Raw genomic sequence first — 56,720 nt, forward strand, 5'->3', positions numbered from 1 at the left:
GGTAATCGGTGTCGTCGAGGTAGTCCTCGCCCGCGTAGCCGTCGGTGTCGGGGCCCGGGTCGTTCTGGTGTACCGGGCGGTGCCCGCCGGAGACCGGGCGGTACACCTCGGTCCGGGCGTCGGCGTTGTCGGGGTCCGGCGGGGCCTGCGGCGGGGTCTTCGCCTGCGGCCACGGCTCCGGGGCATTCGCCGGCCCCGGCGGCGGGGCCTCGGCGGGCGCGGGTTTGGTCCGGTTACGGGCCGACCAGGCGGGCAGGCCGCCGGTGCCTGGCGCGTTGCGCCGCTCCAGGGGCGGCCGGTCGGCGTCGGGCCGCGGCGGCGCGGGCGCGAACGCCTGCGTCGGCTGGGCGAAGTCCTGGGCGGGCGGCGGGAACGCGGGCGCGAACGCCTGGGTGGGCGCGGGCGGCGGGAACGCGGGCGCCTGGGGCTGCGGCGGATACGCGGGCGCCGGGTCGGGCGCGAACGACGGCGGGGCGCTCGGCTCGAAACCCAGCGCGCGATCGATCACCTCGGTGTAGTCCCCGACCGGGGCGCCCATCTGCCAGGTCGCCGCGGCGGCCGCCTCCGACTCCTCCCGTGCCTCGGCCGCCCTGCGGCGCGCGGCCCGGCCACCGGCGGGCGGCGCGGCGGGCGCCTCCGCCTCCTCGTCCGGATCGGGCTTGCGGCGGCGGCCACCGCCGCCGACCGCGGGCAGCGCCCCGGAGCCGAACATCTGCGCGATCTGCGGATCGACCGGCTGATCGCCCTCGGGACCGCCGAGCCTGCCCGCCCGCCGACGCCCGGACCGGGACCCGGTGTCGGGGGCCTCGGGCTGGAACGCCTGCGGCGCCGCGGGTTCGGCGCCGCGCGCCTCGGCGCGGTACGGGCCGAACGGATCCGCCGACGGACGCGCCTCGGCCCGGTACGGACCGAAGGGATCGGCGGTGGCCGGGTCGGCGGCGCGCTGCGCGCTCAGCCCCAGCGGGTCGCGCGGATCGGGCGCGGAGAACCCCGAATGCGGGTCGAACCGGGTGATCGGCCCGGACATGGGCGAATAGGCGGGCTCGGCCGGGCCGGGCGGCGGATACGGCGCGGGCTGCGCGGCCGCGGGCGGCGGGCTGTAGGCGGGCGGCTCCGGGGCGGGCTCGGGCTCCTGGCTCGGCGCGGAATGGCTGCTGCCGCCGTTGCGCGGCACGCTGGGCAGGTCACCGGTCAGCGCGTCGACGGGGATGCCCCGGCCGCTGCGCCTGCGCCTGCCGCCCGAGGACGCGCCGGAATCGCCCCCCTGGCGACCGTTGCGGGCCAGCAGCTCGGCGACCGATAGCTGTTTGGAGTCCTCGCTGCTCATGACGACATCGTTCCTCCGACAACCCCTCGGATGCCCGGCGGCGACGTCAGCGGCGCCCCGTTCGGTTCGGCATCGAGCTTGCGCAGGATCAGGCCCTCCCGCAGCGCCCACGGGCAGATCTCGATGCTGTCGAGCGACAACGCCCGCATACTCGCCTCCGCGACCAACGCGCCGGCCACCAGCTGCTGGGACCGATCCGAACTCACACCTTCCAGCTCCGCGCGGTCGGCCGCGGTCATCCGGGAGATGAACGCGATCAGCTGTCGCAGGCCGGAGCTGGTCAGTGTACGGCGCACCCGCGGTCCCGCGGCGGACGGCGCCGCGCCGGTCAGCCGCGCCAGCGAACGGAAGGTCTTGGACGTGCCGACCGCCAGATCCGGCTTACCCGCCTCCCGCAACTGCTTGGCGGGCACCACCAGCTCGGCGTCGAGCCAGTCGCGCAGCATGGCCACCTTGCGCTTGCCCGGCGGGTCGTCGCGCAGCCACTCCCGGGTCAGCCTGCCCGCGCCCAGCTGCAGCGACAGCGCCACATCGGGCTCCTCGTCGCCGCCGTTCGACATCTCCAGCGAGCCGCCGCCGATGTCGAGATTGAGGATGCGGCCCGCGCTCCAGCCGAACCAGCGCCGCACCGCGAGGAAGGTCAGCCGGGCCTCGTCGGCGCCGGAGAGCACCTGCAGATCGACACCGGTCTCGGTGCGCACCCGGTGCAGGACCTCGTCGGAGTTGGTGGCCTCGCGCAGCGCGGAGGTCGCGAACGGCATCAGCTCGACGCATTGCGAATTGCGGGCCAGATCGGCGAATTCGGCGACCGTCGCGATCAGCCTGCCCGCGCCGGCCTCGGTGATCCGGCCGTGATCGTCCATGCTCTCCGACAGCCGTAACGCGGCCTTGGAGGAGCTCATCGGCATCGGGTGACCACCACGATGCGCGTCCACCACCAGCAGGTGAACGGTATTGCTTCCGACATCGAGCACACCAAGCCGCACAGGAACACGGTACTGGGTTGCCCGGAGTTACGAGGCAGGCGACTGAACTGTTAGCGTCACCAGGTGTGGCAGCAGGCACAGCAGAGGGCGACCGAACCCCGCTCCGACCTGGGGGGAAGATCGACCCGAGCCCGGAGGTCGATCTCGATTTCCCGCGCGAGTGGATCGAGTTCACCGACCCAGCAAATGACGAGCACCAGATCGTCGCGGATCTGACCTGGCTGCTGTCGCGGTGGACCTGCGTCTTCGGCACGCCCGCCTGTCAGGGGATCCTCGCCGACCGCCCCGACGACGGCTGCTGCTCGCACGGCGCGTTCCTGTCCGACAAGGACGACCGCAAACGCCTCGCGGCCGCTGTGAAGATGCTCACAGCCGACGACTGGCAGCTGATGGGCGAGGCCACCGAGAAGGGCAAGGTGGTCAAGAAGGGTTACCTCGAACTCGACGAACTCGAGGACGAGCCCGCCCTGCGTACCCGCCGCTTCGACGGCGCCTGCATCTTCCTCAACCGGCCCGGCTTCGCCGGCGGCCCCGGCTGCGCCCTGCACATCATGGCCATGCGCAAGGGCATCGAGCCGCTGGAAGTGAAGCCGGACGTGTGCTGGCAGCTCCCCATCCGCCGCACCCAGGACTGGGTCGACCGCCCGGACGGCGTGCAGATTCTGCGCACCGTGATCACGGAGTACGACCGGCGCGGCTGGGGCCCCGGCGGCCTCGACCTGAACTGGTACTGCACCGGCTCCCCCGACGCCCACGTCGGCGCCCGCCCGGTCTGGCAGTCCTACGGCCCCGAACTGCGCGAACTGCTCGGCGCGCCCGCCTACGAGGAACTCGCCCGGCACTGCCGCCGCCGCGAGGGCCTCGGCCTGGTCGCCGTCCACCCGGCCACGACCCACGCCCAACGGATGAACGGCGATTAACCTCCTCGCCATGCGTGCTTCACCGAGCTGCGGTTGGATAGCTGCTCATGTCGAAGAAAGCGCTTTCCCTGGCGACCATCGTGATCGGCGCCACCCTGTCCATGAGCGGCCTGGCCAACGCCGAGCCGAACGGTGACCCGGCCAAGTACGCCGACTTCACCCACCTGTTCGTGAACTACAACGACCCCGCCGCGCTCGATGCCGCCAAGAACGGCAAGTTCCTCATCGTGAGCCCGCAGGGCACCAGCACCACCATCGCCTGCCGCGGCAACGGCGCCGACGTGCCGATCTACGACTGCATGCAGGAAGACGCCTACGGCTGGTTCAACCTGAAGAAGATCAACACGCCGCTGGGCGAGGCGTGGAGCTCGCTGCCTGTGTAGTCGGCGGCTGGCGCCGCGGTTTTCGGCCTCGTGACCTCGGCGCCGAGAGGCGAGACTGCGCCTACGGCGATACGTCTCGCCTCTCGGCGCCGAGGCGGCCGAAAACGTACATGAAGCCCGGCAGATTTCTCTGCCGGGCTTTTTCGTGCGCGGTTCTTCTACGCCTCGAGCTTGTAGCCGAGGCCGCGGACGGTCACCAGGTGTTCCGGCTTGGCGGGGTCGGCCTCGATCTTGGAGCGCAGGCGCTTGACGTGGACGTCGAGGGTCTTGGTGTCGCCGACGTAGTCGGCGCCCCAGACGCGGTCGATGAGCTGGCCTCGGGTGAGGACGCGGCCGGAGTTGCGGAGCAGGTACTCGAGGAGGTCGAACTCCTTGAGCGGCAGGGTGACCTGGCTGCCGTTGACGTGCACGGTGTGCCGGTCGACGTCCATGCGCACGGGACCTGCCTCGAGGACGCCGTTCTCGCTGCCGGAGTCGAGTTCGTCGCCCGCGCCGCGGCGCAGGACGGCGCGGATGCGGGCGATGAGCTCGCGAGCGGAGTACGGCTTGGTGACGTAGTCGTCGGCGCCCAGTTCCAGGCCGACGACCTTGTCGATCTCGCTGTCGCGCGCGGTCACCATGATCACCGGGACGCCGCTGCGGGTGCGCAGCTGCTTGCACACGTCGGTGCCGCTCATGCCGGGCAGCATCAGGTCGAGCAGGACGATGTCGGCGCCCGAGCGGTCGAATTCGGCCAGCGCCGAGGGTCCGTCACCGACCACGGTGACGTCGAAGCCCTCCTTGCGCAGCAGGAACGCGAGCGGATCGGCCAGCGACTCCTCATCCTCGACGATCAGAACACTCGTCATCTGCGTGCCTCCACACCGTTCGTCCGGCCCGGCGCGGTGCGCGGGTCGATGGTTTCTCTCGTGGTGAGCTCCGTGATCGGCTCCACCTCGTCCTCGCCGTCCGTCTCCAGATGGGCGGGGATGCGCAGGGTGAAGGTCGATCCGGTGCCCAGCTTGCTCCACAGGGTGATCTCACCGTTGTGGTTGGCGGCCACGTGCTTGACGATGGCCAGGCCGAGTCCGGTGCCGCCGGTCGAGCGGGAGCGGGCCTTGTCGGAGCGGAAGAACCGCTCGAACACCCGCTCCTGGTCCTCCTTGGCGATGCCGATGCCGCGGTCGGTGACGGCCATGGCGACGTGATCGCCGCGCAGCGACCGGCTGACCGACACGTGCGACCCTGCGGGCGAGTACGCGATGGCGTTCTCCACCAGGTTCGACAGGGCGGTCACCAGCAGGGTCTCGTCGCCGAGCACCTCCAGCCCGCTCGGCCGGTCGGTGCTGACGGTGATGCCCGCGGCCTCGGCGGCGGTACGCGAGCGGTCGACCGCCTGCTGCACCACGGTGTCGACGTCGACCACGGCCAGATCGGGCAGCTTCTCGGCGCCCTGGAGGCGCGAGAGCGCGATCAGCTCGGTGACCATCTTGCCGAGGCGTCGCGACTCGTCCAGGACGCGGGTGCCGAAGTGGCGGACCGCGTCGGGATCGTCGGCGGACTCGAGCAGGGCCTCGGCGAGCAGGCTCATCGCGCCGACCGGCGTCTTGAGCTCGTGGCTGACGTTGGCGACGAAGTCGCGGCGGGTGGCCTCCATGCGGGCCTGCTCGGAGTCGTCGTCGGCGAACAGGACGACGAACCCGGTCTCCTCCCGGGACAGCCGCCGCGCGACGCCGCGCACGGCGATGCTGCCACGCCCGGGCGTCGGGTTCTTGGCGGTGAGATCGAATTCGGCGGAATCGCCGGTGCCGAGCACCTTCTCCACCGCGGTCCAGGCCCGTTCGTCGAGCAGGCGGTTGCGGACCAGGCCGAGTTCCTCGGCGCGCGGATTGACCAGGACGACGTCGCGGTACTCGTCGACGACGGCGATGCCGCTCTCGGAGGCGAGCACGATCAGGTCGAGCACCTGCGACATGGTCAGGCCGGTGTCCTCGGTGACGCGGGCGGCCTGTCGCGCGTTCACATACGGGATCAGCAACCCGCCGACTGCCAGACCGACGACAGCCGCCAGGACTGCCAGAAGCACGGCCTGCGGAACACTCACGTCTCTGATCGTACGAGTGCGACCGACATCCCCGGCGGCGGGTGCGAGAAGTTTCGCGCAGGTCACAGGCCCTTGGGTCGGTGTTAGCCGGTTGTTCACCCGCCGGGCACCCGGCATGTCGCGGTGGCGGTCTCACTCCTCCGGCGGGCCGTACAGGCCGGTGGTGACGGCGTCTCCGTGGCGCTCGACCCAGGCGCCGAGCGCGTAGATCGGCCCGAGCAGATCGCGGCCCGCCGCGGTGAGTTCGTACTCGACGCGCGGCGGCGCCTCGGCGTAGCGGACCCGCCGCACGAGGGTCATCGCCTCCATCCGGCGCAGGGTCTGGGTGAGCATCTTCTGGCTGATGCCGCCGACCGCGGCGCGCAGATCACCGTGCCGCAGGGGGCCGTCGCGCAGGGTGTACACCAGCACCGGCAGCCACGAGTTGCCGAACAGGTCGACGCCGAGGCGGGCCGGACAGTCGGCCTGGTAGTCGCCGTAGGGCGGATAGCGCACGGGCGCCGGGGTTTCCGTCGTCACGGATCCAGCCTGCCACCGCCGAAGGGCACCCGCGGGTGCCTGTCGGACTTCCTAGCGTCTTGTGGTGCCGCGATCGCCGGCACACGGAACTTCAGGAGTCGACATGCGAATCGGAATCATCGGCGCGGGCGCGATGGCCGCCGCGCTGGGCGGGGGTTGGGCCTCGGCGGGGCACGAGGTGTTCATCGGCGCGCGGTCGGGGGACGCCGCGCACGCGCTCGCCGCCAGGATCGGCGCCGCGCACCCGCTCGGCGCGAGCGCCGGCGGCCCGGCCCCGGCCGGGACGACGCGCCCTAGGGGCGAATCGGGCCTCGACGCGCCCGCTACCGGGGCCGCTACCCGGACACCGCGCTGGGGCGCTGTCGGTGCGGCGATCGAGGGGGCCGACGTGGTGCTGCTGGCCGTCCCGGTGGGGGCGCTCGCCGCGGTACTCGGCGCGCACGGCGACGCGCTGGCGGGGAAGGTCGTCATCGACTGCACCAACGCCTTCGCGCCCGATACCTCGGCGCCCGACGGCACGGCCGCTTTCGTGCTGAGCGAGGACGCGGTGGCCGAGCGTGTCGCGGCGAGCGCGCCGAAAGCGCGGGTGGTCAAGGCCTTCAACCTGCTCGCCGCCGAGGTCTGGGCCGGGACGGACCGCGTGTTCGACGGCGCCCGGCTCGCCGTGCCGATCTGCGGTGACGATCCCGCCGCGGTGCGGACGGTCGCGGGCCTCGCCGAAGACCTCGCGCTACAGCCGTTCCCGGCGGGCGGGCTGCACCGCGCGAGGTATCTGGAGGCCACCGCGGTGTTCACGGTCGGCCTGTGGTTCGCGGGGTCCGACGCGCGCGCGATGCTGCCGCCCTGTCGGCCGCGTTCGCCGTCGAAGACTGAACGCCGCCGGTGAACGGCGGCGGGTCTTCCGCGGTCGCGGTGGCACCCGGCGCTACCCCGTGACACGCCGGGCGACCACCGGTCAGGCGGCCAGGCCGAGGCCGAGGGCGACGGCGACCGGGGCCAGGTAGAGGACCGGGAACGCGACGGTCTTGTACGAGCGGGCGCGCAGCACGGTGAGGACGGCGCCGGCGAAGTACAGGATCAGGCCGATCGCGGCGGCCAGGCCGATCGCGGGGATCCACAGGCCGGCGAGCAGGCCGAGCGCCCCGGCCGCCTTGGCGAGGCCGAGGGGCGTCCACCAGGTCGTCGGGACGCCGTAGTCCACCAGCGGGTCGACGACGAACGGGGCGCGACGCAGCAGCGAGAAGGCCGAGAAGCCGACCCAGAGCGCGGCGACGACGGTGACGATGACGTAGGCGGTGTGCATGGCGATTCTCCTTCGGCGGCCGCACTTCTCGCGGCGTCTGCCCAGGTGACGACGCGGCGCCGGGGAGTGTGACATCGCCGGTCCCGGAGACAGCGCGGCCCCGCACCGCCGAGGACGGTGCGGGGCCGAGGCGGAGCGAACTGCTACTTGCCGCCCTGGTTGGCGACGGCGGCGGCGCCCGCGGCCGCGGCCTCGGGGTCGAGGTAGTCGGCGGCCTTGACCGGGCGCAGGTTCTCGTCGAGCTCGTAGCGCAGCGGGATGCCGGTGGGGATGTTCAGGCCGGCGATGTCGGCGTCGGAGATGCCGTCGAGGTGCTTGACCAGCGCGCGCAGCGAGTTGCCGTGCGCGGCGACCAGCACGGTCTTGCCCGAGCGCAGCTCGCCGGCGATGGTGTCCTCGAAGTAGGGCACGACGCGGGCGACGACGTCCTTCAGGCACTCCGTCTTCGGCACGTCGATGCCGGCGTACCGCGGGTCGCCTTCCTGGGTGTATTCGTTGTCGTCGGCGATGGGCGGCGGCGGGGTGTCGTAGCTACGGCGCCACAGCATGAACTGGTCCTGGCCGTACTTCTCGCGGACCTGTTCCTTGTTCTTGCCCTGCAGGTCGCCGTAGTGGCGCTCGTTGAGCCGCCAGTCGCGCACGACCGGGATCCAGTGCCGGTCGGCCGCGTCGAGCGCGTTGTTGGCGGTGCTGATCGCGCGGCGCAGCAGCGAGGTGTAGACGACGTCGGGTTCGATGCCGTGCTCGGCGAGCAGCTCACCCGCGCGCTTGCCCTCGGCGACGCCCTTGTCGGTCAGGTGCACGTCCACCCAGCCGGTGAACAGGTTGAGGGCATTCCATTCGCTCTCGCCGTGGCGCAGCAGCACGAGGGTGTACGTCATGGGGTCATTCTGGCACGGGCGACCGGCGCGCCGGCCAGGGTGTCCGGGCGGGCGGTGGGGAGCCTAGGCCCACTCCACCTCGTCGAACCCGACGACGAGCCCGTGCGGGCCGCCGGATACCACGGCGTCGACGCGTAGCCGCGCCTGCTGCGGATCCACCTCCCGCACGACCGCGCACACCCCTCGGAACGGACCAGCTGGAATATGGACGACATCGCCCGGCACGTAGTCGGTGGTCACCTCGTCGAGGCTACGCCCGGCGCGCGCCGACGGCGGGTAACGCGCCGGGGCCCGATCCCCCGGCCGTCGGTCGGTTTCCGGGCGCGGCGCCCCGTGTACCGGCGCCCGGCTCAGCGTCCGGCTTCGACGGCGAGCACGCCCGCGCCGAGCAGGGTCGGTCCCTCCCACAGGTCCGAGAGTTCCACCCGCAGGTCGCGCACGAATCCGAGGCGCGCGTGCCGGGCGACCGCGGCACGCAGCGGTCCCCACAGGGCGGGCCCGGATCGCGCGAAGCCGCCGCCGATCACCACCCGGTCGATGTCGAGCAGGGCGGCGGCCGAGGAAACCGCCTGTCCCAGCGCGGTTCCGGCGCGGGCGAGCGCGACGAGCGCGACGGCGTCGCCCGCGCGGGCGGCGGCCGCGAGGTCCTGCCCGGTGCGCCCGTCCCAGCCGTGTTCCCGCGCCCAGCGGGCCGCGGACATGCCGCTCGCGACGGCCTCGACGCAGCCGAATCCCCCACAGCCGCACGGGTCGTCCCGGCCGGGGACCACCAGGTGCCCGATGTGCCCGCCGTTGCCGGTGCGTCCCCGCAGGACGCGCCCGTCGGCGATGATCCCGCCGCCGACCCCGGACGACACCGTCATCGCCAATCCGTCTCGCGCGCCGCGCAATCCGCCGAGCCGGTGCTCGGCCAGCGCCAGCGCGGCGCCGTCGATGGCGAGTTCGATCGCGGCGCCGGGAAACAGCCCGGCGACCCGCGCGACGATCGGGAACCCGTCCCGCCACTCCGGCAGGTTCAACGGCCCGATGACCCCGTCGGGCACCGACACCGGCCCCGCCGCGCCGATCCCGACGGCCAGGACGGGCCTGCCGTCCGCGACCGCGCGCAGCAGTTCCGCGCATCGTCCCCACGCGTCCGCGTCGGGCACGTCGACCTGCCGCACCCCGTGCAGCGCGTACCGCTCGTCGACGACGGCCGCGGCGAACTTGGACGCGCCGATGTCGAGCGCGACCCGGATCCCGCTCACGATGCCCCCGTCGCCGGTCAGGACCGCTCGGCGTCGTCGATCAGGTGCTCGAAGGCGCGCAAATTCTTCAGCGACTCGCCCCGCGACACCCGCCACTTCCATTCCTTGCGGATGGATTCCGCGAAGCCGAGTTCGAGCAGGACGTTGAAGTCGTTGTCGACCGCCTCGAGCACCTGGCCGAAGAGGCGGTCGAGTTCGTCAGGGGTGACCGAGTCGGTGGAGAAGCGGCCGACGAGGTAGATGTCGCCGACGTTGTCGAGGGTGTAGGCCACCCCGTAGAGGCGGCGGTTGCGGCGCAGCAGGTACTTGTAGACGCCCTCGAAGTTCTCGTCGGGCTTGCGGCAGACGAACGACTCCACCCGCATGCCGTGCTTGCCCAGGGTCAGCATGACGGTCGTCTTCAGCTTGCGTTCGCCGGGGAGCACCACGACGAACACCTCGGCGGCGGGACGGGTGAATTCGATCTCGCGATCGGTCAGGGTCGACTCGATCACCTCGCCGAGCCGGGCGGACTCGCTCACCTGCGCACTCCTGTCCGGCGCCGCCACAGCGCCCGTGATCTGGCCTGACCCGCCTCGCCGGTGAGGGCGACCGGGCCGGGGCCGGTCCGGAATCCGGCCATGGCGGCAGAGTAGCTGCCGAGCAGGCCCTCGGCGGTGTGCGCCCAGGAGAAGCGGCTCGCGTGCTCGACCGCGGCGGCGCCCATGGCGGTCAGCCGGGCGGGGTCGCCGAGCAGGGTGCCGAGCGCGTCGGCCCAGTCGCCGGTGCGGTGCCCGGCGACGAGCATGCCGGATTCGCCGTCGCGGACCGCGGTGCCGAGGCCGCCGACGTCGGCGGCCAGCACCGGGGTGCCCGCGGCCTGGGCCTCGATGGCGACCAGGCCGAAGGACTCGTTGTAGCTGGGCACGGCGACCAGGTCGGCGGCCCGGTAGACCTGCACGAGCCGGTCCGGCGGCTGCGGCGGAAGGAAGGTGACCCGGTCGCTGATCCCCAGCTCGGCGGCGAGGTCGATGAGCGCGTCCGGCCGGGCCAGCCCGGTGCCGGACGGCCCGCCGACGATCAGCACCCGCAGCGGGACGTCGGGGCGGCGGGACAGGAGTTCGGCCGCGGCGCGCACGAGCACGTCCGGCGCCTTGAGCGGCTGGATCCGCCCGACGAACGCGACGACCTGTTCGTCGGCGCGCAGGCCGAGCAGCGCGCGGGCGGCGCGCTTGTCGCCGGGGCGGTAGCGGGTGAGGTCGGCGCCGGGCGGGACGACGTCGATGCGTTCGGGGTCGGCGCCGTAACGCTCCCACAGCTCGCGCGCCTCGTCGCCGGTGTTGGCCACCAGCCGGTCGGCCTCGGCGATGACCTGCTTCTCGCCGATCATCCGGGTCTCCGGCTCGGGGGTGTCGCCCTCGGCGAGCGCGGCGTTCTTCACCGCGGCCAGCGTGTGCGCGGTGAAGACCAGCGGCACCCGCCAGCGGTCGCGGGCCAGCCAGCCGACCTGGCCGGAGAGCCAGTAGTGGGAGTGGACGAGGTCGTAGTGGCCGGGCAGGTGCCTGGCCTCCTGCCGGAGCACCTCGGCGGTGAACGGGCACAGCTGGGTGGGCAGGTCGTGTTTGTCCAGCCCCTCGAACGGCCCGGCGACGACGTGGCGCACCAGCACGCCGGGCGCGGCCTCGGCGACGGGCGGCAGGTCGGAGGAGGTCGCGCGGGTGAAGATCTCGACTTCGGTGCCGCGGCGGGCCAGCTCGAGCGCGGTCTGCAGCACGTAGACGTTCATGCCGCCCGCGTCGCCGGTGCCGGGCTGCGCCAGGGGTGAGGTGTGCACCGACACCACCGCGATACGGCGTGGCCGAGGGTCCGATCTGCGCTCACTCACACCTACCAGTGTGCACTCCGGCGCCGGACCGCCGTCGCGGCTACCGGCCGCAGTGACGGCCGTCACTGCGTCGGGCCGGTCACCGGTTCAGTGCTTCCTCGAGCACCAGCCAGGACTTGTGCAGGTCGTCCTGCCAGTAGCCCCAGGAGTGCGTGCCGGTCGGGCGGAGCTCGACGGTGGCCGGGATGTCGAGCGAGGCGAGCCGGTCACGCAGCTGGATGGTGCAGATGTTGGTGACCGCCTCGAGGAACGCGCCGAACATCAGCTGATAGGTCAGCTGGAGCGGGTCGCCCTGGGCGACGATCGAGTCGTGCGGGCCGGGCACGCCCGACCCCGAGGACATGTACACCGCCGTGCCGCGCAGCGCCTCGGCGTGCAGATAGGGGTCGTTGGCCTTCCAGGCCGGGTCCGACGGCGGGCCCCACATGTTGGCGACGTTGCCGAGCCGCGAGCCGACCACGGCGCTCACGATCGCCTGGCCGCGCGGGTCGGAGGTCTGCACGCAGCCGCTGTAGGAGCCGATGGCCTTGTACAGGCCCGGCGCGTCGAGGGCGAGCTGGAAGACCGCGGTGCCCGCCATGGACAGCCCCGCGATGGCGTTGGCGCCGCTGCCGTGGAAGGTGCGGTCGACCAGGGGCGGCAGTTCCTTGGTGAGGAAGGTGCTCCAGCGCAGGCGGCCGAGCACCGGGTCGTCGGCGCGCCAGTCGGTGAAGTAGCTGCCCGCGCCGCCGAACGGGATCACCACGTTGACCTGCTTGTCGCGGAAGAACTCGACCACGTCGGTGCGGTCGAGCCAGTTGCCGTCGGCGCCGCCGCCGACGCCGTTGAGCAGGTAGAGGGTGGGGGCGGGCCGGTCGCGGTCGGGCGCCCGCAGCACCCGGACCTGGGTGACCTTCTGCATGGCCGCGGAGTACACGGCCACGTCGGTCATCCGGTCGGCGACGTCGTGCATCTCGTCGATGCGCGGGCCGGGCGCCGGCTCGGCGGCGGCGGGCCCCACCGGCGCCAGCAGGCCGGTCACCCCGGCGAGCAGCGCCATCGTTGTCACAGCGAGGCGTTCGGAAAACCGCGCAGTGAACACCGAAACCTCCCAACCCGGCGCCCCCGTCCGCGGGACACCGCAATGGCAGCCAGTGAACGGCATGAGAACGTGCCCGCGCAGCCATTCCCGCGAATGTTGTGAGCAATACCATAAAGAGGTTTGAAAGATTGTGCCGCGCCGCGAAACACGGCACACAGACCATAACCGACGGGCCGGTTTCGCACTCTCTGTACAGATCACAACCCGGCAACGGCCCCGTTGGTAGTCCGCGACAAACCCGGCATCAGCGCAGCTCATCGCGCCATCCACGCGCCTACGCTGCCGATCACAAAACCATCTATGGCCGTGCCCTTTTCGAAGAACCGCGGCCCGTCCCGGCCCAGCAGTGCGGAGGCACAAATGTCCGAATTCGCCCTCGCGGGAACACGGTGCCGGGCGAAGTGGAAAAACGACCAGCCGGATTATTCGCCGCCGGGACCGCGATATCGCCCCGGACGGCCGGGGGTCCGCGCGTGACCGGCACGGAGGCCGCGCGCCGGCCGGGAGACGCTGCCGCGCAATCCGATTCGGGCCCGCTCGTCGCCGGGGCGCCCCTGGTGTCCTGGGTCGCCTTCGGCGGCTGCCTGCTCGCGGTCTTCATGCAGATGATCGACGTGACCATCGTCAACACCGCGCTGCCCGCGATCACCGCCGACCTGCGCGCGACACCCGCCCAGCAGCTGCTCGTGGTCACCGCCTATTCGGTGGCGTTCGCGGTCACCCTGCTGCCCGCGGCCCGGCTGGGCGAGCGGGCCGGACGGCGGGCGATGTTCCTCGCCTCGGTGCTCGGCTTCACCGCGGCCTCGGTGTGGTGCGGGATGTCGGCGACGGCGACCGAGCTCGTCGTCGCCCGCGTCGCGCAGGGCGCGGCGGGCGCGGGCATGGCGGCGCAGACCATCGCCATCCTCGGGCTCCTCTTCCCGCACGCGCTGCACACCGCGGTCTTCGCGGTCTACGGCGCGACCGCGGGCCTGGCGGGCATGCTCGGGCCGATCCTGGGCGGGGCGCTGGTGAGCGCGAACATCGCCGGGTCGCACTGGCACGCGGTGTTCCTGATCAACCTGCCGCTCGGGCTGTTCGCCTCCGCGGTCGCCTGGCGGTATCTGCACGTCGAGAAGTCCACCCGGCGACCCGGTTTCGACCCCGTCGGCACGGTCCTGTCGGTGACGGGCCTGCTGCTCGCGCTGTCGGCGCTGGCGTGGATCCAGGAGGCGGGCTGGCGGATCGGCGCCGTCGCGCTCGGCGGCGCGGGGCTGGCGATCGGCGCGGTCTTCGTCGGCCATCAGCTGCGCTCGGCCCGCCGGGGCGGGGCGCCGCTCGTGCGGCCGGAACTGTTCGGCGATCGCGGCTTCGCCGTCGGATCGGTGCTGGTCACCCTGTTCTTCGGGCTGTTCGCCGCGTTCGTGTTCGCGGCCTCGATCATCCTGCAGGACATCGTCGGTTTCTCGCCACTGCGCACCGGGCTCACCATGACACCGTTCGCGCTCGGCGCGGGCGCGGGGGCGCTGGCGTCGCTGTTCCTGGTGCGCCGCTTCGGGGTTCGCGTGCCCGCGCTGGCACTGTGCTGGTTCGGCTTCTGCCTCTTCGTCGCGGCGGGCTACCTGTGGTGGACCGGCGGGACCGTCGACCTGCGGGTCGCGGTCGCGCCGATCTTCGTGTGCGGCCTCGGCGTCGGGGTCTTCGGGGTGCAGATCCAGCCCCTCATGCTGGCCGGGCTCGACCAGGACCGGATGGGCGAGGCGTCGGGCCTGCTGCCGACCATCGAGCAGATCGGCAACGGCCTCGGCCTCGCCCTGCTCAGCGCGCTGTTCTTCCGGTCGCACACGCTGGGCGGCGCGATCGTGATGTTCTGTGCGATCGGGGTGACCGCGCTGGTCACCGGGGTCGTCGCGCTGGCGCTGCCCGCCCCCGCGACGGAGGAGTGAGCGGTACCACAGCACGGGCCCTTCGGCGGCGGCCGCCGCCGGGTATAGCGTGAGCCCGTGGGCGCAGGTCCGAATTCCGTTGCCGGGCAATGGGATCAACCGGACACAGCGCCCATACGGCGCGTGAGCGACCGTGTCCTACCGTTCCCGAGCCACCTGCGCGGGCAGTGTCGGCGCACCGTGACTCGGCGCAAGCAGGAGTCACCGCATGACCGTCCCCGTCCTCAGCCGCCGCTCGCTCGGCCTGGCCACCCTCGGCCTGTTCGCCGCCGCCTGCGGCACGAGCAGCACCAACGCCGCCCTCGCCCCGCCGCCGCAGGCGGGCGCGCACTGGGGATACGACGGCGAGGACGGACCCGACCACTGGGCCGACCTCGACCACGACTACTCGCTGTGCGGCACCGGCCACGTCCAGTCCCCCATCGACCTGCCCGCGGCGGCGCACGGCGCGGGCCAGGACATCGTCATCGACTACGCCGAACCGCTCGCGGCGGCGAAGATCACCCACAACGGCCACACCCTGCAGATCGCCGCCCCCGCGGGCAACGCCAACCGGATCGTGGTGGGCGGCAGGGTCTACGACCTGCAGCAGTTCCACTTCCACACCCCGAGCGAGCACACGCTCGACGGCGCGACGACCAGCATGGAACTACACCTGGTGCACCGCAACGCGCAGGGCAGGCTGGCCGTCCTCGCCGTGCTGCTCGCCGAGACCGACCAGCACTCGCCCTACCGGCGGATCCTGTTCGGCGGCCCCGCCGAGGCGGGCGGGACCAAGACCGTCGCCGGGCCGGTCGACCTGAACAGCTTCCTGCCCACCGACTTCGGCCAGTACCAGTACACCGGCTCCCTGACCACGCCACCGTGCAGCGAGGGCGTGGCGTGGACGGTGCTGCGCACCCGCATGCCGGTCGGCGCCGACGAGGCCGCCTACTTCCGCGCGCTGTTCCCGCACAACTCCCGCCCGGTCCACCCGGTCAACGGGCGGGCGATCGTGCCGACCGAGCACTGAGCCCGCTCAGTCCAGCGCGTCGAGGAACCCGCTCAGTTCGGCGACGAACCGGGCGGGGTCCTCGATGAACAGGCCGTGCTGGGCGCCCTCCCAGAACGAGCCGCGGGCGTCGGGGGCGGTGTCGAGGATGTACCGGCCGCTCTCGACGGGGACGACCGGATCGGCGGTGCCGTGCAGCACCAGGACCGGGATGTCGAGGGCGCGCAGGGTCTCGGTGTTGTCGATCGTCCGGTAGAACAGCGCCTTGCGCACGCGCGGCGGCGTGGCCAGGCTGCCGCCGAAAAGGCGCTGGGCGTCGACGCCCTTGTCCGCGCCGGGACCGGTGTTGGCGTTGCCGAACGCCGCGAAGGCGCGCACCGCCCGGCCCGCGCTCTCCTCGAAGACACCGGGGATCGCCTTCTGCATGGCGGGCCCCTGCGCCGCGCCCGGCACGCCGCGCCCGATGCCGGCCAGCGAACCGGTGTAGACCAGACCGGCGACCGCGCCGGTGCCGTAGGTCGCCAGGTAGTCGGTGGCGACGATGCCGCCGTAGGACCAGCCGAGCAGGACGGCGCCGGAGTCGATGTCCTCGGCGGCCAGCACGGCGGCCACGTCGCCCGCCCAGTTCTTCGGGTCGTCGTACCCGGCCTCCGGCGCGTCGGAGTAGCCGTGCCCGCGCAGGTCGACCGCGATGACCCGGTAGCGGCCCGCCAGCTCGTCGGCCGCCGCGCCCCAGCAGGTCAGGTTCCCGGCCCAGCCGTGCAGCAGCACCAGCGGCCTGCCCTGCTCGGGACCGGTGACCCGGTAGACGATCCTGGTGCCGTCGGCGCTGACCACGTCGCGAATTGCCATGCCGCCAGGGTAGTGCGCGCGCAGAACCGATCGGTCCGATCCCAACACTGCCCCCGCGGGCGCCGACTTCCTAGGATCGGGGTCATGACCAAACGCACCGCTGTCGTGACCGGTGCCAGCTCGGGCATCGGCGAAGCCACCGCCCGCGAGCTGGCGAAACAGGGCTACCACGTCTACGTCGGCGCCCGGCGGTTCGACCGGGTGCAGCGGCTGGCCGCCGAGATCGGCGGCACCGCGCTCGAGCTCGACGTCACCTCCGAGGAATCCGTCGCCGCGTTCACCGCCGCGATCGAGCGGGTCGACGTGCTGGTCAACAACGCGGGCGGCGCCAAGGGCCTGGCCAGCGTGGCCGAGGCCGACCTCGACGACTGGCGCTGGATGTGGGAGACCAACGTGCTCGGCACGCTGCGGGTGACCAAGGCGCTGCTGCCCAAGCTCATCGACTCCGGCGACGGCCTGATCGTCACCATCACCTCGATCGCCGCCTTCCACGCCTACGACAACGGTTCCGGCTACACCTCGGCCAAGCACGCCCAGGCCGTGCTGCACCGCACCCTGCGGGGCGAGCTGCTCGGCAAGCCGGTCCGGCTGACCGAGATCGCGCCCGGCGCGGTGGAGACCGAGTTCTCCCTGGTCCGCTTCGACGGCGACGCCGAGCGCGCGGCGAAGGTCTACGAGGGCATCGACCCGCTGCTGGCGCAGGACATCGCCGAGATCGTCGGCTTCGTCGCCGATCGGCCGGCGCATGTGAACCTCGACACCATCGTGGTCAAGCCGCGTGACCAGGCCGAACCGGGACGCTTCGCCCGGCGCAGCTGAATTCGTGTGAACGCGAGGCCCGTGGGGTACCCCTACGGGCCTTTGCTGTCGATTCGCGGGGACGCGGCCCGATGGATACCATCACCGCGTTCGCAGATAGCCGGATGGGAGTTCGAGACATGCGTGGCCTGAAGTCCATTTTCAGCGGTTTCAAAGATTTCCTCATGCGCGGCAATGTGATCGACCTCGCCGTCGCGGTCGTCATGGGTACCGCCTTCACCGCCATCGTGACCGCGGTCACCAAGGGCATCGTCAATCCGCTGCTGGCCGTGCTCGGTTCGTCCAACGAACTCGGCCTCGGCATCCAGCTGGTGGCGGACAAGCCCGCGACCTTCATCGCCGTCGGCCCGATCATCACCGCCTTCATCGACTTCGTCATGATCGCCGCGGTGCTGTACTTCGTGCTCATGCTGCCGATGAAGTCGCTGACCAACCGGTTCGGCACGACCAAGGCCGCCGAGCCGACGCAGACCGAACTGCTGATCGAGATCCGCGATCTGCTCGCCAAGCAGCAGGGTCTGCCGGTCGACGAGCGGGAGCTGGCCCAGATCGCCGAGGACGTGAAGTCGCCCGCGCGCTGACGCGCCACGCCGGGCAGGCCCGCGCCGATGCCCGGCGCGGGCCTCTTCTTCCCTTCCGGAATACCCCCTAGGGGTATATGGTTGTCCCGAACCAGGAGGACGACCATGATCACCGCACTGCTGCGCAACCGCGACTACCTACGACTGTTCACCGCCCAGATCACCGCGCTCTTCGGCACCGGCCTGACCACCGTCGCGCTCGGGCTGCTCGCCTACGACCTCGCGGGCGCGAGCGCCGCCGCCGTCCTCGGCACCGCGCTGACGATCAAGATGGCCGTCTACGTGACCGTCGCGCCGGTCGTCGGCGCCTACGCCGACCGCTTCCCACGCCGGCTCGGGCTGGTCGGCCTGAACGCGATCCGCGCGGGCGTGGTGCTCGCCCTGCCGTTCGTCGACCAGATCTGGCAGATCTACGTCCTCATCGCGCTGCTGCAGACCGCCTCGGCCGCCTACACACCCACCTACCAGGCCGTGCTGCCCGACATCCTGCCCGACGAACGCGACTACACCCGGGCGCTGTCGGCCGCCCAGCTCGCCGCCACCATGGAGACGCTGCTGAGCCCGATGCTCGCCGCGGTGGCGCTGAGCCTGATCAGCTTCCACTGGCTGTTCGTCGGCACGGCCGCCGGTTTCGTCGCCGCCGCCCTGCTGGTGGTCACCACCCGCATCCCCGACGCGAAGCCGGTGCGCCAGAGCGGTTTCGGCGAGCGGATCGCCGCGGGCATGCGGATCTTCGCGCTCACCCCGCGCCTGCGCGGCCTGCTCGGGCTGAACCTGGTCGTGGCCGCCGCGGGCTCGATCGTGATGGTCACCACCGTCAACTACGTGCGCGACACCCTCGGCGGCACCCAGAGCGGGGTGGCGATGCTGCTGGCCGCCAACGGTTTCGGCACCATGCTCGTCGCGCTCACCCTGCCCCGCGTGCTCGACCGGCTCGGCGCGCGCCCCGTCATGCTGACCGGCGGCGCCGTGCTCATCGCCGGGCTGCTCGCGGCGGTCGCGCTGTCCCAGGCGAGCGGCGGCGACTGGCGCTGGATCGCCGCGCCCGCGGTGTGGTCGGTGATCGGCGCGGGCACCGCCGCCGTCCTGACCCCCACCGGCCAGGTGCTGCGCCGTTCCGCCGCGGCGGCCGACCGCCCCGCGCTGTTCGCCGCGCAGTTCTCGCTCTCGCACGTGGCCTGGCTGATCACCTACCCGATCACCGGCTGGCTGGCCACCACCGCCGGGTTCACCGCCACCTGGCTGACCCTGACCGCGTTCGCCGTGGTCGGCCTGGCGGTCGCCGTGGCCTGGTGGCCGCGCTACGACCCCGAGGTCATCACCCACCTGCACCGCGTCGCCGAGACCGACCCCGCGATCCTCACCGACGCCGAACCGGCGGGCGAAGGCTGGGTGCGCCACACCCACCCGTACGTGATCGACGCCGACCACCCCCGCTGGGCCATCCCCGCCTGAGTCACCGCCGCCGGGCGCCGACCCCACCGAGGCCGTGTCGCCCGAGGGGAAACGCCCGGCGGCTCCACGTCAGCCATCCACGACACCCCTCACGCTCCAACGCCGCCGCAACCACCACCGGCCGGCCCCGAGGAGGCCGGCGAGCGCAGCGAGCGTCGCGGCCGTCCCGCCGAAACGCGGGGCGAGACCATGCGCCGCAGGCGCGAGTATCGCCCCGCGTTTCGGCGGGACACCAAGGGCCGCGACTCGAGCGCGCCAGCGCTCCAACTACAGAGCCGACATAGACTTCCACGTGGCGTAGTCGATGGCCCAGTCGTAGATGTCGCCGTCGGCGGCGGACAGGTCGATGCGGGTGCCGGTCACTTCGACCGGATCGCCGTAGAGGGCGGTCGGGAAGTAGGCCTGGGCGTCGGACGGGGACAGGTTGATGCAGCCGTTGGTCACGTTGGCCGAGCCCTGCGCCGACAGCGATTCGGGGTTGGCGTGGATGAATTCGCCGTTGTTGGAGATGCGCACGGCCCAGCGTTCCCGGACGTTGGTGTAGAACGGCGGGTTCGACATGAGGAAGTCCTCGTATTTCTCGGTCACCACGTGGATGCCGGAGCGGGTCACGTTGCGTGCCTCGTTGCCTTCGCCGTAGCTCACGGCGAAGTCGAAGATCGTCTGTCCGTCGCGCACCACCTGCATGCGATGGCTCGGCGCGTTGGCGATGACGACCTGGCTGCGGCCGATGGTGAAGTTCGAGGTGAGGTCGGCGTCGCCGTAGACGCCGCCGCCGAGGTCGACGCCGTAGAGCTTGGCGCTCACCTCGACCTTCGTCCCGGGTGTCCAGTACTCCTTGGTGCGGTAGTGGACGCGGGAGCCGCCGTCGTCGGGCAGCCACGCCCAGGAGCCCTCGGTCGGGGGGTCGGTCTTGATCGTCAGCGCCTTCTGGACCGCCGCCTTGTCGGTGACCGGGCCGGTGAACTTCAGGATGATCGGCGCCGCGATACCGACCTCCTGCCCGTCGCCGATGTTGATCGTGGCGGGCAGGGTCGACTTCGGCGTGACCGTGGTGAAGGTGCCGTCGATCGGGACCGGCTTGTGGTCGGTGCCGGTGGCGGTGCCGGTCCAGGTGTAGGAGGCGCCGTAGCCGAGCGGCTCGGTGACGGTGAAGGTGGTGCGGTCGGGGGACAGCGCGCCGGTGACCTGGCGCCCGTTGGCGTTGGTCAGCGCGACCTGGTCGATCGTGCCGTCGGTGACCCGCACCGCGACCGGCGTGAGCGGGTTGACCTCGGCCGCCCCCGCGGCCGGGGTGATCGCCACCCGCGCCACCGGGCCCTCGGGCTCGGGCGCGGCGCCCGGCTTGTCGATCGTGCACCCGGTCAGCAGCGCCAGCACGGCCAGCAGGATCACCGCGGCCGCGCCCCGCGCCCGGCGTCCGGAACTGGTGTTCACCCAGAGATTGCCCACTCCATCGAATGTACTGGGTGGCCGCCGTCACACCGGTCGCCGGTGAGTTGCCGGGAGCCCCGCGCCGGGGTCTCCCGGCTGGCCTACAGGGTGACGCCGACGGTAACGGGCTCGGGCTCGAGCACGATGCCGAAGCGGTCCCGCACGCCGTCGCGGACCGTCCTTGCCAGCGCGGCGATGTCGGCCGCGCCGGCGCCGCCCCGGTTGGTGAGGGCCAGGGTGTGTTTGGTCGACAGCCGCGCGGGCGCCTCCGGGCCGGGGAACCCCTTGGCGAACCCGGCCCGCTCGATCAGCCAGCCCGCCGAGAACTTGGTGCCCGCCTCGGCCGGGTAGGTCGGCACGGCGACGTCGCCGACGTGCGCGGTGATGGCGGCCAGCACCTCGGGCACCCGGTCCGCGGCGACGACGGGGTTGGTGAAGAACGACCCGGCGCTCCAGGTGTCGTGGTCGGCCGCGTCGAGCACCATGCCCTTGCCCGCGCGCAGCCGCAGCACCTCCTCGCGCACCAGGGCGGCGGGCCGGGACTCGCCGTCGGCGGCGTCGAGCGCCCTGGCCAGTTCGCCGTAGCGCAGCGGCGCGCTGGCGCCGGACGGGTCGAGCGCGAATTCGACCGCGAGGACGAGGGAGGCGTCGCTGTGCTTGAGCACGCTGGTGCGGTAGCCGAACCCGAGTTCGCCCGGTTCCGCCCAGCGGATCTCGCCGGTCGTGCGGTCGAGCAGCCGCACCCGGCGCAGCAGCGCGGCGACTTCGACGCCGTAGGCGCCCACGTTCTGCACCGGGGTGGCGCCTGCGGACCCAGGGATGCCCGACAGGCACTCGAGGCCGCCCAGCCCGGCCGACACGGTCGCGGCGACCACGTCGTCCCAGTTCGCGCCCGCCTCGGCCAGCACGTGGTCCGCGCCGAGGGCCACCCCGGTCGTGGCCACCCGGACCACGACGCCGTCGAAGCCCGCGTCGCTGATCAGCAGGTTCGACCCGCCTGCCAGCACCAGGACCGGGACGCCCGCGCCGTCGAGCGCGCGGACCGTGTCGACGAGAGCCGTGGTGTCCGCGCAGTCGGCGACCGTCGCCGGGCCGCCGACGCGCAGCGTCGTCAGCTGGGCCAGCGGCACCGATTCCCGCAGTACCGCGCCGGTGGAGCCGAGCAGGTCGCCGAGCCGATCGGAATGCACCGTCCGTGTAGTTCGCACGTCTTCAGACGGTAGCCTGTCGCGCATGGCTACACCTCTGGCGTTCACCGCCCGCTACGACCACCCCGTCGAGGCCGTGCGCGCGGCGCTCGCCGACGAGCAGTACTGGAAGGCCCGCATCGCCGAGGTCGGCGGCCCGAACGCCCGGCTCGACTCGTTCGACGACGACGGCACCCAGATCCGGGTGCAGATGGTGCAGGCCATCGCCGCCGACCAGCTGCCGCCCGCGGTCACCGCGGTCCGCCCCGGTGACCTGATCATCCCCCGCACGGAGACCTACGCGGGCACCGTCGGCACCGTCGAGGCCCATGTCGAGGGCGCGCCGGCCACCGTGCGCGGCGAGGTCACCCTCGCCGCCGAGGGCGAGAACGCCACCGTCGTCACGCTCCGGGGCAGCATCGAGGTCAAGATCCCGCTGTTCGGCGGCAAGATCGAGGCCGCCATCGCCGAACACCTCACCGCGCTGCTGGAGGGCGAAGCCGAGTTCACCGGAACCTGGCTGGCGGGCAAGGCCTGAGGGTCACCGGCACGGCTGCCTTGCCGTGCTACCGGTGACCCCCGGTAACCTGTTCCTCCATGGCACGCCGACTGGACTACTCCGCCCGCTACCCGCTCCACAAGACCGAGGAGCTCTACGCGGCGCTGGCGAACCGGGACTACTGGGAAGCGCGCGTCGCCGAGATGCGCAAGCTCACCCCCAACAACGAGGTGGTCAGCCACGAGGTCAGCGACTCGGGCATCGAGGTGGTGCTCAACCACGTGCTGCCGAGGGAGATGCTGCCCGAAATCGCGCAGACGGTGCTGCGCAAGGACATGGTGATCACCCGCAAGGAGAGCTGGGGTCCCTTCGACGCCGAGGAGACCGAGGGGCGCTTCTCGGCCTCGATTCCGGCCGGTCCGGGCAGCCTGACCGGTGACATCCGCCTGTTCCCCACCGAGACCGGCGCCACCATGCGCTTCTCCCCCGTCGCCAAGGTCTTCATCCCCATGGTCGGCCCGCGCCTGGAGCAGCTCATGCTGGTGAACCTGGTCGACCTGTTCCGCGGCGAGCAGGAAGAGACGCTGCGGTGGCTGGAAACCGAGCAGACCGAGGCCCGCTGACCCGACCGGTCGGCACGATCACCCGCGGCACCACCGGCGTCAACCGGCTGCGCCGCAGCGATCGGTGGCTGATCAACGACGAGCTGGTCGCCGGGCGCCTGCGCGCGGCCGCCGACCCGCTCGTGGTCGACCTCGGCTACGGCGCCGCCCCCTGGACCACGCTGGAGCTGGCCGGCCGGCTGCGCACGGTACGGCCCGACGTCCGGGTGGTCGGCCTCGAGATCGACCCGGACCGGGTGGTGCCCGGCCGCGACGGCGTCGTCTTCGCGCGCGGTGGTTTCGAGCTGGCCGGGCTGCGCCCGGTCCTGGTCCGCGCGTTCAACGTCCTGCGCCAGTACGCCGAGGACGAGGTCCCGGAGGCGTGGTCGCGCATCCAGCGGAACCTGGCGCCCGAGGGGCTGCTGGTCGACGGCACCTGCGACGAACTCGGCCGCCGCTGCGCCTGGATCGTCCTCGACCGGCGGCGCCCGCTCTCGTTGACGCTGGCCTGGGATCCGTTCACCGTCGAGCGCCCGTCCGACATCGCCGAACGCCTGCCCAAGGCCCTGATCCATCGCAACGTCCCCGGTGAGCGCGTGCACGCGCTGCTCACCGCCGCCGACCGCGCCTGGGCACAGGCCGCGCCGCTGGCGCCCTTCGGTCCCCGGATCCGCTGGCGCGCGGCCGCGGAGACCTTGCGCGCCACTGGTTTTCCCGTCCGGGCGTATCGCAGACGGATGCGCGACAACGTGTTGTCGGTGCCGTGGGACGTGGTCGCGCCGGGTGCTTGAGCCTCAGACCACCGACAGCGCCCGCGCCACCCGCGCCGCCGCCCGGGGCGGCAGATGCGCGCTGGCGCCGCGGATCTCGTCGCCCGCGCACCGGTGGATGAGCACCGCGTCGGCCACCACCTCTTCGAAGGCCGCCTGACCGATGTCGGTGGACGCCAGGTCGAGCACGGTGCGCACCGGAGTGGTGACCAGGAACGGTCCCGCCGACTCCATCTCGTCCACGGGGAGCCTGCGCCGGGTGAGCACCAGCCGCGAGGTCACCGGCGGGCGGCCCGCGCCGACCGTCAGGTGCAGGTATTGCGGCGCCAGCCTGCCGAGGCCGTGCAGTTCGGCGGCGCTCTGATGCGACACGGCCGCCGCGCCGTCGAACCACGCCGCCCACATCGCGTACTCGTCGAACGGGCCGGGCCGCCACTGCGCCAGCCGCAACATCCCGACACCGGTCCTGGTCACCGAACCATCTCCGAGCCCGGCCCGGACCCGCAGCTCACAGCCGGTCCGCAGGACCTGGCGCGTGGTGAAATACCCCGCGTGCCGCCCCGCGAGGCGCATGAGCACCCGCCACCTGTGATCCGCCGTCCCCACCAACCGGCGCCCTGCCTCGCCGTTCACGGATTCCAGGCTACGCCGCAAACAGTGTTACAGGTCACATTTGCCTTGGACCTGCTTCAATCCCCCCTCAGAGCGGGCTCAGGAATCTGGTGAAGAATCGGTTGGCATGAGCACGCAGACTCGCCCCGCCCCGAGGATCACCCGGCGCACCCTCGTCATCGCGCTCGCGGTGATCGCGGTCCTGTTGGTCGCAGCGGTGGGTGGCACGGAAGCTTATGCGCGCCACCAGATCTCGAGCTGCATCAGCAGTCAGTTCGAACGGGAGATGGGCTCGTCCATCGACGTGGGCTTCGGGCCGAAGCCCATGCTGATCACCTACCTGGACGGCACCGTCGGTTCGATGACCGTGGACAGCAAGGACAACAAGTTCGGCCCGGCCGTCGGCATGGACGTGCACGCCGAATTCACCGACATCGAACTGCACGACCGCGGCCGCGACGGCGCCACCATCGGCAGCTCGTCGGCCGAGGTGACCTGGGCCAACAGCGGCATCGCCGAGACGCTCGGCGGCATGGTCAGCAACGTGACCTCCTCGGCCTCCTCCGGGATGCTGACCATGGACGTCCTGGGCGGTCTCGCGCAGCTCCAGGTGCAGCCCACGGTGGTCGGCGGCAACATCAACGTGGAGACGAAGTCCGCGCAGCTGCTCGGCATCGGCCTGCCCACCGACCTGGTGCAGGGCATCGTCGACACCTTCACCGCCAGCCTGCAGAGTTACCCCCTCGGCCTGAAGGCGACCGAGGTGAAGGTGACCGACAACGGTGTGACCGTGCATCTCTCGGGCGGCGCGACCCGCCTCGAGCCGACCGGCGCGAACGCGAACCAGACCGAGATCCGCTGCTGAACCCGCTACTCCGGGAAACCGGCGAGCACGGCCGCCGACTTCGACAGCCCGAGCCGGGTGGCGCCCGCGGCGATCATCGCCGCGGCGTCCTCGGCGGTCCGGATCCCGCCGCTGGCCTTGACCCCGAGCCGGCCGCCGACGGTCTCGGCCATGAGCCGCACCGCGTGCTCGGTCGCGCCGCCCGCGGGGTGGAAACCGGTGGAGGTCTTCACGAAATCGGCGCCCGCCTGTTCGGCGGTCCGGCACGCGGTGACGATCTGCTCGTCGGTGAGCGCGGCGGACTCGATGATCACCTTGAGGCGGGCCCGGTCCCCGATGCCCTCCCGGACGGTGATGATGTCGGCGAGCACCGCGGCCCAGTCCCCGGCGATCGCGGCGCCCACGTCGATGACCATGTCGACCTCGGCCGCGCCCTGCTCGGCGGCCAGCCGCGCCTCGGCCCCCTTGATCAGCGAGTGGTGCTTGCCGGAGGGGAACCCGGCGACGGTGGCCACCACCAGCCCCGGCGCCCGCACCGGCAGCATGGCCGGGGACACGCACACCGCGTACACCCCCAGCTGCCGTGCCTCGGCGACCAGCGCGGCGACGTCGTCGGCGGTCGCCTCCGGCGCCAGGAGGGTGTGGTCGATCATGTCGGCGACCTGAGCACGGGTCAGTGTGATGGCAGCGCACATAGCGCCGAGTCTGACACACCGTGCCGACCGGCCCGGGAACCCCCGCGCACCCGAATCGCGTTGCGCTGGTGTACCCACATCGCCCACACTTGAATCAGGCGGGCCGGGCTTTCCTCCGGCTCCATCCCGGACGGGCCCGCCGGATCGGTGAGTTGTACGCGATGGAATCGCTGTCGAGGAGACCAAGAGTGCTGATCCGCCGCGAACAGATCTCCGACGCCCCCGCCGTCGCCCAGATCCACCGCACCGCCTTCGCCCCGCACTACGGCTCGTCGGTGGCCGAGCCGCCCGAGGTCGCCCTCGTCGACGCGCTCCGCGGGGACGAGTCGTGGATGCCGACGCTGTCGCTGGTGGCGCTGGACACCGACACGGTCACCGTCACCGGCCACATCTGTCTCACCCGCGCGACCGTCGGCCCGTACCCGGTGCTGGCGCTCGGCCCGCTCGGCGTGCTGCCGGACAGGCAGAAGTCCGGGGTGGGTTCGGCGCTGGTGCACGCCGCGCTCGGGGCGGCCGACGCGCTCGACGAGCCGCTGGTCGGCCTGCTCGGCGACCCAGGCTACTACCAGCGCTTCGGTTTCGTGCCCGCCGACCGGCTCGGCGTCGTGCCGGACGTGGCCGCGTGGACCGAGCACTTCCAGGTCCGCGCCCTCACCGCCTACGACCCGGTACTGCTCGGCGAGTTCCGTTACGCCGCACCGTTCTACGACCTGTAGGTCATTCGAACACGACGGTCCGGCGGCCGTGCACGAGCACCCGGCCTTCCAGGTGCCAGCGCAGGCCGCGCGACAGCACGACCCGTTCGATGTCGCGGCCCTGGCGCACCATGTCGGAGACGGTGTCGGCGTGGTCGATGCGGGTGACGTCCTGCTCGATGATCGGGCCCGCGTCGAGTTCGGCGGTGACGTAGTGGCAGGTCGCGCCGATCAGCTTCACCCCGCGCGCGTACGCCTGGTGATAGGGGCGCGCGCCCACGAACGAGGGCAGAAAGCTGTGGTGGATGTTGATCGCCCGGCCCGCCCAGTGCTCGCACAGCTCGGCGGGCAGCACCTGCATGAACCGGGCGAGCACGACCGCGGACGGATCGTGGGCGTCGACCAGGTCGCGCACCTGCTCGAAGGCAGGCCCGCGCTCGGCCGGGTCCTTCGGGAAGGGCACGTGGTGGAACTTCACCCCGTGCGCCTCGGTGATCGGGCCGAGGTCGGGGTGGTTACCGATGACCGCCTCGATGGTGGCGGGCAGTTCCCCGGCCGCGGCGCGGCCGAGCAGGTCGTGCAGGCAGTGCCCGTCCTTGCTGACCAGCAGCACGATCCGGCGCGGCTCACCGGTGTCGTGCAGGTGCCAGTCGGTCTCCGGGCCGAAGCCCGCGGCCACCCCGGCGAAGTGCGCGCGCAGCGCCTCCGCGCCGAAGGGCACGGTGTCGGCCCGGATCGCCTGCCGGGTGAAGAACCAGCCGGTGTCCGGGTCGGAGTGGTAGCCGGCTTCCACGATCGAGCCGCCGAACCCCGCGATGAACGTGGTGATCCCCGCGATGATGCCGGGTCGGTCCGGGCAGCCGAGGGTCAGGACGTACCGGCGATCGGTGGCGGATGTGGTGCTCATCCGCCCATCCTCGCAGGCTCTCAGACCGCGGCGCGCACGGGCTCGGCGACGTGGGCGAGCAGATCCGCGAGCTCGGCGTTGAATTCGCGGTAGCGCTCGACGTTGCCCAGATGGCCGCTCGACAGCACCTTGTGCTCGACGAGCCTGCCCGAGGCGTAGAGCAGCCCGGCGATGCGTTCGGCGTGGACCGGCGGGGTCATGTCGTCGCGGTCGCCGGACAGGATGGTGGTCGGCACGCTGAGCTTGCTCGCGGCGTCGCCAAGGGCCAGTTCGGCGAGCATGATGCCGAACCGGGCGCGGACCAGGGCGGGACAGGACCGCACGACGTTGAGGCCGTAGGAGATGGCGACCGGGTCGGCGTCCAGGGTCATCACCTGGCGGGCGAAGATCCACTTGATCGGCGGCAGCGGCGGCAGCGAGACGGGGGTGCCGAGGATCGCCTTGCCCAGCCAGAGCGGCGAGGGCAGCTTGCGCCCGCCGAGGACGGCCAGCGGCTTGTTGAAGCCGGGGATCATGGTGGAGACCTCGGTCAGCTCGTAGGCGCCGGTGTTGGCCAGCAGCACCGCGTTCGCCCGCTCGGCGACCCGCTCGGGGTAGCGGGCGGCCCAGGCGAGCAGGGTCATGCCGCCGAGGCTGTGGCCGACGAGGGTGGCGCGCTGACCAGGCAGCAGCACCTCCGCGAGCACGTCCTCGAGGTCGTCGGCGAGCAGCTGCGGGGTGACGTGGGCGAAGCCGCCGGTGGACTCGCCGTGCGCGCGCATGTCGTAGGCGACGACGCGGTAGCGGCCCGCGAAGGCGTTGATCTGGGCGTTCCAGTACTCGAGCGAGCAGGTCCAGCCGTGCAGGAAGACGATGACCGGGGCGTCGACCGGGCCGTAGGCGTGGACCCGCAGGCGGGCACCGTCGGCGGTGACCACGGGGATCACCTCGGCCGCGACTCGCGGCGGGTTGAACGCCTCGACCGGGTAGGTCCGGTTCCGCAGATCGGCGCGGTGGGCGTCGATCGACATTTTGACCTGGTCGGTCAGCTTCACCAATGCAGACGGCAGCATTGCACGCATCGGACACTCCTTTGTGTTACTGCTCGATACAGTAACTCCGATTAACGTGCAATGCCAGCGACAAGCCCGATCAGTCGCCTACCGGCCTACCAGCGCGGGCCGCGCTGCACCTCGTCGACCTTCGGCCGCACATCGGCCAGGTACACGCCAGTGGCGATGATCGCGATGAACGACAGCAACATGGAGCCGCTGGCGAAGGCCAGCAGCAGGAACCCCAGCGACCCGGCCAGGATCGCCAGCCAGATCGGCTTGGTCATCTTGTCGACGGCGGTGAAGGCGTCCGAGCGCTGCCGGACCGCGTGGACGAGCGCGAAGACGGACATACCGAGAGCGCCGAGCCACAGCCCGAAGAGGATCACCTGGGTCAGCGCGAATGCAGCGTTCACCCTTCCCATCATACGAACAGCGGCCCCGCACACGGTGTGTGCGGGGCCGCTGTCGGCGTACAGGCAGGGAGGTATCAGACCTGCTTGGGGGCGGCCTTCTTGGCCGGAGCCTTCTTGGCGGCGGCCTTGCGGGCCGGGGCCTTCTTCGGCTCGGCCGCGGGGGCGGGCTCCTCGGTGGTCACGGCGACGACCTCGGCCTCGACGACCGGAGCGGCGTCGGCGACCGGCTCGGCCTTGCCGCGGTTGAGCAGGTCGTTGACCTTGCCCAGCACGTCCTCGGCGCGAGCGGAGGCGTCCTTGTACAGCGACTCGGCGCGGGTGATCTGCTCCTCGACCAGGTGGTTGGCGCGCAGCCGGTCCACGGTCTCCTCGCCGCGCACGGCCAGGTCGGCGTAGATGTCGAGGGCCTTGGCGTAGTACTGCTCGGCCAGGCGGCGCAGCTCCTCCGGGGTGAACTTCTCGCGCAGCTCGGCGAGGTCCTCGGGCAGCTCGGACGGCAGGCCGGCCAGGCGCTCGCGCAGGCTGTCGAACTGGGCCTGGACGTCGGCGGGGACGTTGGCGATGCGCTCGCGGGCCTCGTCGACGCGGGCCTGGACGTCGGCGGCGCCGACGCGGCCGCGGACCTCGGTCACGACGTCGTTGACGGCGGTGTACAGCGCGTCACCGGCACCGACGGTGGCGAAGAGCGGCTTGGTCACGGTAACGGGAGTGGTTGCGGTCTTGTCGGTCATCAGTTTTCGTTCTCCTGGCGTGGCGGAGTTTCTGTTGTCGTGAGCGGAACCTCGCTGTCCTGCCCATGCCCCCCTGAGCCGGTTGTTTCCCCATTTTCCCGGCGAAACGACTCATAGATTTCCAGCAACACCTGCTTCTGCCGTTCCGTCACCGAAGTGTCGGCCAGCAGGGCGTCCCGGACCGGGCTGTGCGGCCGCTGCTCGAGAAAGCCAGCCCGTACGTACAGCACCTCCGAGGACATCCGCAGCGCCTTGGCGATCTGCGTCAGTACTTCGGCGGAGGGGTTGCGCAACCCGCGCTCGATCTGGCTCAGGTACGGATTGCTCACCCCCGCCAGGGCGGCGAGCTGCCGCAGGGAGACCTGCGCGGCCTCCCGCTGCGACCTGATGAACCCTCCGATGTCGTGCGCCGCGTGCACTACGCGGCCCGTCCGCTCCCCGAGCGCCTCGGATTTCTCCTCGGGCTGCTCGGCGTACTCGGCGGAAACCTCGGGCTGGTCAGCCATCACTCACCTTCTGGCGGTTGTACGGGATCGATACTAGGCGAGGGTGCTAACTCTTGCAAGCACTTTGTTAGCACCCGGTGGGCAAACAGCTGCCCCTCAGTGGAACAGCAACTGCGAGATCGCGTAGATGGCAAGGCCGGCGAGCGCGCCGACGACCGTGCCGTTGATCCTGATGAACTGCAGATCGCGCCCGACCTGCAACTCGATCTTCTTGCTCGCCTCGTCGGCATCCCAGCGCGCCACGGTGTCGGTGACCAGAGTCGTGATCTCCCTGGCGTAGTTGCCGACCAGGTACCGGGCGCCGCGGTCGATCCAGCCGTCGACCTTGGCCCGCAGCTCCGGCTCGTCGCGCAGCCGCTCGCCCAGCTGCTGCACATTCTCCGCGACCTTGCGCCGCAACGTCGAATCCGGGTCGTCGGCCGACTCGAGGATCAGCCGCTTGGCCGCCCGCCAGGTCGCCTCGGCCAGGCCGGTGATCTCGTCGCGGCCCATGATCTGGGCCTTCACCTTCTCGGCCTTGGCGATCATCGCCTCGTCGTGCTGCAGGTCGTCGGCGAAGTCCTCGAGGAACTTGTTCGCCGCCAGCCGCAGCTCGTGGTCGGGCTGGGAGCGCACCTTCCAGGTGAACTCGACCAGCTCGCGATAGATCCGCTCGGCCAACAGCACGTTGACGAACTTGGGCGCCCACTGCGGCGCGTCCCGGTTCACCACGCGGTCGATGGTCTCCTGGCTGCCCAGCGCCCACTGGTGCGCCCGCTCGGCGAGCAGGTCGATCAGCGGCAGCTGACGGTTGTCGGCGATCAGTTCCCCGAGCACCCGGCCGAGCGGCGGGCCCCACTCCGGCTCGGCGATCCGCTTGACGATGGTGTTGTCGATGATCTGCTCGACATCGGCGTCGCGCAGCGCCCCGACGACCGCGCGCAGGATCGTCGAACTCTCCTGCGCGATCCGCGCCGCGTTGCGCGGCTGCGCCATCCAGCCCCCGACCCGGAGGCTGATCTGGGCCGAGGCGAGCTTGGCCGACACCACGTCGGGCGCCAGGAAGTTGGCGCCGACGAAGTCGCCGAGGCTGGAGCCGAGCTGGTCCTTCTTCTTCCGGATGATCGCGGTGTGCGGGATCGGCAGGCCGAGGGGGTGCCGGAACAGGGCGGTCACCGCGAACCAGTCGGCCAGCGCGCCGACCATGCCCGCCTCCGAGGCCGCCCGGACGTACCCGACCCACTCGCCCCCGCCGCCGCGGGACTCGAGCCAGCGGCAGAACAGGTACACCACCGTGGCCACCAGCAGGAACCCGGTGGCCACCGTCTTCATCTTCCACAGGTCACGACGTTTACCGGCTTCGTCGGTCAGCGCGGCGAACCCCGAAGAAGACGATCCTGCCGATCCTGTCGGTCCTGCCGCTCCTGCCGGGGGCTGCGGGCGCGGCGGCAGCACCGCCGAGTTGCCGGGAGCATTCTCCATGGCTCCCATTCTGCTGTGCCGCGCGCGCCCGCGCCGCTGTCGGCCCGCGCGTCGCCGCCCACACCGCCCGCTCGGTGACGCGCGAGTAGCGAGCGGGTGTGGTAAATGCCGCATCCTGGCGGCAAACGCGCTCGACGTCACCCCGACGGGCCTAAGCTATGGAGAGACCGAACGCGCACACCGACAAAGGGGGCTGACCTGTCCACCGAAGACCTTGTCGACCTCGGCGAGCACGCGAGCCGCGCCCCCGCGGTACGCGGCGGTCCGGTCGACGGCAGAAAACGCAGGTGGCGCCAGCACAAGATCGACCGGCGCGAAGAGCTGGTCGACGGCACCCTCAACGCGATCCGCGCCAGGGGCAGCCAGGCGGGCATGGACGAGATCGCCACCGAGATCGGCGTGTCCAAGACCGTGCTCTACCGGTACTTCGCCGACAAGAACGACCTCGTCCACGCCACGATGCAGCGGTTCATCGAGACCACGATGCTCCCGCGCGTCTACGGCGCGATCAGCGTCGACGCCGACGAATACCAGCTGGTCCGGGCCGCGATGGCCGAGTACGTCGGCACCGTCGACGAGGACCCGGAGATCTACCGGTTCATCATGAACAACTCCACCGGGGACAACACCTCCCTGGCCGAGTTCGAGCGGCTCTTCGCCGAGGTGGTCACCACGGTGCTCGTGGAACGGGCGGGGGCCAAGGGCATCCAGACCGAAGGCGCGATGCTGTGGTCGTACGTGCTCGTCGGCGGCATCCAGCTGGCCACGCACTGGTGGACCACGAGCAAGACGCTGACCCGGGAACAGGTCATCGACTACCTGACGATGATGGCGTGGAGCGCGCTCGAGGGCGTCGTCCGGGTGGGCGGCTCGCCGGAGATCTTCAACGCCACCCCGCACGTCCTGCCCGACGCGGTCCAGCAGGCCGACTGACCGGGCGGGCCCGCGGCCGCCGGGGGGCGGCCCGTTCGACATCGCCGCGGGGTTGGTTAGTCTGAACCCAGCGGGGCGTTGTGGCTTGCGTCACCGCCGGCGGACCTGTGCCGCCACCGCGCGTCGGCACCAACGGAGGTACCTCGATGGCGAAGAATGTGCCGACTTCACGGCTGGCCCGCGGCACCAAACTCGGTGCCGTGGCCGCCAGTACCGTCATACGGAATCAGCGCACCCGCCTGTCCATGCGCGGCCGGTCCGAGGCCGTGCGGGCCCGCATGGCCGAGGAGTCGATGATCCGCACCACCGAACAGGTGGTCATGGTGCTGGGCACCATGAAAGGCGTGGCGATGAAGCTGGGCCAGATGATGTCGGTCCTCGACCTCGACCTGGTGCCCGACGAGCACCGCGACCGGTTCCAGCAGCGGCTGGCGGTGCTGCGCAACGCGGCGCCCACGGTGTCGTTCGAGGCGATGCGCGAGGTCGTCGAGCAGGACTTCGGCAGGCCGCTGGACCAGGTGTTCGCCGAGTTCGACCCCGAGCCCATCGCCGCCGCGTCGATCGGCCAGGTCTACCGGGCCACGCTGACCGACGGCCGCGCGGTCGCGGTCAAGGTGCAGTACCCGGGCATCGACGTCGCCGTCCGCGCGGACCTGAAGAACCTCACCATGTTCCGCCGCATCCTCGCCTCGGCCATGCCCTGGATCACCCCGGCCGTGCTCGACGAGCTCAAGCTCAACATGGAGGGCGAGCTGGACTACGTGGCCGAGGCCGCCACGCAGGCCCAGATCGCCAAGCTCTACGACGGTCACCCGTTCATCCGGGTGCCGCGGTCGCTGCCGGAACTGTCGACCACGCGCGTGCTGGTCAGCGAGTTCGTCGAGGGCATCGCGTTCGAACAGGCGCAGGCCATGCCCGACGCCGAGCGCGACCGCATGGGCGAGATCATCTACCGCTTCTACGTCGGTTCGCTGTTCACCTTCAACGAGTTCTGCGGCGACCCGCACCCGGGCAACGTGCTGCTGACCCCGGACGGGCGGGTCGCCTTCCTCGACTTCGGCCTGTTCAACCGGATGGACCCGGCCCACGTGCACTTCGAGAAGCTCTGCCTGCGCGCGGCCGCCGAGGACCGCGCCGAGGATCTGCGGGAGCTGATGATCCAGCGCGGCGTGATCGACTCGCCGGAGGAGATCGGCGCCGAGGAGTGTCTGGAGTACGTGCTGTCGGCCTCGGAGTGGTGTCTGGTCGACGAGGAACTCACCATCACCCCCGAACTGGCCAGCGGCGCGTTCCTGCTCGCGGTCGACCCGCGGGCCAGCGAGTTCACCGGCATGAAGCAGCAGAACCTGCCGCCGGAGCACCTGTTCTCCCGCCGCGCCGACTTCCTCACCTTCGGCATGCTCGGCCAGCTGGGCTGCACCAACAACTGGTACGCCATCGCCCGCGAATGGCTCTACGACGCTCCCCCGGCCACCGAACTCGGTGTGGCCCATCACGAATGGCTCGCGACGCATCCGCCCGAGCCGGTCAAGAAGACCCGCCCGCGTAAGGCCCGCCCGGCCGGCGATCAGGGCACCGCAGCGAAAGGCGCTCGATGACCGACACCCGAGAGTTCGACCTGGTCCTGTTCGGCGCGACCGGCTTCGTGGGGAAGCTGACCGCCGAATACCTGACCACCGCCGCGCCCGACGGCGCCCGGATCGCCCTGGCGGGCCGCAGCCCCGGCAAGCTGGCCGAGGTGCGCGCCGATCTCGGCCCCGCGGCCGCGAAGTGGGAACTGGTCCAGGCCGATTCGACCGACACCGCCTCGCTGATCGCGCTGGCCCGGCGCACGAGGGTCGTGGTCACCACGGTCGGGCCGTACCTGCGCTACGGGCTGCCGCTGGTCGGGGCGTGTGCCGCCGCGGGCACCCACTACGCCGATCTCACCGGCGAGCCGCTGTTCATCCACGACGCCATCACCACCCACGAGCGGACCGCGATCGACACCGGCGCCAAGATCGTCAATTCCTGTGGGTACGACTCGATCCCGTCCGACCTGAGCGTCTACGAGATCTACCGGCAGGCCGTGGCCGACGGCACCGGCGAGCTCGAGGAGACCACGCTGGTCGCCTACCTCAAGGGCGGGATGAGCGGCGGCACCATCGATTCCGGCCGCGCCATGATGGAGGACATCGCCGCGAACTCCAAGCGCGGGGCGATCATGGCCAACCCCTACTCGCTGTCGCCCGACCGCAGCATGGAGCCCGACCTGGGCCGCCAGTCCGACCAGGCGCTCGCCCGGGCGGATTCGATCGACCCGAGCCTGGACGGGTGGGTCACCACCTTCATCATGGCCGCCCACAACACGAAGGTGGTCCGCCGCACGAACGGCCTGCTCGGCTGGGCCTACGGCAAGCACTTCCGGTACCGCGAGGTGATGAACGCGGGCCGCTCGGCGGTCGCGCCGCTGGTGGCCGCGGGTGTCGCGGGCGGCATCGTGGCGGGCATGGCCTCGGGCGCGGTGCTGTCGCGGGTGCCGCTCGGCCGCAAGGTCCTCGACCGCATCCTGCCCAAGCCCGGCACCGGCCCGAGCGAGGAGGCCCGCCGCAGCGGCTGGTTCACCATGAAGACCTTCGCGCGCACCAGCTCCGGCGCCCGCTACCAGGCGACCTTCGCCGGCCAGGGCGACCCCGGCTACCAGGCGACCGCGGTCCTGCTCGGCCAGAGCGGCCTGTGCCTGGCCTTCGACACCCTGCCCGAGCGCGCAGGTGTGCTCACCCCCACCTCGGCCATGGGCGAACGGCTCACCGAACGCCTGCGCGCGGCGGGCATGACCATCGAGGTCACCCGGCAGTGAACCTCGCCCGCAAGACGATGAACGCGCCCGCGCTGGCGGCGGTCTACGAGCACGCCTGGCGCCCGACCCTGTTCTACCTGGCCAGCGGCCGCACCACGGGCGCCGACCGGCGCGACGCGGTGGCCACGCTGCGGCTCGGCGGCGAGCAGAAGGTCCTCGACCTGGCCTGCGGGCCGGGCAATTTCACCAAGTACCTGAGCGAGCACGTCACCGGCGACGGCTTCGTCACCGGGCTGGACTTCAGCGAGCCCATGCTGGCCAAGGCGGTCGCCGACAACGCGGCGCCCCGCGCCGGGTACGTGCGGGGTGACGCGCGCACCCTGCCGTTCGCCGACGGCGCCTTCGACGCGGTCTGCTGTTTCGGCGCGCTCTACCTGATCCCGGACCCGCTGCTGGCCGCGCGCGAGATGATCCGGGTGCTCGCGCCCGGCGGCCGGATCGCGCTGACCACCAGCCTGCGCCACGACTCGCTGTTCGGCACCGCCAGCACAGCCGTCGCGGGCCTGAGCGGGCTGCGGCTCTTCGATCAGGACACGTTCCCGCGGCTGTTCGCCGAGGCCGGGCTCACCGAGATCGACCAGCAGCTGCACCGGTTCATGCAGTACGTGAGCGCCACCCGTCCCGCCTGAGGCCGTGCCGCCGAGCGCGGGCGGCGCCCGATCCGGGGACGCCGACATGGCCGCGGCCTGACCGATCGGCGGGTCCCGCGGCGGTACGGTCCCCGGCATGGACGCGCTGAACTCGGTCATCGTCGACGTCAACGACGTGTTCTGGACCTGGCTGTTGATCCCGCTGGTGATCGCGGCCGGTGGCTACTTCACCGTCCGGACCGGGGTGGTGCAGCTGCGGCAGCTGCCGGAGATGTTCCGCGTGGTGACCGAGAAGGGCGAGCCCGCCGCCGACGGCGGCACCTCGGTGTCGGCGTTCGGGGCGTTCACCATCTCCGCGGCCGCGCGGGTCGGCACGGGCAACATCGCGGGCGTGGCGACCGCGATCAGCGTCGGCGGCCCGGGCGCGGTGTTCTGGATGTGGGCGATGGCCACCCTCGGCGCCGCCTCGGCCTTCGTGGAATCCACGCTGGCCCAGCTCTACAAGGTGCCCGAGAGCGAACCGGGCGCTTTCCGCGGCGGCCCGGCCTACTACATCGAGCGCGGGCTGCACAGGCGCTGGCAGGGCGTGCTCTTCGCCGTGGTCATCACGCTGACCTTCGGTTTCGTGTTCAACGCGGTGCAGGCCAACACCATCGTCGCCACCGGCCGCGCCTCGTTCGGCGCGGTGCGCGGCGACTGGTTCGGGCCGCTGCTCGGCCTGCTCCTCGTCGTGCTGCTCGGGCTGGTCATCTTCGGCGGGGTCCGCCGCATCAGCCGTATCACCGAGGTGCTCGTGCCGGTGATGGCGGTGGTCTACCTGCTGCTGGGGGTCGCCGTGGTCGTCCTGAACATCGGCGACCTGCCGCGGGTGCTGGCCGACATCGTCGGCGGCGCCTTCGGCTTCCGCGAGGTGGTCGGCGGCGGCATCGGCACCGCGATCCAGCAGGGCATCCGCCGCGGCATGTTCTCCAACGAGGCGGGCCTCGGCTCGGCGCCGAACGCCGGTGCGGCGGCGGATGTCTCGCACCCGGTGAAGCAGGGTCTCGTGCAGTCGCTCGGTGTCTACTTCGACACCCTGCTGATCTGCTCGATCACCGCGTTCATCATCCTGACCACCGACCCCGACCTGTCCGAGCGGCGCAGCGCCGACCTGACCCAGAGCGCGCTGCGGGACTCGCTGGGCGGCTGGGCCGGGCACACCCTGACCCTGGTGGTCTTCCTGCTCGCCTTCAGCTCGATGATCGGCAATTTCTACTACGGGCGATCCAACATCGAATTCCTCACCGGGCGTCCCGAAGTCCTCACCGCGTTCCGGGTCCTCGTGCTGGTCGCCGTGTTCGGCGGCGCGCTCGGCTCGGTGTCGCTGATCTGGAACCTGGCCGACGTGTTCATGGGCGTGATGGCGCTGGTCAACCTGACCGCCATCCTGCCGCTCGGCGTCATCGCGGTCCGGCTGCTCGCCGACTATCGCGGCCAGCGTGCGGCGGGCGCCGACCCCGTGTACGTGCACCGCGCCGAGATCGCCGACCCGCACGGCGTCGAGTGCTGGCGGGCCACCGATCCCTCGCGCCTGCCGCCGCAACCCGATCCGGCGTGCTAAGCAGAAGAATGGCCAAACACTGGGCTCAGCCCGTCACCACCGCGCTGCGCGCCGACGGCCTGCGGGTCGCCGAACTCGACACCTCCAGCACCCCGGGTTACACGGGCGACAAGAAGAAGGCGCAGAGCCTGCTGGCCGAACGCTCCACCGTGCTGTCCGGATTGCAGGAACGGCTCTTCGCCAACGGCCGCTCCGGCGACACCCGCAGCGTGCTGCTCGTGCTGCAGGGCATGGACACCGCGGGCAAGGGCGGCATCGTGCGCCACGTCATCGGCTCGGTCGACCCGCAGGGCGTCGACCACGCGTCCTTCGGCGTGCCGACCGAGGAGGAGAAGCAGCACGACTTCCTCTGGCGCATCCGCAAGCGCCTGCCCGCGCACGGCCAGATCGGCGTCTTCGACCGCTCGCACTACGAGGACGTGCTGGTCGTGCGCGTCCACGACCTCGTGCCGCGCGACGTCTGGGAGCCGCGCTACGACCAGATCAACGCCTTCGAGCGCGAGGTGGCCGACACCGGGACCACCATCGTGAAGGTCGCCATGTTCGTCTCCCTCGACGAACAGAAGCGGCGGCTGCGCGAGCGCCTGGAGCGCCCGGACAAGTACTGGAAGTTCAACCCCGCCGACATCGACGAGCGCGCCCACTGGACCGCCTATCAGGAGGCGTATCAGGCCATGCTCGACCGCACGAACACCGACTACGCGCCCTGGTACGTGCTGCCCGCCGATCACAAGTGGTACTCGCGGCTCGCGGTCACCGAGCTGCTGATCGACGCGCTGGAGGGCCTGAAGCTGGACTGGCCCGCCGCGTCGTTCGACATCGAGGAGCAGCTGCGCCGCCTCGACCAGGCCTGACGCCGATCTTGGTCAACTCTCAGGTTGGCCGACCATGATGTGTCGCAGCCGTGTGCGCGGGCCCGGACGGGCCTACCATCGCAGGCGGCGGGAATCGAACGAGCGGAAGGCGTGGTGACACGACGATGAGCACGGGCAGGAACCCACTGGCCGAGGCCGAGGCGGCGGACCGGAAGCGGCAGCGGCTGATCCAGGTCGCCGTGGCGGGCGTTCTCATCGCGCTGGTCGCCGCGATCGGCATCGGTATCGCGGTGAAGCGATCCGGCTCCGACAGCGACTCGACGGCGGGCCCGGGCACCCAGGGCGCCCCGGTGTCGGGCCAGGTCACCGAGTCCGGCGCGGTGCGCGTCGGCAACCCCGACGCCAAGGTCAAGATCCGCGTGGTCGCCGACCTGCAGTGCCCGGCCTGCAAGGCGTTCGAGGCCGCCAACGGCCAGGCGCTCGAGGACGCGGTGGCCGACGGCACCGCCGTGGTCGAATACCAGATCATCTCGTTCCTCGACCGCGCGTCCACCAACCAGTACTCCTCGCGCGCGGCCAACGCCTCGTTCTGCGTGGCCGAGACCGGGGTCACCCACTACCAGGACTGGCTGCAGTCGATGTTCGCCCAGCAGCCCGCCGAGGGCGGCGCGGGCCACGACAACGCGAAACTGATCCAGATCGCCGCCGACGCCGGCTACACCGACCCGGCCATCGCGGACTGCGTCAACAGCAAGAAGTACGACCAGTACATCAAGGACACCACCCAGGCCACGCTGAACTCCGGCGTGCAGTCGACCCCGACCGTCACCGTGAACGGCACCCAGGTCACCGACGCGCTGTTCACCCAGAACGGCCTCGCCTCGGTCATCGCGGACGCGGCCAAGTGATCACCGCGTCACCCCGCTCCGCCTGGCTGCTGCTGCTCGCCGGTCTGGCGGGCTGGGTGGCGTCGTTCACGCTGACCGTCGAGCGGTTCAAGCTGTTCACCGACAGCGGCTACACCCCGTCCTGCTCGATCAACTCCGTGCTGTCGTGCGGGTCGGTGATGACCACCGACCAGGCCGCGCTGTTCGGTTTCCCCAACCCGCTGCTCGGCATCGCCGGGTTCACCGTGGTGGTGACGCTGGCCGTGCTGTCGGTGGTCGGGGTCGGGTTCCCGCGCTGGGTGTGGGGCGGGCTGTGGCTCGGCTCGATCGCCGGGATGGCGCTGGTCTGCTGGCTGATCTTCCAGAGCCTGTACCGGATAAACGCCCTGTGCCCGTACTGCATGGTGGTGTGGGCGGTCACCCCGCTGGTGTTCGTGGTCGCGACCAACGAGACCTGGGGCCGCTCGCGCGGGGTGATGAGCATCGTCGCGCAGTGGCGCTGGACCCTCGCCGCGCTCTTCTACGCGGTCGTGCTCGTGCTGGTCTTCCTGAAGTTCCAGGACTACTGGCTGAGCCTGGTCTAGTTCGGGGTGCCGGTCGCCAGCTCGACCCGCACGGGCCGCTGGACGCCGTCGGGGCCGCGGATGGTCAGCCGGATCGTCTCGCCCGGCGCGCGCACGTTGATCGCGGCCCGCAGCGCCCGCGCGGTGGTGACCGACTTGCCGTCGATCGCGGTGATCACCTCGCCCTCCTTCAGACCCGCCGAGTAGGCGGGCTGCCCGTAGAGCGCCAGGTCGATCCGCGCGCCCGCCGGTTTCGCGTCCGACACCAGGACCCCCAGGGTCGCGGTCGGGCCGACGTGCACGTTCTCGGACGGGGTGCCGGAGCGGATCTGCTGGACGACGCGCATGGCCGTGTCGATCGGCACCGCGTAGCCGTTGGGCGGTTTGGGCGCCGCCGCCGGATCCGGTTCGCCGGAGGCCGCGGTGATCACCCCGACCACCGCCCCGGTGCCGTCGGCCATCGCCCCGCCGGACTGGCCCGCCACCACGGGCGCGCTGATCTCGACCATGCCGGTGAGCGCCTTGCGGGTCCGGTCCGCGGCGTTCACCGCCACGATGGTGCTGTTGAGGCCGCTGATCCGGCCGTGCACGGCGGTCGGGGTGCCGCCCGTGCCGCCCGCGTTGCCGATGGCGAGCACCTCCTGCCGGATCCGCAGGTCCGCCGAGGTGCCGAGGCGCGCGGTGGTCAGCCCGGTCGCCCCGCGCAGGGTGAGCACGGCGATGTCGGTGCCGGAGTCGTAGCCGAGCACCGTGGCGTCGTAGCTGCGCCCGTTGCCGACGTCGGTGACGGTGACGTCCTCGGCGCCCTTGACAACGTGGTGGCTGGTCAGCACCTCGCCGTCGGCGCCGATCACGATGCCGGTGCCCGCCGCGCCCGCGCCGAACGGGCGGGCGGCCACCTCGATGTTGACCAGGGCGGGCTGCACGGCGGCGGCCACGGCGGCCGGGTCGACCGGCGGCGGTTCGGGCGGCGGCGTGACGAGGGTGACGGTCTGCGCGCCGCGCCATCCGTCGCCGAGATCGCCGCGATACCCGAGGAACGCGGCTGCCGCCAGTACCAGCACGACCAGCGGCACCAGGACCCGTCCGGCACTCTTCACGCGGTTGTCCTCTCCGGCCAGTGGGATCCCATTGTCCCCCGCGACCCGCTCCGGGCGGCGCTGATCGGGCCGCGCGCTGGCGAAACGCCGCATGCGCAGGTAGGCATGTACAGATGAGCAATGTTGCCGCCTATGCCCTACCCGCCGCCGACGGATCGTTCGAGAAGATCACCATCGAACGCCGCGAGCCGGGACCGAACGATGTCGCCATCGACATCAAGTACGCGGGCATCTGCCACTCCGACATCCACACCGCCCGCGACGAATGGGGCGGCGCGCAGTACCCGTGCGTGCCCGGCCACGAGATCGCCGGTGTGGTCGCGGCGGTCGGCTCGGCGGTGACCAGGTTCGCGGTGGGCGACCGGGTCGGGGTCGGCTGCCTCGTCGGTTCCTGCGGCCGCTGCGCGCCGTGCCTGGCGGGCGACGAACAGTACTGCGCCAACGGCGCGACCTGGACCTACAACTCCCGCGTCGCCCCCGAGGTGCAGGCGAACGGCTACACGCTGGGCGGCTACTCCACCGGCATCGTGGTGGACGAGTCCTTCGTGCTGGCCATCCCGGAGGGCATCGGCCTCGACGTCGCCGCGCCGCTGTTGTGCGCGGGCATCACCCTGTATTCGCCGCTGCGCCACTGGAACGCCGGGCCGGGCAAGAAGGTCGCGATCATCGGCATGGGCGGGCTCGGCCACATCGGCGTCAAGATCGCCGCGGCGCTCGGCGCGGAGGTCACCGTGCTCAGCCAGTCGCTGCGCAAGCGCGACGACGGGCTTCGCCTCGGCGCCACCCACTATCACGCCACCAGCGACCGGCAGACCTTCCGGGAGCTGCGCGGCCGGTTCGACCTGATCATCAACACCGTCTCCGCCGACCTCCCCATCGACGACTACCTCAAACTGCTCGCCCTCGACGGCACCCTGGTCCTGCTCGGCCTGCCCGAGAAGCCCCTGCAGGTGACCGGCCGCAACCTGGTCAATTACCGTCGCTCTCTGGCCGGTTCGCTGATCGGCGGCCTCGCGCAGACCCAGGAGATGCTGAATTTCTGTGCCGCGCACGGAATCGGCGCCGAGATCGAACTCATCGCCGCCGACGAGATCGACGAGGCCTACGACCGGGTCGTGGCCAGCGATGTGCAGTACCGCTTCGTGATCGACGCCGCCACCATCTGACCCGCGCGCCAGCGGGCTCGGCGCCACGGGCCTCGGTACCGTGAGTTCCGTGGCTGCCGAGGACGATCCGAACGACGCACGCACCGCACCACCCAGCGACCTGGCGGCGCTGTGGTCGGCGCGGACACCACCTCGCTGGCTGCCCCGGTCCCTGCTGTACGTGATGCTGGCGGTGGCCGGGCTCATCACCGCCTTCTGGATCCTCGGCAAGCTGCAGAACCTGCTGGTCATCCTGATGATCTCGCTGTTCCTCGCGTTCGCCATCGAACCGGCGGTGAACTGGCTGGCCGAGCGCGGGGTCCGCCGCGGCGCGGGCACCGGCGTGGTGTTCGGCCTGCTGGTCGTGGTCACGGTGGCGTTCGTGTGGACGCTGGGCGCGCTGCTGGTCAACCAGGTGACCGAGCTGGTCAACAACGCCCCCGACTACGTCGACGACCTGATCTCCTGGATCAACAACACCTTCGACACCCAGCTCTCGGGCAACGACCTCACCAAGTACGTCACCGACTGGAGCTCCACGATCGAGGGCTACCTGGTCGGGCTGGCGGGCAACGTCTGGGGCATCGGCACGGCGGCCGTCGGTGTCCTGTTCCAGATGCTCGGCGTGCTGCTGTTCACCTTCTACTTCGCCGCCGACGGCCCCAGGTTCCGCCGCTGGGTCTGCTCGTTCCTGCCGCCGAGCAAGCAGAAGCACGTGCTGCGCGCCTGGGACATCGCGGTGGCCAAGACCGGCGGCTACATCTACTCCCGCGCGCTGCTCGCGCTCTGCTCCGCGCTGGCGCACTACGTCGCGCTGCGCGTGCTCGACGTGCCGTCCGCCTTCGCGCTGGCGCTGTGGGTCGGCGTCGTCTCGCAGTTCATCCCGACCGTCGGCACCTACCTGGCCGGCGCGCTGCCGGTGATCGTCGCGCTGGTGCACGACCCCGTCAGCGCGGTGTGGATCCTGGTGTTCATCGTCGCCTACCAGCAGTTCGAGAACTACGTACTCCAGCCGAGGATCACCGCGACCACGCTGGACATGCACCCGGCGGTGGCCTTCGGCGCGGTCATCGCAGGCGCCGCGCTGCTCGGGCCGACCGGCGCCCTGCTTGCCATTCCGGTCACCGCCACCGTCCAGGGTTTCGCGGGCGCCTACGTGCGCCGCTACGAGGTCACCGACACGGGCCTGCCCGACCCGCGGGACAAGAAGGAGCAGCAGCCGAAGTCCGACGACGACCCCGAGGACCGGTGACCCGTGGCGATCCTGCTCTCGCTGGTCTCCATGCTGTCCACCCTGTTCGGCGGGTGGGTGGCGATCCGGGTCGGCGACCGCAAGCACCTGGTGCTCGGCCTGTCGGCCGGCGTGCTGCTCGGCGTGGTCGCCTTCGAGCTCATGCCCGAGGCGCTGGAACAGTCCGGTCAGCTCGTCGCCGGGGTGCCCGCCGCCCTCATCGCCGCGGTGATCGGCTTCCTCAGCATCCACATCATCGAACGCGCGGTCGCCCTGCACACCGGGCACGAGCACGAGTTCGGCTCACACCGGCACGGTTTCGAATCCGTCGGCCTGCTCGCCGCGGCGGGGCTGATCTTCCACAGTATGCTCGACGGCTTCGGCATCGGCGTCGGCTACCAGGCGGGCGCCGCCGTCGGCCTTTCGGTCGCCATCGCCGTCATCTGCCACGACTTCGCCGACGGCTTCAACACCTTCACCATCTCCACCCTCTACGGCAACGCCCGCCGCCGCGCCCTGACCCTGCTCGCCCTGGACGCGCTCGCCCCCGTCGTCGGCGCCGTCCTCGGCACCCTGATCAAGGTCCCCGAGGACTGGATCGGCCTCTACCTCGGCTATTTCGCCGGCTTCCTGCTCTACCTGGCCACCGCCGACATCCTCCCCGAAGCCCACGCCGACCACCCGTCCCGAGCCACCCTGGCCTGCACCCTGCTCGGCGTGGCCGCCATGTTCGCCGTAGCCGCCCTCAGCCACGGCGCCCATTGACCGGCGAACGGCGGAGGCCGCACCGGGTCTTCCCGATGCGGCCTCCGCCGGCGAACGCGGCTACGTCGCGGACTGCTCCGCGGCCGCGCGGCGGCGGACGCGGCGGGCGGCGGCGACCATGTTGCGCAGGGACGGGTCGAGCTGCCAGTAGTGGCGGGTCTTCAGGCCGCCGTCGGGGTTGGCCCACAGGCGCTGCGGGGTGACGGCCTCGGCGGCGGCGGTGAGCAGTTCGTCGAGTTCGTCGATGTCGGGGATGCGGGCCGAGCGGCTCTCGTAGACGCCGGGGCCGACGCCGTGGCTGAGGCCGTGGCCGGTGGCGGCGTCGTCCTTGAGGGCGTTGAGGACCCACTCGATGGAACGGGTCGCCACGATGGCGGTGACGTCGGCGTCGAGCTGTTCGATGGCGTCGACGACCTCGGTGCGGCCGGAGTAGCCGATGTGCGTGTGGATCTGGGTGTCCGCGCGCACGCCGGAGGTGGCGAGGCGGAACGCGGCCACGGCCCAGCGCAGGTACTCGGCGCGGCCCTCGGGACGCGGCGGCAGCAGCTCGCGGATGGCGGGCTCGTCGACCTGGATGATCGCGATCCCGGCCTTCTCCAGGTCGACGACCTCGTCGCGGATGGCGAGGGCGACCTGGTCGGCGGTCTCGTAGAGCGGCTGGTCCTGGCGGACGAACGACCGGGCCAGCATGGTCACCGGGCCGGTCACCATGCCCTTGACCGGCTTGTCGGTCAGCGACTGCGCGTAGGACACCCAGTCCACCGACATCGGCCCCGGCCGGGCGACGTCGCCGTAGATGATCGGCGGCCGCACGCACCGCGAGCCGTACACCTGCACCCAGCCGAAGCGGGTGGTCGCCATGCCGTCGAGCTGTTCGGCGAAGAACTGGATCATGTCGTTGCGCTCGTGCTCACCGTGCACGAACACGTCGAGGCCGATGTCCTCCTGCAGGCGGATGGTTGCCTCGATCTCGGCCTCGACCTGCTTGCGGTAGTCGTCCTCGGACAGCCTGCCCTGGGCCAGCTCGTGCCGGGCCTGGCGCAGTTTGCCGCTCTGCGGGAAGGAGCCGAGGGTGGTGGTCGGCACGACCGGCAGGTTGAGCCGCTCCTGCTGGGCGGCGCGGCGCACGTCGTAGGGTTCGCGTTCGCGCATCTCCGGCGTGATCGCGTAGACCCGCTGGCGGACGGCGTGCTTCTGCTTGAAGTGGACCTCGGTCGGCCGCTTGCGCCACTTCTCCGAGGGGCCCTCGGTGAGCGCCTTCGCCAGCGAGACCACCTCGCCGACCTTCTGTTTGGCGAAGGCGAGCCGGTCGGCCACGTTGCCCTCGATGTCGTACTCGGCGAGCACGTCGTAGGGCACGTGCAGCAGCGTGGTGCCGGTGGACACGACGAGGTCGGGGCAGATCGCCGCGATCGAGTTCAGGTAGTTGAGGGTGACGTAGCGATCCGCGCGCCAGATGTTGGTGCCGCTGATCACGCCTGCGTAGAGGCGCTTGCGGGAGATCCCCGGGATGGCCGAGAGTTCCTCGGGGGTCATGCGGTAGGCGGACAGGTCGAGGCCGACGGCCTCCACCGGGCTCGCCGCCAGGATGCGCAGCGCCTCACCGAAGTCGCCGTACTGGCCGGTGACCAGGATGCGCGGGCGCAGCGGGGCCTTGCCCAGCCGCTGGTAGGCGCGCTCGAAGGCGGCCAGCTCGGTCGCGGATCGCTCCTGGGTGAAGCAGGGCTCGTCGAGCTGCACGCAGGTGGACCCGCGCTTGGCGAGGATCTCGAACAGTTCCTCGTAGAACGGCAGCAGCTTGTCGAGCAGCGTCAGCGTGTCGAACTCCTCGGCGCCGGGCACGTGCCCCGCCTTGGACAGCAGCAGCAGCGACACCGGACCGAGCACCACCGGACGCAGCTCGATGCCGCGCGCGATGGCGCGGTCCCACTCGTCGAGCAGGGCCTCGGGGTGCAGCGAGAACTGGGTGTCGGCGTCGAGTTCGGGCTGGCGGTAGTGGTAGTTGGTGCCGAAGAAGCGGACCAGCTCCAGCGGCGGCAGGTCGGGGTTGCCGCGCGCCATCAGGAAGTAGAAGTCCAGCGGGTGCAGGCCCTCCCGGTGCGGCTCGAACCGCGAGGGGACGGCGCCGAAGAGCAGCGCGTTGTCGAGGATGTGGTCGTAGAAGGAGAAGGTGTTGCCGGGCACCTGGGTGAGCCCGGTGGCGGCCAGCTCGGAGAACTGCCGGTCCTGGATGTCGCGGCCGACCGCGAGCAGTTCCTCCCGGTCCAGCGAGCCGCGCCAGTACGCCTCGAGCGCACGCTTGAGTTCGCGGTGCGGGCCGATCCTCGGATAACCGAGAACGCTGGACCCGAATCCGTCGGTGACGTTGACCATGCGGGACATCCCTTTCCATCACCTGCGCGGCACCCACGGGGCGTCACGCGTTGCGCTCGACACGACCGGGCGCGTGCGACCGGTCGATTGCAGCTTATGCCGAGCAACGGGCCGGCTGCCGTTCCCCCTGCGAAGTCCCCGACGCGGCGAAGGCCACCTCATCGCATCGCGGTGACGGTGGCCTTCGCGGGCGAGGACTTACTTGCCGTACTGGTAGAAGCCCGCGCCCGCCTTCTTGCCGAGCAGGCCGGCCTCGACCATGCGCGACAGCAGCGGCGGGGCCGAGTACAGCGGCTCCTTGAACTCGGTGTACATCGAGTCCGCGATCGACTTGACGGTGTCGAGGCCGACCAGGTCGATGAGCGCGAGCGGGCCCATCGGGTGGGCACAGCCGAGCACCATGGCCTTGTCGACGTCTTCCTTGGTGGCGAAACCGGATTCGACCATGCGGATGGCCGAGAGCAGGTACGGCACGAGCAGCGCGTTGACGACGAAGCCGGAGCGGTCGGCCGAGCGCACGACCTGCTTGCCGAGGATGTCGGCGGCGAACTGCTCGGCGCGCTTGGTGACGGCCTCGCTGGTCTTGAGCGTGGTGATGAGCTCGACCAGGGGCAGCACCGGCACCGGGTTGAAGAAGTGCAGGCCGACCACGCGCTCGGGGTTGGCGGTGGCGACCGCGATCTTCATGATCGGGATCGAGGAGGTGTTGGAGGCGAGCACGGCGTCGGGATCGGTGACCACCTTGTCCAGCTCGGCGAAGATGGCCGTCTTGACCTCTTCGTTCTCGACGACGGCCTCCACGACCAGCTGACGGTCGGCGAAGTCGCCGAGGTCGGAGGTGAAGCGCAGCCGCCAGGCGGCCTGCTCCCGCTCGCGTTCGGTGATCTTGCCGCTGCTCACGCCGCGGTCCAGCGAACGCAGGATGCGGGCGCGGCCCGCGGCGGCAAGTTCGCGGCTGGTCTCGTAGACGAGGACGTCGACGTGCGCGCGGGCGCACACTTCGGCGATGCCGGCGCCCATCTGTCCGGCGCCGATGATGCCGACGCGCTGAATCTTCTCGCTGCTCACGGTCCGCTCCTGTGTTTTTTGGCGGCTGGCGCCGCGGGTCTCGGCCCGGATACGGTCTGCGACCCAAAGTATAGGGATGCCCTCCTCCGCTGGGGCTGTTCAGCGGAGGAGGGCAGTACACCCCCTACCGAAGGTAGAGGCCGTGCTTTCCGATTCCGGGCCGGGAATCGAAACCTATGAAACTCTCGCGAGTTTCGCACCGGGGCAAAGAACTCAACCCGCTCCGGGGCGACCTCGGGGAGCCCCGTTCACCGCCCTGGAGGCGGCGAACACGCGGCGCCGGAGGCGCCGCCACATGTCAGTGGAACTGACCCTCTTCGGTCGAGCCCTTCAGGGCCGCGGTGGAGGTGTTCGGGTCCACGGTGGTGGCGATGGTGTCGAAGTAGCCGGCACCGACCTCACGCTGGTGCTTGATGGCGGTGAAGCCACGCTCGGCGGCGGCCTTGAACTCGCGCTCCTGCAGGTCGACGAAGGCGGTCATGCCCTCGCGGGCGTAGCCGTGGGCCAGGTCGAACATGCCGTAGTTCAGCGAGTGGAAGCCGGCCAGGGTGATGAACTGGAACTTGAAGCCCATCGCGCCGAGCTCACGCTGGAACTTCGCGATGGTCGCGTCGTCCAGGTGCGCCTTCCAGTTGAAGGACGGCGAGCAGTTGTAGGCCAGCAGCTGGTCCGGGAACTCGCTGCGGACGGCCTCGGCGAACTTGCGCGCGACCTCGAGGTCCGGAACACCGGTCTCCATCCAGATGAGGTCGGCGTAGGGGGCGTAGGCCTTGGCACGCGCGATGCAGGGCTCGATGCCGTTCTTCACGCCGAAGAAGCCCTCGGCGGTGCGGGTGCCGTCCAGGAACTCACGGTCGCGCTCGTCCACGTCGGTGGTGAGCAGGGTGGCGGCCTCGGCGTCGGTGCGGGCGATGATCACCGACGGCACGTCGGCCACGTCGGCCGCGAGCCGGGCGGAGGTCAGGGTGCGGATGTGCTGCTGGGTGGGGATCAGCACCTTGCCGCCCAGGTGGCCACACTTCTTCTCCGACGCCAGCTGGTCCTCCCAGTGGACGCCGGCGGCGCCGGAGGCGATCATCGCCTTCTGCAGCTCGTAGGCGTTCAGCGCGCCACCGAAGCCGGCCTCGGCGTCGGCCACGATCGGGGCCAGCCAGTTCTTGACGGAGTCGTCGCCCTCGATCTTGGCGATCTCGTCGGCGCGCAGCAGCGCGTTGTTGATGCGGCGCACGACGGCCGGAACCGAGTTGGCCGGGTACAGCGACTGGTCGGGGTAGGTGTGGCCCGACAGGTTGGCGTCACCGGCGACCTGCCAGCCCGACAGGTAGATGGCCTTCAGGCCGGCGCGGACCTGCTGCACGGCCTGGTTGCCGGTGAGGGCACCGAGGGAGTTGATGTAGTCCTCGTTGTTGACGAGGTCCCAGAGGATCTCGGCACCACGACGGGCGAGGGTGTGCTCCTCGACGACGTTGCCCTGCAGGGCGACGACCTGCTCGGCGGTGTAGTTGCGGGTGATGCCCTTCCAACGGGGGTTGGTGTCCCAGTCGTTCTGGATCTCCGCAGCGGTCTTCGGGGTGCCGACAGTCGACATCTCTGACTCCACTTCCTCGGTAGTAGGTGCCCTCGCGGCGCGGGTCCGGCGAATCTTCCAGCGGGCAAACGCTTTCGGTTGCGCGGTTCGTACTGCGGGGGCAATTTGCAGGCTTGCTAGGCCCAAGGGGTGTACTTCCACACGATGGCACACCTGGAAATAGCCGTCTACCTGTTGCTTATGTGAATCTCAGCTATGTTTGCCCAGGCACTTGCTAACTTTGCGAAATTTGCGAGCTAATTGCAAGCGTGAAACCTACCCACCGGTAGTGCTGACCAGGAGTTTTAGCATAACGCCCGTACTGCTAGCGATCTCCACCCGGTGGCACCGGGACAGGGCCAACCCTTGCACGCTGTGAGTCGTTTCACACACCACGCCGGGCCGCATCAGTGTGCGTGTCGTCACCGGGCGCGCCGATCTGCCAGACTGCACCCGCATCCGACGAGGAGGACGACACATGCGGATCCGGACAGCCGTGGCGGTGGCCGTGGCGACCACCCTGGCCCTCGTACCGCAGCGGGCGGGCGCGCAGCCCGCTCCCGAGATCGGTACGCCGGTCTCGGTGGCACCGCTGCCCGCCGCGGCGGTCCTGCCCGGCTCGGCCAGGGCCGAGCGGCTCATCTACCGCTCGACCACCGCGGGCGACGCGCCCGTCGACACCAGCGCCGCGGTCTATCTCCCCGCCGGCGAGCCGCCCGCGGGCGGCTGGCCGGTGATCGCCTGGGCGCACGGCACCGTGGGGCTCGGCGACGACTGCGCCTACAGCGTGGCCGGCCCCGCTGCGGTCGACCGGGACTGGGCCTACCTGGGCACCTGGCTCGCCCAGGGCTACGCCGTGGTGGCCGCCGACTACGCGGGGCTCGGCGGCGACGGCGAGCACCCCTACCTCAACGGCGTCGTCGAGGCGCACAACGTGGTCGACGCGGTCCACGCGGCGACCCGGCAGTACCCGCAGCTGTCCCGTCGGTGGGCGGTGGTCGGCCAGTCCCAGGGCGGCGGCGCGGCCGTCTACACGGCCCGCTACGCCACCGCCTTCGGCGGACCCGACCTCGACTACCGCGGCGCGGTCGGCACCGGCGTGCCCGCCTACATCGAGGACATATTGGTGCCCCTCGGCCCCGGCGTGCCGCCGCTGGAACTCGGCGCGCACACCACCGCCTACGTGCTCTACATCCTCAACGGCCTGCGCACCACCTATCCGCGGCTCGGCGTCGACGACCTGCTGACCGACGCGGGCCGCGACTGGCTGACCAGGGCACGGACCGCGTGCATCGGCCCGTTCGGCGAGGAATTGGCCGCGGCGGACGTCGTGCTGGGGGATCTGTTCGCCCGCCCGCTCGCCTCGCTGCCGGACCTGCACGGCCTGCTGGCCGGCTACATGGGCCTGCCGGAGTCGGGCTACGACCGCCCGCTGTTCCTCGGGCAGGGCCTGCGCGACACCGACGTCATCACCCCGGAGACGCTGCGCTTCGCCGCGGTGCTGACCGCGGGCGGCCAGCCGGTGACGGTGCGCACCTACCCCACCGACCACGACGGCACGGTCAACGCCTCGCTGGTCGACTCGTTGCCGTTCGTGCGCGGCCTGTTCGCCTGACCCCGCCGCCGGAGCAGGTCAGCCCGCGGGGTGAACCCGGCGCCAGTGGTCGGCGATGTCGATGCGCCGGGTGATCCACACCTTCTCGTGGGACTGCACGTGGTCGAGGAACCGTTCCAGCGCGGCGGTCCGCGCGGGACGGCCCGCCAGCCGACAATGCAGCCCGACCGAGAGCATCTTCGGGCTGCCCTCGGCGCCTTCGCGATACAGCACGTCGAAGGCGTCGCGGAGGTGGGCGAAGAACTCCTCGCCGGTGGCGAAACCGGCAGGCGAGGCGAACCGCATGTCGTTGGTGTCGAGGGTGTAGGGCACCACCAGGTGATCGCGGCCGTCGACGCGCACCCAGTAGGGCAGGTCGTCGGCGTAGGAGTCGGCGTCGTAGGTGAATCCGCCGTGCTCGACGACCAGCGCGCGCGTGTTCGGTGAATCGCGGCCGGTGTACCAGCCCAGCGGCCGCTCGCCGGTCAGTTCCGTGAGCACCCGCACGGCTTCGGCCAGGTGCGCGCGTTCGGTGTCGATGTCGGTGAGCTGGTAGCTCTTCCAGCGCAGCCCGTGCCCGGCGATCTCGTGGCCGAGTTCGCGGAAGGCCGCCACCGCCTCGGGATTGCGCTGCATGGCGCGCGCGACGGCGAAGATCGTCAACGGCAGCCCGCGCCGCTCGAACACCCGCAGCACCCGCCACAATCCGGCCCGCGCACCGTACTCGTAGAGCGATTCCATGCTCATGTGCCGGTTCGGGAACGCCTCGGCGGGGGTCATCTCGGACAGGAACGTCTCCGAATGGGCGTCCCCGTCCAGGACGTTGTTCTCCCCGCCCTCTTCGTAGTTGAGCACGAACTGCAGGGCGATGCGCGCGCCGCCGGGCCAGCGCGGGTCCGGCGGGGTGGGGCCGTAGCCGACGAAATCCCTCATGCGCCCAGTTCTCCGAACAAGCGCAGCCGGGCGAGGCCCCCGTCGGGATAGATGTCGAGGCGGACCTCCTCGACCGAGGCGGCGGCGGGGGCGAGGGCGAACCGGTGCCGGGTGTCGGGCAGCAGGTTCGTGCGGGGCAGCAGCTCGACCTCGGTGCCGTCGGTCGTGACCCCGGTCAGCCGGGCGGCGCCGGGGCTGTTGCCGAGGAAGCAGGAGGTGTCGATCTCGGCGAGGCGGATCGCGCCGGGTCCGGCGAGCTTGATCCGCACCCAGTCGTTGCCGTCGTCGCGGCGGCGGGCGGTCTCCCAGCCGTCACCCATGACCCGGGCGAGACCGGGGTAGAGCAGCTGGTTGGGCGAGCTGTAGAAGCGGTTGGAGCAGTCGAGGACGAGGGCGCCGTTCTCGATGGCGGCCAGGTCGAGCGGGCCGAGGCCGAGCAGCTCCGGATCCGGCCTGCCCTCGCCGTGCACGCGCAGCCGGGCGACGCCGCCGTCGGGATGCATGGTGAGCCGGACGTGGGTCCAGCGCCGGTCGTCGGCGATCGGGAACGGGGTGCGGCTGTCGCCGGACACCTCGACACGATCGAGCAGCGGCACCCAGTCGGTGCGGGCGGCGATCTCCTCGGCGGGCGGGTAGCCGCCGATCTCGAGGGCCGAGAGGGAGACCGCGGGCGGGTAGTTACCCGTGAACCACGCGGTGTCGACCACGACACCCCGGATCACGCCGGGGACGCCGAGCCGGATGACCGCGCTGTCGTCGCCGGGCAGTCCCCGGTGGCGGCGGGTCTCCCACCCGTCGTAGATCTGGCCCTTGTGCCCGAAGGTGGACGGCCGGTACTGCGCGGGGCCGGGGGAGATCAGGTTCTCCTTCTCGGCGAAGAACTCGTCGTTCGCCCAGATCACCGAGCCGCCGAGGCCGCGGACGGCCAGGTCGGGCAGGGCCGTGAAGTCGTCGGTCACGCTGTCTCCCATCACTTCTCCGGCGCGGCCGGGGCGAGCGTCCGGCGTTCGGCCAGCGCTCGCAGCGTATCGATGTCCAGGGCGCCCGGTAGCTCGTCGGCGGCGCAGGCGCCGCAGTCGAGGGCACGCAGCACGGTGCGGGCCAGGGCTTCGGCGGTGGCGGGTTCGTCGACCACGCCCCCGCCGCGCCGCGCGAGGTAGGCGGTGAGGCGGGGCACGGCGACCTCGACGGCGCGCCGGAAGAAGCCGTAGGTGGCCAGCCAGCGGGTGACCAGGTGCCCCGGATGCATGTCCCAGCCCTGGTAGTAGCCGCGGCGCAGGGCCCGTTCGACCAGGCGGTGATGGTTGCGCACCGCGGCCTCGACCTCGTCGCCGACCGGGACGATCTGGGTCGAGCCGTCGCTGATCCACACGCCGGTCTGCGCGGCCGCGGCCTGCATCACCGTCTTGGCGTGGTCGGCGGCCGGATGATCGAGGGCCTGATCGGTGGCGGCGATCCCGCAGGCGGCGGTGTAGTCGTAGGTGCCGAAATGCAGGGCGCTGCATCGTTGGTCGGCGTACTCGAGCATGCGCGGGAGCGGCGTTCCGCCGTCGGGGGCGATGACGGCCTGCGGCGACTCGACCTGCAATTCGAAGCGCAGGGAGTGCGCGGGCAGCCCGAAGCCGCTCTCCAGGCCCTCGCAGACGGCGACCAGCGGCGGGATCTGTTCGGCCGAGCGGATCTTCGGCACGGTGAACACGAACCCGTCCGGCACCCCGCCCGCGGCGTCGATGACCAGGTCGAGGGTGCGCAGCGCGCGCCTGCGCTCGCCGGCGGCGAGCCCCTTGATCCGCACCCCGGTGTGCGCGGGCCGCCCGGGGGTGCCCGCCCACCCGCCGATGAGGCGACCCGCGGCGGCGGCCGCCGCGTCCTCCTCGGCGTCGTCGCGGAAGCCGTAGCCGTCCTCGAAGTCGATGCGCAGATCCTGGATCGGCGTGGTGCCGAGCCGTTCCCGCACCAGGGGCAGGACGGCGGGCCCGTCGAGCCCGGCGAAGAGGGCGGGGTGCGCGTCGAGCAGGGCGAGGGCACGCGCGCCCCAGTCGGCCGGGGTGTCCTCGGCGGCCTGGTCGGCGGGCACGTAGACGGTGTGCACCGGTTGCGGGCGGGTGCCCGGTCCGGGACAGCGCGCGCGGAGCCCGGCGTCGACGGCGTCGAGCAGGGCGTCGGCGCGGGCACGGATGTGGGCGGGCAGGTGATCGGTCACCCGGCGGCTCCTTCCTCGACCGACCGCCAGACGCGGTCGGCGGTCATGGGCAGGCGGTCCGGCCGTACGCCGACGGCGTCGCGGATCGCGTTGGCGAGGGCGGGCGCGACCGGGTTGTACGGCGATTCGCTCATCGACTTGGCGCCGAGCGGCCCGAGCGCGTCCTCGGTGTCGGCGAAGTACACCTCGGTCACGGGCAGATCGACGTACTGCGGAACGTGATAGTGCCGCAGCGCGCGCGTGGTGACCACCCCGTCGACCGACCGCAGGTCCTCGTGGAGCGCGGTGCCGATGGCCTGGCCGACGCCGCCTTCGACCTGGCCGCGCAGCTGGACGGGGTTGATCACCGTGCCCGCGTCGACGGCCTGGACCGACTGCAGGATCCGCACCTCGCCGGTGTCGGGCCGCACCGCGACGCGGAAGGCGTGCACGTTGAAACTCACCGAACGCGGTGTGCCCGCGTGCAGTCCGTGCGCGAGCAGCTCGCCGTCGGCCGAGAGCGCCTCGGCGGTCAGCAGCTCGGCGCCGCAGCGCACGCCGTCCGGTTCGAGCACGCAGTCCCGTTCGGGATGTCCGCTGACCTTGGCCGCCCTGGCCAGCAGCATGGCCCGCAGTTCGAGGGCGGCGGCGTAGGCGGCCCGGCCCGCGACGACCGTGCCGGTGGAGCCGAAGGCGCCGGTGTCGTAGCCGACGAGGTCGGTGTCGGAGCGGCGCACGACGATCCGGTCGGCGGAGGTGCCGAGCGCGGTCGCGGCGAGCTGCGCGTGCACGGTGGTGGTGCCGTTGCCGAATTCGGCTGTGCCGACGCGGAGTTCGTAGCGGCCGTCGGGCAGGAGCCGCGCGGTGGCCTCGGCGTGGTGCCCGCGCGGGGGGACCGTGGCGATCATGGCGACCGCCATCCCCTCCCCGACCCGCCAGTCCGGCCCCGGCGCTGCGACGCCGTTGCCCCGGCGCAGGGCGGCCTGGGCCGCGTCGAGGCACTGGTCGAGGCCGTAACTGCCGAACCCGAGGTCGGACTCGTCCTCCTCGAATCCGGTGAAGGGGTCGCCGGGGACCACCACGTTGCGGCGCCGGAACTCGAACGGATCCGTATCGAGCCTGCGTGCCAGCTCGTCGATCGCCGATTCGACGGCGAAGATCACCTGGCCGAGGCCGTAGCCGCGGAAGGCGCCGGAGGGCATGTTGTTGGTGTAGGCGGCCCGGGCGTCGACGCGCTTGTTCGGGCACCGGTACACCGCGACCGATTCGCCGACGGAGTGGAACAGCACGCCGACGCTGTGATTGCCGTAGGCGCCCGCGTCGGCGAGCACGTCGACCGTGAGCGCGGTGAGGGTGCCGTCCGCGGCCGCGGCGGCGGTGACCGCGACGCGCATCGGGTGACGGCAGGTCGCGGAGACGAATTCGTCGGTGCGGGTGAACTCGTACTGCACCGGATGCCCGGTCCGCAGCACGGCGAGGGCGAGGAGGTCCTCGGCCAGCATCTCCTGTTTTGCCCCGAAACCGCCGCCGACGCGGGTGGCGAACACCCGCACCCGGTCGCGGGCGAGGCCGAAGACGTGGCACAGCTCGTCGCGGACGAGGAACGGCACCTGGGTGCTCGAGCGCACGACGAGGCGGCCCTCGGCGTCGATCCAGCCGACGCCGCCGTGGGTCTCCAGGTGGACGTGCTGCACGCGGGGCGAATGCCACACGCCGCGCACGACTTCCGCGGCGGCGGCGATCCCGGCGGCCGCGTCGCCCACCCCGCCCCGGATCTCGGCGACGAGATTGCGGGCCGGGTCGGCGATGCGGGCCGCGGCGGGCTTGTCGCCGTGCAGCGCGGGCGCGGTGGGCGCGAGCGCCTCCTCCGGGGTGAACACCGCGGGCAGCACCTCGTAGCGCACCCACAGCGCGCGGACCCCCGCCCGCGCGGCCGCGGGGGTGTCCCCCACCACGGCGGCGACCCGCTGCCCGGCGTATCGGACCACCCGGTCGAGCACGAGGGTGTCGTCGGGATCGTCCTCGCGCAGGTCGTGGCGGGCGGTGGAGAACGCGACGGCGGGCGCGTCGTCGGCGGTCAGCACGGCCCGCACACCCGGCACGGACAGCGCCGCGGCGGTGTCGATCGAGAGCACCCGGGCATGGGGATGCGGGCTCGTGAGCACGGCCAGGTGCCAGGGCGCGACCGGCGGCGCCTGCTCCCCGCTGCCGGGGACGATGTCGAGGGTGAACGGCTCGGTGCCGCGCACGATCCGCGGCCCGGCGGGCGCGCCGACACCGTCGCCGACCTGCCCCCGCACGGGTGTCCGACCTGCGCCGGGTCCGCGCTCGGCCTGTTGCCGGTGGCGACCGCCCGGCGACCCGTCGAGACCGGTGCTCTCGTCCTCGGGGGCGGGCGCCTGCGCCGTCCCGGGCTCGGCACCGGATCCGCCGTTCACGAACGCGGGCGCCTGCGCCGACGAGCGCGGCTCGAGGCCGGCGGCGCCGTCTCCGGACGCGGGCGTTGCCACGGCGTGGCGGGGCTCGAGGCCGGCGGCGGTGCGCACGCCCGCCGCGTCCAGCGCGTCGCCGATCGCGCGGTACCCGGTGCAGCGGCAGAGGTTTCCCTTCCACAGTTCCGCGCGGTCCGCGGGTTCGGCGCCGCCGCACCGGGCCAGGCCCGCCGCGGTGACCACCGCGCCCGGCGTGCAGAAGCCGCACTGGAATCCGGCCCGGTCGACGAAAGCGCGCTGCACCGGGTCGAGGACGTCCTCGGTGCCGAGACCGGCGGCGGTGGTGACGGCCCGGCCCGCCACGCGGTGCGCGGGGATCAGGCAGGAGTGCACCGGCTCCCCGTCGAGCAGGACCGAGCAGGCGCCGCAGTCACCGCTGTCGCAACCCTTCTTCACCGCGTGCGCGCCCTGGTCGCGCAACACCGTGCGCAGGCAC

At 71.6% G+C, this 56,720-nt stretch carries 55 protein-coding genes and 1 pseudogene; 25 read left to right on the forward strand and 31 right to left on the reverse strand.

Translation table 11 applies throughout. The annotated features are described in order from the left end of the window. Window positions 1-1,327 (reverse strand): annotated as a pseudogene (locus ON36_RS25345) (hypothetical protein); the annotation flags it as partial. Beyond that, window positions 1,324-2,313 (reverse strand): Ppx/GppA family phosphatase, encoded by a 990-nt coding sequence (locus tag ON36_RS25350; RefSeq protein WP_043658584.1) that lies wholly within the window; start codon window positions 2,311-2,313, stop codon window positions 1,324-1,326. The pseudogene ON36_RS25345 and the gene ON36_RS25350, both read right to left, overlap by 4 nt. Before the next feature lie 119 nt (window positions 2,314-2,432). Here ON36_RS25350 and ON36_RS25355 point away from each other — a divergent pair, with 119 nt between their 5' ends. Together ON36_RS25355 and ON36_RS25360 are read left to right on the forward strand one after the other, a co-directional pair. Continuing rightward, on the forward strand, window positions 2,433-3,233 hold the full coding sequence (locus ON36_RS25355) for a DUF3109 family protein (protein ID WP_043658652.1): 801 nt from the start codon (window positions 2,433-2,435) through the stop codon (window positions 3,231-3,233). A gap of 47 nt (window positions 3,234-3,280) precedes the next feature. Then, window positions 3,281-3,616 carry a hypothetical protein gene (locus ON36_RS25360; RefSeq protein ID WP_043658586.1) on the forward strand — a complete coding sequence of 112 codons (336 nt, stop codon included), beginning with the start codon at window positions 3,281-3,283 and terminating at the stop codon, window positions 3,614-3,616. A 158-nt stretch (window positions 3,617-3,774) separates the two neighbouring features. Here the strand turns inward: ON36_RS25360 and ON36_RS25365 are convergent, their stop codons facing one another. From ON36_RS25365 to ON36_RS25375, 3 genes are all read right to left on the reverse strand, one after another. Further along, window positions 3,775-4,464, reverse strand: coding sequence for a winged helix-turn-helix domain-containing protein (locus tag ON36_RS25365; protein WP_043658588.1), 690 nt, complete (start codon window positions 4,462-4,464; stop codon window positions 3,775-3,777). Further along, window positions 4,461-5,699, reverse strand: coding sequence for a sensor histidine kinase (locus ON36_RS25370; protein ID WP_043658589.1), 1,239 nt, complete (start codon window positions 5,697-5,699; stop codon window positions 4,461-4,463). The genes ON36_RS25365 and ON36_RS25370 overlap by 4 nt, the downstream gene beginning before the upstream one ends. A 132-nt stretch (window positions 5,700-5,831) precedes the next feature. Next, window positions 5,832-6,218, reverse strand: coding sequence for a winged helix-turn-helix transcriptional regulator (locus ON36_RS25375; protein ID WP_083885403.1), 387 nt, complete (start codon window positions 6,216-6,218; stop codon window positions 5,832-5,834). 103 nt (window positions 6,219-6,321) lie between these two features. On the opposite strand from ON36_RS25375, the gene ON36_RS25380 reads away from it, so the two are divergent. Then, entirely contained in the window at window positions 6,322-7,104 is a 783-nt protein-coding gene (locus ON36_RS25380) for an NADPH-dependent F420 reductase (protein WP_157225004.1), read from the forward strand. A gap of 69 nt (window positions 7,105-7,173) precedes the next feature. On the opposite strand, the gene ON36_RS25385 is transcribed toward ON36_RS25380, so the two are convergent. The 7 genes from ON36_RS25385 to ON36_RS25410 form a co-directional block, all read right to left on the reverse strand. Further along, window positions 7,174-7,521, reverse strand: a complete 348-nt coding sequence (locus tag ON36_RS25385; RefSeq protein ID WP_043658593.1) for a DoxX family protein — start codon at window positions 7,519-7,521, stop codon at window positions 7,174-7,176. Window positions 7,522-7,664: 143 nt separating this feature from the next. Beyond that, window positions 7,665-8,402 carry a phosphoglyceromutase gene (locus ON36_RS25390; protein WP_043658595.1) on the reverse strand — a complete coding sequence of 246 codons (738 nt, stop codon included), beginning with the start codon at window positions 8,400-8,402 and terminating at the stop codon, window positions 7,665-7,667. 63 nt (window positions 8,403-8,465) lie between these two features. After that, the gene (locus ON36_RS35030; protein WP_157225005.1) at window positions 8,466-8,642 is read right to left on the reverse strand and encodes a KOW domain-containing RNA-binding protein; all 177 of its coding nucleotides are present in this window, start codon (window positions 8,640-8,642) and stop codon (window positions 8,466-8,468) included. Window positions 8,643-8,752: 110 nt separating this feature from the next. After that, on the reverse strand, window positions 8,753-9,640 hold the full coding sequence (locus ON36_RS25395; RefSeq protein ID WP_043658656.1) for an ROK family protein: 888 nt from the start codon (window positions 9,638-9,640) through the stop codon (window positions 8,753-8,755). A gap of 26 nt (window positions 9,641-9,666) precedes the next feature. After that, window positions 9,667-10,170 carry a type III secretion system chaperone family protein gene (locus ON36_RS25400; protein WP_043658658.1) on the reverse strand — a complete coding sequence of 168 codons (504 nt, stop codon included), beginning with the start codon at window positions 10,168-10,170 and terminating at the stop codon, window positions 9,667-9,669. Next, window positions 10,167-11,522, reverse strand: a complete 1,356-nt coding sequence (gene mshA / locus ON36_RS25405; protein WP_083885416.1) for a D-inositol-3-phosphate glycosyltransferase — start codon at window positions 11,520-11,522, stop codon at window positions 10,167-10,169. Before mshA ends, ON36_RS25400 begins: the two co-directional genes overlap by 4 nt. Window positions 11,523-11,592: 70 nt before the next feature. Next, window positions 11,593-12,552: an alpha/beta hydrolase gene (locus ON36_RS25410; RefSeq protein WP_052314339.1), complete on the reverse strand. Its 960-nt coding sequence runs from the start codon at window positions 12,550-12,552 to the stop codon at window positions 11,593-11,595. Window positions 12,553-13,067: 515 nt separating this feature from the next. Between ON36_RS25410 and ON36_RS25415 the strand changes: the two genes are divergently transcribed. Continuing rightward, entirely contained in the window at window positions 13,068-14,519 is a 1,452-nt protein-coding gene (locus tag ON36_RS25415) for an MFS transporter (protein WP_245558196.1), read from the forward strand. Window positions 14,520-14,727: 208 nt separating this feature from the next. After that, window positions 14,728-15,531: a carbonic anhydrase gene (locus tag ON36_RS25420; RefSeq protein ID WP_043658599.1), complete on the forward strand. Its 804-nt coding sequence runs from the start codon at window positions 14,728-14,730 to the stop codon at window positions 15,529-15,531. Window positions 15,532-15,537: 6 nt separating this feature from the next. On the opposite strand, the gene ON36_RS25425 is transcribed toward ON36_RS25420, so the two are convergent. Beyond that, window positions 15,538-16,362: an alpha/beta fold hydrolase gene (locus tag ON36_RS25425; protein WP_043658601.1), complete on the reverse strand. Its 825-nt coding sequence runs from the start codon at window positions 16,360-16,362 to the stop codon at window positions 15,538-15,540. Between the two features lie 84 nt (window positions 16,363-16,446). Here ON36_RS25425 and ON36_RS25430 point away from each other — a divergent pair, with 84 nt between their 5' ends. The 3 genes from ON36_RS25430 (at window position 16,447) to ON36_RS25440 (ending at window position 19,217) form a co-directional block, all read left to right on the forward strand. Further along, window positions 16,447-17,181 (forward strand): SDR family NAD(P)-dependent oxidoreductase, encoded by a 735-nt coding sequence (locus ON36_RS25430; protein ID WP_043658602.1) that lies wholly within the window; start codon window positions 16,447-16,449, stop codon window positions 17,179-17,181. Between the two features lie 137 nt (window positions 17,182-17,318). Next, window positions 17,319-17,762, forward strand: a complete 444-nt coding sequence (mscL, locus tag ON36_RS25435; protein WP_157225006.1) for a large conductance mechanosensitive channel protein MscL — start codon at window positions 17,319-17,321, stop codon at window positions 17,760-17,762. Window positions 17,763-17,867: 105 nt separating this feature from the next. Next, window positions 17,868-19,217, forward strand: a complete 1,350-nt coding sequence (locus tag ON36_RS25440) for an MFS transporter (protein WP_043658604.1) — start codon at window positions 17,868-17,870, stop codon at window positions 19,215-19,217. Window positions 19,218-19,484: 267 nt separating this feature from the next. On the opposite strand, the gene ON36_RS25445 is transcribed toward ON36_RS25440, so the two are convergent. Both ON36_RS25445 and ON36_RS25450 read right to left on the reverse strand, forming a co-directional pair. After that, complete coding sequence (locus ON36_RS25445; protein ID WP_043658663.1) at window positions 19,485-20,654, reverse strand: L,D-transpeptidase; 1,170 nt, start codon at window positions 20,652-20,654, stop codon at window positions 19,485-19,487. A 98-nt stretch (window positions 20,655-20,752) separates the two neighbouring features. After that, window positions 20,753-21,793, reverse strand: coding sequence for a UDP-N-acetylmuramate dehydrogenase (locus tag ON36_RS25450; protein WP_052314347.1), 1,041 nt, complete (start codon window positions 21,791-21,793; stop codon window positions 20,753-20,755). Between the two features lie 91 nt (window positions 21,794-21,884). Here ON36_RS25450 and ON36_RS25455 point away from each other — a divergent pair, with 91 nt between their 5' ends. The 3 genes from ON36_RS25455 to ON36_RS25465 are packed head-to-tail and all read left to right on the forward strand — an operon-like array spanning window position 21,885 to window position 23,730. Then, window positions 21,885-22,376, forward strand: a complete 492-nt coding sequence (locus ON36_RS25455; RefSeq protein ID WP_043658606.1) for a DUF2505 domain-containing protein — start codon at window positions 21,885-21,887, stop codon at window positions 22,374-22,376. A gap of 59 nt (window positions 22,377-22,435) precedes the next feature. Beyond that, the gene (locus tag ON36_RS25460; protein WP_043658607.1) at window positions 22,436-22,960 is read left to right on the forward strand and encodes a DUF2505 domain-containing protein; all 525 of its coding nucleotides are present in this window, start codon (window positions 22,436-22,438) and stop codon (window positions 22,958-22,960) included. Continuing rightward, window positions 22,927-23,730: a class I SAM-dependent methyltransferase gene (locus ON36_RS25465; RefSeq protein ID WP_174377611.1), complete on the forward strand. Its 804-nt coding sequence runs from the start codon at window positions 22,927-22,929 to the stop codon at window positions 23,728-23,730. The genes ON36_RS25460 and ON36_RS25465 overlap by 34 nt, the downstream gene beginning before the upstream one ends. 3 nt (window positions 23,731-23,733) lie before the next feature. On the opposite strand, the gene ON36_RS25470 is transcribed toward ON36_RS25465, so the two are convergent. Beyond that, window positions 23,734-24,342 (reverse strand): type IV toxin-antitoxin system AbiEi family antitoxin, encoded by a 609-nt coding sequence (locus tag ON36_RS25470; protein ID WP_052314341.1) that lies wholly within the window; start codon window positions 24,340-24,342, stop codon window positions 23,734-23,736. A 106-nt stretch (window positions 24,343-24,448) separates the two neighbouring features. Between ON36_RS25470 and ON36_RS25475 the strand changes: the two genes are divergently transcribed. Then, a complete protein-coding gene (locus ON36_RS25475) occupies window positions 24,449-25,186 on the forward strand; it encodes an LmeA family phospholipid-binding protein (protein ID WP_043658611.1) in 738 nt (245 codons plus the stop codon). A 5-nt stretch (window positions 25,187-25,191) separates the two neighbouring features. On the opposite strand, the gene deoC is transcribed toward ON36_RS25475, so the two are convergent. Continuing rightward, on the reverse strand, window positions 25,192-25,860 hold the full coding sequence (deoC, locus tag ON36_RS25480; protein ID WP_043658613.1) for a deoxyribose-phosphate aldolase: 669 nt from the start codon (window positions 25,858-25,860) through the stop codon (window positions 25,192-25,194). Window positions 25,861-26,048: 188 nt separating this feature from the next. Between deoC and ON36_RS25485 the strand changes: the two genes are divergently transcribed. Further along, complete coding sequence (locus tag ON36_RS25485) at window positions 26,049-26,576, forward strand: GNAT family N-acetyltransferase (protein WP_043658615.1); 528 nt, start codon at window positions 26,049-26,051, stop codon at window positions 26,574-26,576. A 1-nt stretch (window position 26,577) separates the two neighbouring features. Here ON36_RS25485 and purU read toward each other — a convergent pair whose 3' ends face one another. The 6 genes from purU to ON36_RS25515 all read right to left on the reverse strand — a co-directional run bounded on the left by purU (window position 26,578) and on the right by ON36_RS25515 (window position 31,607). Then, entirely contained in the window at window positions 26,578-27,462 is an 885-nt protein-coding gene (gene purU / locus ON36_RS25490) for a formyltetrahydrofolate deformylase (protein ID WP_043658617.1), read from the reverse strand. A 20-nt stretch (window positions 27,463-27,482) separates the two neighbouring features. Further along, the gene (locus tag ON36_RS25495) at window positions 27,483-28,523 is read right to left on the reverse strand and encodes an alpha/beta fold hydrolase (protein WP_043658619.1); all 1,041 of its coding nucleotides are present in this window, start codon (window positions 28,521-28,523) and stop codon (window positions 27,483-27,485) included. 86 nt (window positions 28,524-28,609) lie between these two features. Next, window positions 28,610-28,918 carry a DUF2516 family protein gene (locus ON36_RS25500; protein ID WP_245558197.1) on the reverse strand — a complete coding sequence of 103 codons (309 nt, stop codon included), beginning with the start codon at window positions 28,916-28,918 and terminating at the stop codon, window positions 28,610-28,612. A 65-nt stretch (window positions 28,919-28,983) separates the two neighbouring features. Further along, the gene (locus ON36_RS25505; RefSeq protein ID WP_043658623.1) at window positions 28,984-29,640 is read right to left on the reverse strand and encodes a hypothetical protein; all 657 of its coding nucleotides are present in this window, start codon (window positions 29,638-29,640) and stop codon (window positions 28,984-28,986) included. Beyond that, the gene (locus ON36_RS25510; RefSeq protein ID WP_043658668.1) at window positions 29,640-30,146 is read right to left on the reverse strand and encodes a helix-turn-helix domain-containing protein; all 507 of its coding nucleotides are present in this window, start codon (window positions 30,144-30,146) and stop codon (window positions 29,640-29,642) included. Before ON36_RS25510 ends, ON36_RS25505 begins: the two co-directional genes overlap by 1 nt. A 96-nt stretch (window positions 30,147-30,242) precedes the next feature. Further along, window positions 30,243-31,607 (reverse strand): DUF445 domain-containing protein, encoded by a 1,365-nt coding sequence (locus tag ON36_RS25515; RefSeq protein WP_373281843.1) that lies wholly within the window; start codon window positions 31,605-31,607, stop codon window positions 30,243-30,245. A gap of 372 nt (window positions 31,608-31,979) precedes the next feature. On the opposite strand from ON36_RS25515, the gene ON36_RS25520 reads away from it, so the two are divergent. From ON36_RS25520 to ON36_RS25555, 8 genes are all read left to right on the forward strand, one after another. Then, window positions 31,980-32,540, forward strand: coding sequence for a TetR/AcrR family transcriptional regulator (locus ON36_RS25520; protein WP_043658626.1), 561 nt, complete (start codon window positions 31,980-31,982; stop codon window positions 32,538-32,540). Between the two features lie 146 nt (window positions 32,541-32,686). After that, window positions 32,687-34,138, forward strand: a complete 1,452-nt coding sequence (locus tag ON36_RS25525; RefSeq protein WP_052314344.1) for an ABC1 kinase family protein — start codon at window positions 32,687-32,689, stop codon at window positions 34,136-34,138. Beyond that, window positions 34,135-35,379, forward strand: coding sequence for a saccharopine dehydrogenase family protein (locus ON36_RS25530; protein ID WP_043658628.1), 1,245 nt, complete (start codon window positions 34,135-34,137; stop codon window positions 35,377-35,379). The genes ON36_RS25525 and ON36_RS25530 overlap by 4 nt, the downstream gene beginning before the upstream one ends. After that, the gene (locus tag ON36_RS25535) at window positions 35,376-36,008 is read left to right on the forward strand and encodes a class I SAM-dependent methyltransferase (RefSeq protein ID WP_043658630.1); all 633 of its coding nucleotides are present in this window, start codon (window positions 35,376-35,378) and stop codon (window positions 36,006-36,008) included. Before ON36_RS25530 ends, ON36_RS25535 begins: the two co-directional genes overlap by 4 nt. 97 nt (window positions 36,009-36,105) lie before the next feature. Next, on the forward strand, window positions 36,106-37,569 hold the full coding sequence (locus ON36_RS25540; protein ID WP_043658632.1) for an alanine/glycine:cation symporter family protein: 1,464 nt from the start codon (window positions 36,106-36,108) through the stop codon (window positions 37,567-37,569). Between the two features lie 8 nt (window positions 37,570-37,577). After that, window positions 37,578-38,423 carry a polyphosphate kinase 2 family protein gene (locus tag ON36_RS25545; protein ID WP_043658633.1) on the forward strand — a complete coding sequence of 282 codons (846 nt, stop codon included), beginning with the start codon at window positions 37,578-37,580 and terminating at the stop codon, window positions 38,421-38,423. Window positions 38,424-38,548: 125 nt separating this feature from the next. Then, entirely contained in the window at window positions 38,549-39,292 is a 744-nt protein-coding gene (locus ON36_RS25550; protein WP_043658635.1) for a DsbA family protein, read from the forward strand. Then, a complete protein-coding gene (locus ON36_RS25555) occupies window positions 39,289-39,855 on the forward strand; it encodes a vitamin K epoxide reductase family protein (RefSeq protein WP_052314345.1) in 567 nt (188 codons plus the stop codon). Before ON36_RS25550 ends, ON36_RS25555 begins: the two co-directional genes overlap by 4 nt. Here ON36_RS25555 and ON36_RS25560 read toward each other — a convergent pair. Continuing rightward, window positions 39,852-40,934 carry a S1C family serine protease gene (locus tag ON36_RS25560; protein WP_043658637.1) on the reverse strand — a complete coding sequence of 361 codons (1,083 nt, stop codon included), beginning with the start codon at window positions 40,932-40,934 and terminating at the stop codon, window positions 39,852-39,854. The two genes, ON36_RS25555 and ON36_RS25560, sit on opposite strands and share 4 nt — an antisense overlap. Before the next feature lie 113 nt (window positions 40,935-41,047). Between ON36_RS25560 and ON36_RS25565 the strand changes: the two genes are divergently transcribed. From ON36_RS25565 to ON36_RS25575, 3 genes are read left to right on the forward strand one after another with little or no spacing between them, the layout of a single operon-like run. Beyond that, entirely contained in the window at window positions 41,048-42,100 is a 1,053-nt protein-coding gene (locus tag ON36_RS25565; RefSeq protein WP_043658638.1) for an NAD(P)-dependent alcohol dehydrogenase, read from the forward strand. A gap of 49 nt (window positions 42,101-42,149) precedes the next feature. Next, window positions 42,150-43,331 carry an AI-2E family transporter gene (locus tag ON36_RS25570; protein WP_083885414.1) on the forward strand — a complete coding sequence of 394 codons (1,182 nt, stop codon included), beginning with the start codon at window positions 42,150-42,152 and terminating at the stop codon, window positions 43,329-43,331. Window positions 43,332-43,334: 3 nt separating this feature from the next. Then, window positions 43,335-44,075: a ZIP family metal transporter gene (locus tag ON36_RS25575; RefSeq protein ID WP_043658639.1), complete on the forward strand. Its 741-nt coding sequence runs from the start codon at window positions 43,335-43,337 to the stop codon at window positions 44,073-44,075. 60 nt (window positions 44,076-44,135) lie between these two features. On the opposite strand, the gene metE is transcribed toward ON36_RS25575, so the two are convergent. The 3 genes from metE to aceA all read right to left on the reverse strand — a co-directional run bounded on the left by metE (window position 44,136) and on the right by aceA (window position 49,104). Further along, window positions 44,136-46,448 carry a 5-methyltetrahydropteroyltriglutamate--homocysteine S-methyltransferase gene (gene metE / locus ON36_RS25580; protein WP_043658642.1) on the reverse strand — a complete coding sequence of 771 codons (2,313 nt, stop codon included), beginning with the start codon at window positions 46,446-46,448 and terminating at the stop codon, window positions 44,136-44,138. Between the two features lie 198 nt (window positions 46,449-46,646). After that, on the reverse strand, window positions 46,647-47,516 hold the full coding sequence (locus ON36_RS25585) for a 3-hydroxybutyryl-CoA dehydrogenase (RefSeq protein ID WP_043658644.1): 870 nt from the start codon (window positions 47,514-47,516) through the stop codon (window positions 46,647-46,649). Window positions 47,517-47,814: 298 nt separating this feature from the next. Next, window positions 47,815-49,104, reverse strand: coding sequence for an isocitrate lyase (aceA, locus tag ON36_RS25590; RefSeq protein WP_043658646.1), 1,290 nt, complete (start codon window positions 49,102-49,104; stop codon window positions 47,815-47,817). A gap of 457 nt (window positions 49,105-49,561) precedes the next feature. On the opposite strand from aceA, the gene ON36_RS25595 reads away from it, so the two are divergent. Beyond that, window positions 49,562-50,698 (forward strand): alpha/beta hydrolase, encoded by a 1,137-nt coding sequence (locus ON36_RS25595; protein WP_043658647.1) that lies wholly within the window; start codon window positions 49,562-49,564, stop codon window positions 50,696-50,698. An 18-nt stretch (window positions 50,699-50,716) separates the two neighbouring features. Here ON36_RS25595 and puuE read toward each other — a convergent pair whose 3' ends face one another. The 4 genes from puuE to ON36_RS25615 all read right to left on the reverse strand — a co-directional run. Beyond that, a complete protein-coding gene (gene puuE / locus ON36_RS25600) occupies window positions 50,717-51,610 on the reverse strand; it encodes an allantoinase PuuE (RefSeq protein ID WP_043658648.1) in 894 nt (297 codons plus the stop codon). Next, a complete protein-coding gene (gene alc, locus ON36_RS25605) occupies window positions 51,607-52,581 on the reverse strand; it encodes an allantoicase (RefSeq protein ID WP_043658674.1) in 975 nt (324 codons plus the stop codon). The genes puuE and alc overlap by 4 nt, the downstream gene beginning before the upstream one ends. Next, the gene (locus tag ON36_RS25610; protein WP_043658649.1) at window positions 52,581-53,813 is read right to left on the reverse strand and encodes a DUF6986 family protein; all 1,233 of its coding nucleotides are present in this window, start codon (window positions 53,811-53,813) and stop codon (window positions 52,581-52,583) included. The genes alc and ON36_RS25610 overlap by 1 nt, the downstream gene beginning before the upstream one ends. Then, window positions 53,810-56,720, reverse strand: a 2,911-nt coding sequence (locus tag ON36_RS25615; protein WP_043658676.1) for a molybdopterin-dependent oxidoreductase, incomplete at its 5' end; no start/stop codon positions are given. The genes ON36_RS25610 and ON36_RS25615, both read right to left, overlap by 4 nt.

It is taken from the genome of Nocardia thailandica NBRC 100428 (assembly GCF_000308795.1).
Lineage (GTDB): Bacteria > Actinomycetota > Actinomycetes > Mycobacteriales > Mycobacteriaceae > Nocardia > Nocardia thailandica.

Bases quoted from the DNA above. Each gene is read 5' to 3' on its own strand.
- puuE (WP_043658648.1), bottom strand. From the start codon at position 51,610: ATGAGGGATTTCGTCGGCTACGGCCCCACCCCGCCGGACCCGCGCTGG.
- ON36_RS25460 (WP_043658607.1), top strand. From the start codon at position 22,436: ATGGCACGCCGACTGGACTACTCCGCCCGCTACCCGCTCCACAAGACC.
- ON36_RS25540 (WP_043658632.1), top strand. From the start codon at position 36,106: ATGGACGCGCTGAACTCGGTCATCGTCGACGTCAACGACGTGTTCTGG.
- ON36_RS25365 (WP_043658588.1), bottom strand. From the start codon at position 4,464: ATGACGAGTGTTCTGATCGTCGAGGATGAGGAGTCGCTGGCCGATCCG.
- ON36_RS25380 (WP_157225004.1), top strand. From the start codon at position 6,322: ATGCGAATCGGAATCATCGGCGCGGGCGCGATGGCCGCCGCGCTGGGC.
- ON36_RS25410 (WP_052314339.1), bottom strand. From the start codon at position 12,552: ATGGCGCTGCTCGCCGGGGTGACCGGCCTGCTGGCGCCGGTGGGGCCC.
- ON36_RS25420 (WP_043658599.1), top strand. From the start codon at position 14,728: ATGACCGTCCCCGTCCTCAGCCGCCGCTCGCTCGGCCTGGCCACCCTC.
- ON36_RS25500 (WP_245558197.1), bottom strand. From the start codon at position 28,918: ATGGGAAGGGTGAACGCTGCATTCGCGCTGACCCAGGTGATCCTCTTC.
- ON36_RS25595 (WP_043658647.1), top strand. From the start codon at position 49,562: ATGCGGATCCGGACAGCCGTGGCGGTGGCCGTGGCGACCACCCTGGCC.
- ON36_RS25515 (WP_373281843.1), bottom strand. From the start codon at position 31,607: ATGGAGAATGCTCCCGGCAACTCGGCGGTGCTGCCGCCGCGCCCGCAG.
- ON36_RS25390 (WP_043658595.1), bottom strand. From the start codon at position 8,402: ATGACGTACACCCTCGTGCTGCTGCGCCACGGCGAGAGCGAATGGAAT.
- ON36_RS25525 (WP_052314344.1), top strand. From the start codon at position 32,687: ATGGCGAAGAATGTGCCGACTTCACGGCTGGCCCGCGGCACCAAACTC.
- ON36_RS25510 (WP_043658668.1), bottom strand. From the start codon at position 30,146: ATGGCTGACCAGCCCGAGGTTTCCGCCGAGTACGCCGAGCAGCCCGAG.
- ON36_RS25550 (WP_043658635.1), top strand. From the start codon at position 38,549: ATGAGCACGGGCAGGAACCCACTGGCCGAGGCCGAGGCGGCGGACCGG.
- deoC (WP_043658613.1), bottom strand. From the start codon at position 25,860: ATGTGCGCTGCCATCACACTGACCCGTGCTCAGGTCGCCGACATGATC.
- ON36_RS25385 (WP_043658593.1), bottom strand. From the start codon at position 7,521: ATGCACACCGCCTACGTCATCGTCACCGTCGTCGCCGCGCTCTGGGTC.
- metE (WP_043658642.1), bottom strand. From the start codon at position 46,448: ATGGTCAACGTCACCGACGGATTCGGGTCCAGCGTTCTCGGTTATCCG.
- ON36_RS25360 (WP_043658586.1), top strand. From the start codon at position 3,281: ATGTCGAAGAAAGCGCTTTCCCTGGCGACCATCGTGATCGGCGCCACC.
- ON36_RS25565 (WP_043658638.1), top strand. From the start codon at position 41,048: ATGAGCAATGTTGCCGCCTATGCCCTACCCGCCGCCGACGGATCGTTC.
- ON36_RS25545 (WP_043658633.1), top strand. From the start codon at position 37,578: ATGGCCAAACACTGGGCTCAGCCCGTCACCACCGCGCTGCGCGCCGAC.
- ON36_RS25520 (WP_043658626.1), top strand. From the start codon at position 31,980: ATGGACGAGATCGCCACCGAGATCGGCGTGTCCAAGACCGTGCTCTAC.
- aceA (WP_043658646.1), bottom strand. From the start codon at position 49,104: ATGTCGACTGTCGGCACCCCGAAGACCGCTGCGGAGATCCAGAACGAC.
- ON36_RS25430 (WP_043658602.1), top strand. From the start codon at position 16,447: ATGACCAAACGCACCGCTGTCGTGACCGGTGCCAGCTCGGGCATCGGC.
- ON36_RS25475 (WP_043658611.1), top strand. From the start codon at position 24,449: ATGAGCACGCAGACTCGCCCCGCCCCGAGGATCACCCGGCGCACCCTC.
- ON36_RS25495 (WP_043658619.1), bottom strand. From the start codon at position 28,523: ATGCGTGCAATGCTGCCGTCTGCATTGGTGAAGCTGACCGACCAGGTC.
- ON36_RS25455 (WP_043658606.1), top strand. From the start codon at position 21,885: ATGGCTACACCTCTGGCGTTCACCGCCCGCTACGACCACCCCGTCGAG.
- alc (WP_043658674.1), bottom strand. From the start codon at position 52,581: ATGGGAGACAGCGTGACCGACGACTTCACGGCCCTGCCCGACCTGGCC.
- purU (WP_043658617.1), bottom strand. From the start codon at position 27,462: ATGAGCACCACATCCGCCACCGATCGCCGGTACGTCCTGACCCTCGGC.
- ON36_RS25440 (WP_043658604.1), top strand. From the start codon at position 17,868: ATGATCACCGCACTGCTGCGCAACCGCGACTACCTACGACTGTTCACC.
- ON36_RS25505 (WP_043658623.1), bottom strand. From the start codon at position 29,640: ATGACCGACAAGACCGCAACCACTCCCGTTACCGTGACCAAGCCGCTC.
- ON36_RS25530 (WP_043658628.1), top strand. From the start codon at position 34,135: ATGACCGACACCCGAGAGTTCGACCTGGTCCTGTTCGGCGCGACCGGC.
- ON36_RS25425 (WP_043658601.1), bottom strand. From the start codon at position 16,362: ATGGCAATTCGCGACGTGGTCAGCGCCGACGGCACCAGGATCGTCTAC.